At 71.5% G+C, this 56492-nt stretch carries 53 protein-coding genes and 1 riboswitch (2 of these 54 cut by a window edge); of the genes, 21 read left to right on the forward strand and 32 right to left on the reverse strand.

What is annotated here, in order from left to right; translation table 11 throughout:
• The 3 genes from ABD875_RS03100 to ABD875_RS03110 all read left to right on the forward strand — a co-directional run.
• A protein-coding gene (locus tag ABD875_RS03100) for a formate dehydrogenase accessory sulfurtransferase FdhD (RefSeq protein ID WP_345171084.1) crosses the window boundary here: on the forward strand, positions 1–518 show its 3' portion. It extends 310 nt beyond the left edge of the window; only the last 518 of its 828 coding nucleotides appear in the window; the start codon falls outside the window, past its left edge; its stop codon occupies positions 516–518.
• 146 nt (positions 519–664) lie between these two features.
• Entirely contained in the window at positions 665–1819 is a 1155-nt protein-coding gene (locus ABD875_RS03105) for an exonuclease SbcCD subunit D (protein ID WP_345171086.1), read from the forward strand.
• Complete coding sequence (locus ABD875_RS03110; protein WP_345171088.1) at positions 1816–4452, forward strand: AAA family ATPase; 2637 nt, start codon at positions 1816–1818, stop codon at positions 4450–4452. The genes ABD875_RS03105 and ABD875_RS03110 overlap by 4 nt, the downstream gene beginning before the upstream one ends.
• On the opposite strand, the gene ABD875_RS03115 is transcribed toward ABD875_RS03110, so the two are convergent.
• Positions 4442–4912: a pyridoxamine 5'-phosphate oxidase family protein gene (locus ABD875_RS03115; RefSeq protein WP_345171090.1), complete on the reverse strand. Its 471-nt coding sequence runs from the start codon at positions 4910–4912 to the stop codon at positions 4442–4444. The genes ABD875_RS03110 and ABD875_RS03115 overlap by 11 nt on opposite strands.
• Positions 4913–4941: 29 nt before the next feature.
• Between ABD875_RS03115 and ABD875_RS03120 the strand changes: the two genes are divergently transcribed.
• From ABD875_RS03120 to ABD875_RS03135, 4 genes are all read left to right on the forward strand, one after another.
• A complete protein-coding gene (locus ABD875_RS03120; protein ID WP_345171092.1) occupies positions 4942–6462 on the forward strand; it encodes a TldD/PmbA family protein in 1521 nt (506 codons plus the stop codon).
• Positions 6462–7847, forward strand: a complete 1386-nt coding sequence (locus ABD875_RS03125) for a metallopeptidase TldD-related protein (RefSeq protein ID WP_345171093.1) — start codon at positions 6462–6464, stop codon at positions 7845–7847. The genes ABD875_RS03120 and ABD875_RS03125 overlap by 1 nt, the downstream gene beginning before the upstream one ends.
• Before the next feature lie 90 nt (positions 7848–7937).
• On the forward strand, positions 7938–8459 hold the full coding sequence (locus tag ABD875_RS03130) for a hypothetical protein (RefSeq protein ID WP_345171095.1): 522 nt from the start codon (positions 7938–7940) through the stop codon (positions 8457–8459).
• Positions 8460–8472: 13 nt separating this feature from the next.
• Positions 8473–9186 (forward strand): Ig-like domain-containing protein, encoded by a 714-nt coding sequence (locus tag ABD875_RS03135; RefSeq protein WP_345171097.1) that lies wholly within the window; start codon positions 8473–8475, stop codon positions 9184–9186.
• A 24-nt stretch (positions 9187–9210) separates the two neighbouring features.
• On the opposite strand, the gene ABD875_RS03140 is transcribed toward ABD875_RS03135, so the two are convergent.
• The 13 genes from ABD875_RS03140 to ABD875_RS03200 all read right to left on the reverse strand — a co-directional run bounded on the left by ABD875_RS03140 (position 9211) and on the right by ABD875_RS03200 (position 21807).
• The gene (locus tag ABD875_RS03140; protein WP_345171099.1) at positions 9211–10542 is read right to left on the reverse strand and encodes a serine hydrolase domain-containing protein; all 1332 of its coding nucleotides are present in this window, start codon (positions 10540–10542) and stop codon (positions 9211–9213) included.
• A complete protein-coding gene (gene gcvP, locus ABD875_RS03145) occupies positions 10539–13409 on the reverse strand; it encodes an aminomethyl-transferring glycine dehydrogenase (RefSeq protein WP_345171101.1) in 2871 nt (956 codons plus the stop codon). The genes ABD875_RS03140 and gcvP overlap by 4 nt, the downstream gene beginning before the upstream one ends.
• Positions 13410–13485: 76 nt before the next feature.
• Positions 13486–13583, reverse strand: a riboswitch (glycine riboswitch).
• Between the two features lie 43 nt (positions 13584–13626).
• Entirely contained in the window at positions 13627–14220 is a 594-nt protein-coding gene (locus ABD875_RS03150; RefSeq protein ID WP_345171103.1) for a MerR family transcriptional regulator, read from the reverse strand.
• A gap of 244 nt (positions 14221–14464) precedes the next feature.
• The gene (locus ABD875_RS03155; RefSeq protein WP_243057573.1) at positions 14465–14932 is read right to left on the reverse strand and encodes a bifunctional nuclease family protein; all 468 of its coding nucleotides are present in this window, start codon (positions 14930–14932) and stop codon (positions 14465–14467) included.
• Between the two features lie 123 nt (positions 14933–15055).
• Positions 15056–15787, reverse strand: a complete 732-nt coding sequence (gene ftsR / locus ABD875_RS03160; protein WP_425576168.1) for a transcriptional regulator FtsR — start codon at positions 15785–15787, stop codon at positions 15056–15058.
• 2 nt (positions 15788–15789) lie between these two features.
• Entirely contained in the window at positions 15790–16296 is a 507-nt protein-coding gene (locus ABD875_RS03165; RefSeq protein ID WP_345171107.1) for a zinc-ribbon and FHA domain-containing protein, read from the reverse strand.
• 94 nt (positions 16297–16390) lie between these two features.
• On the reverse strand, positions 16391–16777 hold the full coding sequence (gene gcvH, locus ABD875_RS03170; RefSeq protein WP_345171109.1) for a glycine cleavage system protein GcvH: 387 nt from the start codon (positions 16775–16777) through the stop codon (positions 16391–16393).
• An 11-nt stretch (positions 16778–16788) separates the two neighbouring features.
• The gene (locus ABD875_RS03175; protein ID WP_345171111.1) at positions 16789–17526 is read right to left on the reverse strand and encodes a DUF881 domain-containing protein; all 738 of its coding nucleotides are present in this window, start codon (positions 17524–17526) and stop codon (positions 16789–16791) included.
• A complete protein-coding gene (locus ABD875_RS03180; RefSeq protein ID WP_345171113.1) occupies positions 17519–17851 on the reverse strand; it encodes a small basic family protein in 333 nt (110 codons plus the stop codon). The genes ABD875_RS03175 and ABD875_RS03180 overlap by 8 nt, the downstream gene beginning before the upstream one ends.
• The gene (locus ABD875_RS03185) at positions 17848–18723 is read right to left on the reverse strand and encodes a DUF881 domain-containing protein (protein WP_345171115.1); all 876 of its coding nucleotides are present in this window, start codon (positions 18721–18723) and stop codon (positions 17848–17850) included. Before ABD875_RS03185 ends, ABD875_RS03180 begins: the two co-directional genes overlap by 4 nt.
• A complete protein-coding gene (gene clsA, locus ABD875_RS03190; RefSeq protein WP_345171117.1) occupies positions 18716–19315 on the reverse strand; it encodes a cardiolipin synthase ClsA in 600 nt (199 codons plus the stop codon). Before clsA ends, ABD875_RS03185 begins: the two co-directional genes overlap by 8 nt.
• A 45-nt stretch (positions 19316–19360) precedes the next feature.
• Entirely contained in the window at positions 19361–20461 is a 1101-nt protein-coding gene (locus ABD875_RS03195) for a hemolysin family protein (RefSeq protein WP_345171119.1), read from the reverse strand.
• Positions 20458–21807: a hemolysin family protein gene (locus tag ABD875_RS03200; protein WP_345171121.1), complete on the reverse strand. Its 1350-nt coding sequence runs from the start codon at positions 21805–21807 to the stop codon at positions 20458–20460. The genes ABD875_RS03195 and ABD875_RS03200 overlap by 4 nt, the downstream gene beginning before the upstream one ends.
• A gap of 239 nt (positions 21808–22046) precedes the next feature.
• Here ABD875_RS03200 and ABD875_RS03205 point away from each other — a divergent pair, with 239 nt between their 5' ends.
• Genes ABD875_RS03205 through ABD875_RS03215 form a run of 3 tightly spaced genes read left to right on the forward strand, consistent with a single transcriptional unit; the run spans position 22047 to position 25945 of the window.
• Positions 22047–23597, forward strand: coding sequence for a DUF1800 domain-containing protein (locus tag ABD875_RS03205; protein WP_345171123.1), 1551 nt, complete (start codon positions 22047–22049; stop codon positions 23595–23597).
• 5 nt (positions 23598–23602) lie between these two features.
• Entirely contained in the window at positions 23603–24862 is a 1260-nt protein-coding gene (locus ABD875_RS03210) for a DUF1501 domain-containing protein (RefSeq protein WP_345172666.1), read from the forward strand.
• Positions 24863–24895: 33 nt separating this feature from the next.
• On the forward strand, positions 24896–25945 hold the full coding sequence (locus ABD875_RS03215) for an NAD(P)H-dependent amine dehydrogenase family protein (protein ID WP_345171125.1): 1050 nt from the start codon (positions 24896–24898) through the stop codon (positions 25943–25945).
• Here the strand turns inward: ABD875_RS03215 and ABD875_RS03220 are convergent.
• The 3 genes from ABD875_RS03220 to ABD875_RS03230 form a co-directional block, all read right to left on the reverse strand.
• Entirely contained in the window at positions 25942–26085 is a 144-nt protein-coding gene (locus ABD875_RS03220; protein ID WP_345171127.1) for a hypothetical protein, read from the reverse strand. The two genes, ABD875_RS03215 and ABD875_RS03220, sit on opposite strands and share 4 nt — an antisense overlap.
• Positions 26086–26453: 368 nt before the next feature.
• Positions 26454–27557, reverse strand: coding sequence for an NAD(P)H-dependent flavin oxidoreductase (locus tag ABD875_RS03225; RefSeq protein WP_345171130.1), 1104 nt, complete (start codon positions 27555–27557; stop codon positions 26454–26456).
• An 18-nt stretch (positions 27558–27575) separates the two neighbouring features.
• Positions 27576–29237, reverse strand: a complete 1662-nt coding sequence (locus ABD875_RS03230) for an acyl-CoA synthetase (RefSeq protein ID WP_345171132.1) — start codon at positions 29235–29237, stop codon at positions 27576–27578.
• Positions 29238–29283: 46 nt separating this feature from the next.
• Here ABD875_RS03230 and ABD875_RS03235 point away from each other — a divergent pair, with 46 nt between their 5' ends.
• Positions 29284–30087, forward strand: a complete 804-nt coding sequence (locus tag ABD875_RS03235; protein ID WP_345171135.1) for a crotonase/enoyl-CoA hydratase family protein — start codon at positions 29284–29286, stop codon at positions 30085–30087.
• Here the strand turns inward: ABD875_RS03235 and ABD875_RS03240 are convergent.
• Genes ABD875_RS03240 through ABD875_RS03265 form a run of 6 tightly spaced genes read right to left on the reverse strand, consistent with a single transcriptional unit; the run spans position 30084 to position 37487 of the window.
• On the reverse strand, positions 30084–31043 hold the full coding sequence (locus ABD875_RS03240; RefSeq protein ID WP_345171137.1) for an acetylxylan esterase: 960 nt from the start codon (positions 31041–31043) through the stop codon (positions 30084–30086). The two genes, ABD875_RS03235 and ABD875_RS03240, sit on opposite strands and share 4 nt — an antisense overlap.
• On the reverse strand, positions 31043–33328 hold the full coding sequence (locus ABD875_RS03245) for a glycoside hydrolase family 3 N-terminal domain-containing protein (protein ID WP_345171139.1): 2286 nt from the start codon (positions 33326–33328) through the stop codon (positions 31043–31045). Before ABD875_RS03245 ends, ABD875_RS03240 begins: the two co-directional genes overlap by 1 nt.
• Entirely contained in the window at positions 33325–34341 is a 1017-nt protein-coding gene (locus ABD875_RS03250; protein ID WP_345171141.1) for a LacI family DNA-binding transcriptional regulator, read from the reverse strand. Before ABD875_RS03250 ends, ABD875_RS03245 begins: the two co-directional genes overlap by 4 nt.
• A gap of 14 nt (positions 34342–34355) precedes the next feature.
• On the reverse strand, positions 34356–35192 hold the full coding sequence (locus ABD875_RS03255) for a carbohydrate ABC transporter permease (protein ID WP_345171143.1): 837 nt from the start codon (positions 35190–35192) through the stop codon (positions 34356–34358).
• 11 nt (positions 35193–35203) lie between these two features.
• Complete coding sequence (locus tag ABD875_RS03260; protein WP_345171145.1) at positions 35204–36157, reverse strand: carbohydrate ABC transporter permease; 954 nt, start codon at positions 36155–36157, stop codon at positions 35204–35206.
• Between the two features lie 34 nt (positions 36158–36191).
• Positions 36192–37487 carry an extracellular solute-binding protein gene (locus ABD875_RS03265; protein ID WP_345171148.1) on the reverse strand — a complete coding sequence of 432 codons (1296 nt, stop codon included), beginning with the start codon at positions 37485–37487 and terminating at the stop codon, positions 36192–36194.
• 177 nt (positions 37488–37664) lie between these two features.
• Here ABD875_RS03265 and ABD875_RS03270 point away from each other — a divergent pair, with 177 nt between their 5' ends.
• Positions 37665–38513: a phosphatase PAP2 family protein gene (locus ABD875_RS03270; protein WP_345171150.1), complete on the forward strand. Its 849-nt coding sequence runs from the start codon at positions 37665–37667 to the stop codon at positions 38511–38513.
• Here the strand turns inward: ABD875_RS03270 and ABD875_RS03275 are convergent.
• Genes ABD875_RS03275 through ABD875_RS03295 form a run of 5 tightly spaced genes read right to left on the reverse strand, consistent with a single transcriptional unit; the run spans position 38470 to position 43123 of the window.
• Positions 38470–38970: a cytochrome b gene (locus ABD875_RS03275; RefSeq protein WP_345171152.1), complete on the reverse strand. Its 501-nt coding sequence runs from the start codon at positions 38968–38970 to the stop codon at positions 38470–38472. The genes ABD875_RS03270 and ABD875_RS03275 overlap by 44 nt on opposite strands.
• 21 nt (positions 38971–38991) lie before the next feature.
• A complete protein-coding gene (gene fadD8, locus ABD875_RS03280) occupies positions 38992–40581 on the reverse strand; it encodes a fatty-acid--CoA ligase FadD8 (protein WP_345171154.1) in 1590 nt (529 codons plus the stop codon).
• 22 nt (positions 40582–40603) lie between these two features.
• Positions 40604–41359 carry an NAD(P)-binding domain-containing protein gene (locus ABD875_RS03285; protein WP_345171156.1) on the reverse strand — a complete coding sequence of 252 codons (756 nt, stop codon included), beginning with the start codon at positions 41357–41359 and terminating at the stop codon, positions 40604–40606.
• A gap of 23 nt (positions 41360–41382) precedes the next feature.
• Positions 41383–42051: a sortase domain-containing protein gene (locus ABD875_RS03290; RefSeq protein WP_345171158.1), complete on the reverse strand. Its 669-nt coding sequence runs from the start codon at positions 42049–42051 to the stop codon at positions 41383–41385.
• A 28-nt stretch (positions 42052–42079) separates the two neighbouring features.
• The gene (locus tag ABD875_RS03295) at positions 42080–43123 is read right to left on the reverse strand and encodes an LLM class F420-dependent oxidoreductase (protein WP_345171160.1); all 1044 of its coding nucleotides are present in this window, start codon (positions 43121–43123) and stop codon (positions 42080–42082) included.
• 57 nt (positions 43124–43180) lie between these two features.
• On the opposite strand from ABD875_RS03295, the gene ABD875_RS03300 reads away from it, so the two are divergent.
• The 5 genes from ABD875_RS03300 to ABD875_RS03320 all read left to right on the forward strand — a co-directional run bounded on the left by ABD875_RS03300 (position 43181) and on the right by ABD875_RS03320 (position 47348).
• Entirely contained in the window at positions 43181–44131 is a 951-nt protein-coding gene (locus ABD875_RS03300; RefSeq protein ID WP_345171162.1) for a Zn-ribbon domain-containing OB-fold protein, read from the forward strand.
• 9 nt (positions 44132–44140) lie between these two features.
• Complete coding sequence (locus ABD875_RS03305) at positions 44141–45193, forward strand: thiolase domain-containing protein (protein ID WP_345171164.1); 1053 nt, start codon at positions 44141–44143, stop codon at positions 45191–45193.
• Positions 45193–46359, forward strand: coding sequence for a thiolase domain-containing protein (locus ABD875_RS03310; RefSeq protein ID WP_345171166.1), 1167 nt, complete (start codon positions 45193–45195; stop codon positions 46357–46359). The genes ABD875_RS03305 and ABD875_RS03310 overlap by 1 nt, the downstream gene beginning before the upstream one ends.
• Positions 46360–46492: 133 nt before the next feature.
• The gene (locus tag ABD875_RS03315) at positions 46493–46984 is read left to right on the forward strand and encodes a DUF5994 family protein (RefSeq protein ID WP_345171167.1); all 492 of its coding nucleotides are present in this window, start codon (positions 46493–46495) and stop codon (positions 46982–46984) included.
• 58 nt (positions 46985–47042) lie between these two features.
• On the forward strand, positions 47043–47348 hold the full coding sequence (locus ABD875_RS03320; protein WP_345171170.1) for a helix-turn-helix domain-containing protein: 306 nt from the start codon (positions 47043–47045) through the stop codon (positions 47346–47348).
• Positions 47349–47354: 6 nt separating this feature from the next.
• Here ABD875_RS03320 and ABD875_RS03325 read toward each other — a convergent pair whose 3' ends face one another.
• From ABD875_RS03325 to ABD875_RS03335, 3 genes are read right to left on the reverse strand one after another with little or no spacing between them, the layout of a single operon-like run.
• A complete protein-coding gene (locus ABD875_RS03325) occupies positions 47355–48101 on the reverse strand; it encodes a maleylpyruvate isomerase family mycothiol-dependent enzyme (protein ID WP_345171172.1) in 747 nt (248 codons plus the stop codon).
• A gap of 15 nt (positions 48102–48116) precedes the next feature.
• Positions 48117–48734 (reverse strand): ATP-dependent Clp protease proteolytic subunit, encoded by a 618-nt coding sequence (locus ABD875_RS03330; RefSeq protein ID WP_345171174.1) that lies wholly within the window; start codon positions 48732–48734, stop codon positions 48117–48119.
• Complete coding sequence (locus ABD875_RS03335) at positions 48731–49336, reverse strand: ClpP family protease (protein WP_345171176.1); 606 nt, start codon at positions 49334–49336, stop codon at positions 48731–48733. The genes ABD875_RS03330 and ABD875_RS03335 overlap by 4 nt, the downstream gene beginning before the upstream one ends.
• An 83-nt stretch (positions 49337–49419) precedes the next feature.
• Between ABD875_RS03335 and map the strand changes: the two genes are divergently transcribed.
• Positions 49420–50187, forward strand: coding sequence for a type I methionyl aminopeptidase (gene map / locus ABD875_RS03340; RefSeq protein WP_345171179.1), 768 nt, complete (start codon positions 49420–49422; stop codon positions 50185–50187).
• 12 nt (positions 50188–50199) lie between these two features.
• Here the strand turns inward: map and ABD875_RS03345 are convergent, their stop codons facing one another.
• A complete protein-coding gene (locus tag ABD875_RS03345; protein WP_345171181.1) occupies positions 50200–51438 on the reverse strand; it encodes a cytochrome P450 in 1239 nt (412 codons plus the stop codon).
• 108 nt (positions 51439–51546) lie between these two features.
• Between ABD875_RS03345 and ABD875_RS03350 the strand changes: the two genes are divergently transcribed.
• From ABD875_RS03350 to ABD875_RS03360, 3 genes are all read left to right on the forward strand, one after another.
• Positions 51547–52710: a steroid 3-ketoacyl-CoA thiolase gene (locus tag ABD875_RS03350; protein ID WP_345171183.1), complete on the forward strand. Its 1164-nt coding sequence runs from the start codon at positions 51547–51549 to the stop codon at positions 52708–52710.
• 47 nt (positions 52711–52757) lie between these two features.
• Complete coding sequence (locus ABD875_RS03355; RefSeq protein WP_345171185.1) at positions 52758–55013, forward strand: TIM-barrel domain-containing protein; 2256 nt, start codon at positions 52758–52760, stop codon at positions 55011–55013.
• 183 nt (positions 55014–55196) lie between these two features.
• Positions 55197–56492, forward strand: partial view of a carboxypeptidase regulatory-like domain-containing protein gene (locus tag ABD875_RS03360; RefSeq protein ID WP_345171187.1) — the 5' portion only. It continues 5307 nt past the right edge of the window; only the first 1296 of its 6603 coding nucleotides appear in the window; the start codon lies at positions 55197–55199; the stop codon falls past the right edge of the window.

Genomic DNA, 56492 nt, shown 5'->3' on the forward strand with positions numbered 1-56492 from the left:
CGCTGACGTCGCCCCCCGCGCGCGACCCCGGCCACCGGCACGTCGGCTCGGGCTCGTCGGCGTGCGGGGTGTGCGGGAAGGACAGCGTCTCGGCAGCCCTCGCCGCCCCGGCGGCGACGCCGTGGACCGGCGCCCTCCCCTCCCCCGACGTCGTCCGGGGGCTGCCGGACCTGCTGCGCTCCCAGCAGCCTCTGTTCTCCCGGACCGGCGGCGTGCACGCGGCCGGCCTCGCCACCGCCGCCGGCTCCCTGCTGGTCGTCCGCGAGGACGTCGGTCGGCACAACGCCGTCGACAAGGTCACCGGCGCCCGGGTCCTGGCCGGCTCCTCCCCCGCCGAGGCGTGCCTCGTGGTCTCCGGCCGCGCCGGCTTCGAGCTCGTGCAGAAGGCGGTCGCCGCCGGCATCGGCTCGCTCGTCGCGGTCGGCGCCCCGACGTCGCTCTCGGTGCGGCTCGCGGCCGATGCGGGGCTGGTCCTGTACGGGTTCACGTCGACCGAACGGTGCGTGCGGTACACCTGACATAACTGCCGCGGCGCGTGCGGAATGGTCACCAACCGCAGGTTTTCGGGCCGCGAACGTGCGGTTGGTGACCATTCCGCAACGTCACACCGCCCCACGCGGCGTGGGTGCCGGGTCTTGTCGGCGGCCCCTCCTAGCGTTGCGGTGTGCGCATCCTCCACACCTCCGACTGGCACCTCGGGCGGTCCTTCCACCGGGAGGGCATGCTCGGGCACCAGGCTGCGTACGTCGACCACCTGGTCGACGTCGTGGAGCGCGAGCGGGTGGACCTGGTCGTCGTGGCGGGCGACATCTACGACCGCGCCCTCCCCCACGTCGACGCGGTGCGCCTCGCCGACGAGACGCTGGCCCGGCTCGCCGGGAGCCGCGCCCAGGTCGTGCTCACGAGCGGCAACCACGACTCCGCCCAGCGGCTCGGGTTCAGCTCCCGGCTGATCGACGCCGCCGGGGTGTTCATCCGCACCGACGCCGGCGGGGTCGGCACCCCGGTGCTGCTGGAGGACGCGCACGGCCAGGTCGCCGTCTACGGCATCCCCTACCTCGACCCGGACTCGGTCCGCGAGCCGTGGGGGCTGGCGGGCAGGTCGCACGAGGCCGCGCTCACCGAGGCGATGCGGCGCATCAACGCCGACAAGGCGGGCCGCAACGCGCGCTCGGTCGTGCTCGCCCACGCGTTCGTCGCCGGCGCCCAGCCCAGCGACTCCGAGCGCGACATCAGCGTCGGCGGCGTCAGCCTGGTGCCGACCAGCGTCTTCGATGGGGTCGACTACACCGCGCTTGGCCACCTGCACGGGCGGCACACGCTCACCGACACGGTTCGCTACTCCGGCTCCCCGCTCGCCTACTCCTTCTCCGAGGTCAATCACCGCAAGGGCTCCTGGCTGGTCGACCTCGGAGCCGACGGCGTCAGCACGGCCGAGTTCATCGACGCCCCGGTCCCCCGCCGACTGGCGCGGATCCGCGGCAGCCTCGACGACCTGCTGCACGACCTCACCATCACCGAGCACGAGGACGCCTGGGTCCACGCGACCCTCACCGACAGCACCCGTCCGCTCCAGGCCATGGACCGGCTGCGTGAGCGGTTCCCCCACACGCTGGTGATCGCGTTCGAGCCCATCGGCGGCGACCGGCTCCGCGTCCCGGTCGCGCGCACCCAGGGCCGCTCCGACCATGCGATCGCGCTCGACTTCGTCGCCGAGCTGCGCGGCACCCCCGCCACCAAGGCTGAGTCGGCGCTGCTGCAGGCCGCCGTCGACGCCTGCTGCGAGGACCCCGACTTCGACGTGCTGGTGTCCGGATGAGGCTGCACTCCCTCGAGGTCACGGCGTTCGGCCCGTTCGCCGAGACGATCACGGTCGACTTCGACCAGCTGTCCGAGGCCGGCCTGTTCCTGCTCACCGGGCCCACCGGCGCCGGCAAGACCAGCGTCCTCGACGCCGTCTGCTTCGCGCTGTACGGCGACGTCCCCGGCGACCGCGGCTCCGCGCGCCGGCTCCGCTCCGACCAGGCGGCCCCCGACACGCGCCCGAGAGTCGCGCTCGAGGCCACGTTGTCGGGCCGCCGGTTCCGCATCGTCCGCTCGCCGTCGTGGGAGCGGCCCAAGAAGCGCGGCACCGGCACGACCACGGAGCAGGCCTCGGTCTCGATCGCCGAGCGCACCGACGGCGAGTGGGTCACGCACTCGACCCGCCTCGACGAGACCGGGCACCTCGTCACCCGGCTGGTCGGCATGAACCTCGGCCAGTTCACCCAGGTCGCGATGCTCCCCCAGGGCCGGTTCCAGGCGTTCCTGCGGGCCCGGTCCGAGGAGCGCCACCAGCTGCTCCAGCAGCTGTTCCGCACCGGCCGCTTCGAGGACGTCGAGAAGTGGCTGCGCGACCGGCGGCTCGCGCTGCGCAAGCAGGCCGAGGCGGCCGACGCCGTGGTCGCCGACCTGGTGAGCCGGGTCTGCGAGGCGACCGGCGCGGAGGCGCCCGAGGCGGACGTCCCCGCCTGGGCCGAGGGACTGCGCGCGCACGCCACCGCCCGCGCCCAGGAGACGGCGACCGCCGCGGCCGACGCCGCGCGGCGCGAGGCCGCCGCTCGCGCGAGCGTGGAGGCCGCCCGCACGTTGACCGAGCAGCGGGGCCGGCTCGACGCCGCGCGCGCCGAGCACACCCGCCTGCTGGACGCAGCCGACGAGCACGCCGCACATCGCGCCCGGCTCACCGACGCCCGCCGGGCCGCCGGGGTGGTCCCGCTGCACCGCGTGGCCGTCGCCGCCCGGCGCGCGCACAGCGCCGCCCGGTCCGCCGTCACCGCCACCGACCGCGAGACCCTCGAGCAGACCCTCGCCTCCGCCGTCGACGAGGCCGCCCGGATCCGCGCGCTGCAGCCCCGGGTCCAGCGCCTGCGGTCCGTGCGGGCCGAGACGGTCCGCCTCGAGCGCCGTGCCGTCGAGCTCACGACGGCCGGCGACCGGGCTCGCGCCGAGGCCCGCGAGCACGTCGTCACGCTGACCGCCCAGCTCGCCGCCGCGGAGGCCGCTCACCTCGCCGCGCGCCAGGCGACGCTCGACCTGCGCGAGCGCGCGATCGGGCTGCGCGAGCAGCGGGTCACCGGCATGGCCGCCGAGATCGCGGCCGGGCTCGTCGTCGGCGGTTCCTGCCCCGTCTGCGGGTCGTGCGAGCACCCGCACAAGGCCGTGGCCTCCCACGACGCGCCCGACGAGGCGACCGAGAAGGCCGCCCAGCGAGAGGCCGACGACGCCGCCGTCGCCGAGTTCGCCCACAAGGACGAGGTGCGCGCGCTCACCGACGCGCTCGCGGCCGCCCGGGAGCGCGTCGACGCCGTCCCCGCCGAGATCGCCACCGAGGCCGTGGCCGTCGCGGCGTCGCTGGACGCCCTCGCCACGGAGGCGGAGGCGCTCGCGCTCGAGCTCGCCGAGTACGACGAGGAGCGGCTGGCCGGCTGCCGGGCCGCTGAGCAGGAGGCCCGCGCCGCCCTGACCGCGCTCGACCGCCTCGCGGCCGCTCAGACCGCGCTCGCCGACGCCGAGGCCGCGCTCACCGTCGCGACCCTCGAGGCCGGCTTCGACTCCGGGGACGACGCGCTCGCCGCGGCGCTCGACCAGCAGCAGTACGACCAGCTCGACCGGCACGTCCGGGAGCACGACCGGCGGCTCGCCGCCGTCGTCGCGGTGCTCGACGAGCCCGGAGCCGACGAGGTGGCGGCCGCGGTGCTCCCCGACCTCTCCGCGCTGACCGCGACGCACGCCGCCGCCTTGGACGCCCTCGGGTCGGCCCGGGCCCAGGCGGCCCGCTGGACGAGCACCGCCGAACGGCTCGGCTCGCTGGTCAGCGAGCTCGCCCGGGCGCTCGCCGACGGGGCGCCGTTGCGCGAGGAGCTGGCACTGGTCACCAACCTCGCGAGCTTCGTCGAGGGCAAGTCCGCCGACAACGCACTGCAGATGCGCCTCTCGGCGTACGTCCTCGCCTACCGGCTCACCCAGGTGGTCGCGGCCGCGAACGCCCGGCTGTGCGGCATGAGCGACCAGCGCTACTCCCTCGAGCACACCGGCAGGCGCGGTGCCGGCGAGACGCGCGGCGGGCTCAGCCTGCTCGTGCGCGACGACTGGTCCGGCGAGGCCCGCGACCCGGCCACGTTGTCCGGTGGCGAGACGTTCGTCGTCTCGCTCGCGCTCGCCCTCGGGCTCGCCGACGTGGTGACCCAGGAGGCCGGCGGCGCCGACCTCGACACGCTGTTCGTCGACGAGGGCTTCGGCAGCCTGGACGCCGACACGCTGGACGACGTCATGGACACCCTCGACTCCCTGCGCGACGGCGGCCGGGTGGTCGGCGTGGTCAGCCACGTCGCGGAGATGCGCGACCGGATCCCCACCCAGCTCGCCGTCCGCAAGTCACGACACGGCTCGACCGTCGTGATCAGCCGCTGACGGTCCCGTGGTCGGCGTCGTAGGTGTCGCCGGTGAGCTTGGTCTTCACGAAGCTCAGCAGCGAGGCGACCTTGCCGCCCGGGGTGTCCCAGTACTCCCCGCTCTCGACGTCCACCCGCAGCAGCACCGCGTTGGGGTCGTCGACCCCGCCCGGCAGCCATGCCTCGGCGAACGTCGTCCACAGCTCGGCGAGCTTCTCGCGGTCGTCGACGAGCGTGGCGCGGCCGTAGACCGCCACCCACGAGTCCCGGGCGGTGAACGTCAGCGAGACCCGCGGCTCGGCCGCGATCGCCCGCGAGTGCGCGGAGTCCTTGACAGTGATGAACCACAGCTCCGCAGTCGGCTCCACCTCCTGGCGGGCCATCGGGATGCTGCGCGGGCCTTCCGGCCCGAACGTCGTCAGCATCCCGATCGGCATGTCCTCGAGCAGGTCCACGAGCTTCTTGGTGTCGTCAGCCATGTGCGGGCGGTACCCGATAGGTTCGGGACATGAACGGCCGCGCCCTCGATCCGACGTTCACCGCCCTCCCCTACCGCAGCCTCGGTGACGCTGCGCTCGGGCGGGCCCGCGAGCTCGGCGCGACGCACGCCGACTTCCGGTTCGAGCGGGTCCGCTACCAGACCCTGGTCGTGCGCGACGGGGTCCTGCAGGGCGCCAACGACACCGAGGACCTCGGTTTCGCCGTGCGCGTCATCCACGGCGGCGCCTGGGGCTTCGCGTCCGGCGTGGTGCTCACGCCCGAGGAGGCGGCGCGGGTCGCAGAGAGCGCGGTCGCGGTCGCTCGCGTCGCCGCCGCGATGACCACCGCGCCGGTCGAGCTGGCCGACGAGCCCGTGTACGACGACGTCGAGTGGATCTCGTCGTACGAGCTGAACCCGTTCCACGTGCCGATCCCCGAGAAGGCCGCGCTGCTCGTCGACTGGACGAACCGGCTGCGCACCGGGGCGGCCGTCGACCACGCCTCCGCTCACCTGCTGCAGGTCGAGGAGCACAAGTACTACGCCGACCTCGCCGGCACCCGCACCACCCAGCAGCGGGTCCGCGTGCACCCCGGTTTCGAGGCGATGGGTGCGGGCGCGGACACGTTCGACTCGATGGCCAGCATCGCGCCCCCGGTCGGCCGCGGCTGGGAGTACCTCACCGGCGGCGCCGGCGCCTGGGACTGGGACACCGAGATCGAGCAGGTCCCCGAGCTGCTGGCCGAGAAGCTGAAGGCGCCCAGCGTGGAGGCAGGCACCTACGACCTGGTCATCCACCCTTCCAACCTGTGGCTCACCATCCACGAGTCGATCGGGCACGCGACGGAGCTCGACCGCGCGCTCGGCTACGAGGCCAACTACGCCGGCACGTCGTTCGCGACTCCGGACAAGCTCTACGCGATGCAGTACGGCTCCCCCGTCATGAACGTCACCGGCGACCGCACCGTCGAGCACGGGCTGGCGACGATCGGGTACGACGACGAGGGCGTGCAGACCCAGTCGTGGGACATCGTCCGCGACGGCGTCTTCGTCGGCTACCAGCTGGACCGCGCGATGGGCCGGATGCTGCCGGAGCTGAACGCAGGCCGCTCGAACGGCTGCGCCTACGCCGACTCACCTGGCCACATCCCCATCCAGCGGATGGCGAACGTGTCGCTGCAGCCGGCCGCCGACGGCCCGTCCACCGACGAGCTGATCGGCCGGGTCGAGCGCGGGCTCTACGTCGTCGGCGACAAGTCCTGGAGCATCGACATGCAGCGCTTCAACTTCCAGTTCACCGGGCAGCGGTTCTACTCCATCCGCGACGGCGAGCTGGTCGGCCAGGTCCGCGACGCGGCGTACCAGGCGACGACCACCGACTTCTGGAGCTCGATGGAGGCCGTCGGCGGCCCCGCGACCTGGGAGCTCGGCGGCGCCTTCAACTGCGGCAAGGCCCAGCCAGGGCAAGTCGCGAGCGTCAGCCACGGATGTCCGACGTCGCTGTTCCGCGGCGTCCGGATCCTCAACACCACCGAGGAGGCGGGTCACTGATGAGCACGCCCCCGGGCATGGCCCAGAGCTTCGTCGAGCACGCCGTCGCGACCAGCACGGCCGACGACTGTGTGGTGATCGTCCACGACCGCACCAGCGCGAACCTGCGCTGGGCGAACAACACGCTCACCACCAACGGCGTGATGACCGGCCTGGACGTCACCGTGGTCTCGTTCGTCGGGGCGGCCACCGGCTCGATGACCGGCAGCGTCACCAGCCAGGCGGGGGTGACGGCGCTGGTCGAGGCCGCCGACCGGGCCGCGCGCGCCGCGTCACCGGCGGAGGACGCGAACGAGCTGGTCCGCGACGCCGTCTCCCCCGACTGGGACGACGCGTCGGTGCCGACCGACATCCACGTGTACGACGCCCTGGCCCCGGCGCTCGGCGAGGCGTTCGGGCGCGCGGCCGCCGAGGACCGAGTGCTGTACGGGTTCGTCAACCACGAGATGACCACGACGTACCTCGGCTCGACGACCGGGGTGCGGCTGCGCCACGTCCAGCCGACCGGGCACGTCGGCTGCACCGCGAAGTCCGCCGACCTGACCCGCAGCGCCTGGGTCGGCGCAGCGACCCGCGACTTCACCGACGTCGACCCGCTCGCGATCGACACCGAGCTCACCCGCCGCCTCGGCTGGGCCGAGCGTCAGGTCGACCTGCCGCCCGGGCGCTACGACACGATCCTGCCGCCGACCGCGATGGCCGACCTGATGATCGACGCCTACTGGTACGCCGGCGCCCGCACCGCCCACGAGGGCCAGTCGGTCTACAGCCGGCGCGGCGGCGGCACCCGCATCGGCGACCGGATCGCCAAGCCGGGCGTCACCCTGTTCTCCGACCCGGCGTACGCCGGTCTCGAGTGCCAACCGTTCGCGTCCGCCACCAGCTCGGGCAACGAGGACTCCGTCTTCGACAACGGCCTGCCGCTCGGACGCACCGACTGGATCCGCGACGGCGAGCTGACGTCGCTGATCCAGACCCGCCACTCCGCGGCGATGACCGGGCAGCCGGTGACGCCGGGCATCGACAACCTGGTGCTGTCCGTCGACGGCGCAGCGGGGTCGATCGACGACCTGGTGGCCGGCACCGAGCGCGGGCTGCTGCTGACCTGCCTCTGGTACATCCGCGAGGTCGACCCGCAGTCGCTGCTGCTGACCGGCATCACCCGCGACGGGGTCTACCTGGTCGAGAACGGCGAGATCACCGGCGCCGTGAACAACTACCGGTTCAACGAGAGCCCGGTCGACCTGCTGAACCGGTTCACTCATGCCTCGGCCACGGTCCCGGCGTTCAGCCGCGAGTGGGGCGACGACTACTTCTCGAGGACCGCGATGCCCGCGCTGCGGGTGCCCGACTTCAACATGTCGAGCGTCTCCCAGGCCCAGTAGCCGATTCGCCCGAAGTCGCATGCAACCGGACGCGGGGTCCGGGCGTATCCCTCCTGACAGTCACCCACGACACACAGGAGAACCACCGTCATGCGCAGCACCACGCTGATCACGGGCGCCCTGGCCGTCGCCGCGACCTCGAGCCTGTTCGGCTGGGGCACCACGGCGTACGCCGGTGAGCCGACCACCACTCGCGAGAAGGGCATCGTCCTCGAGTGCTCCGGCACCTGGCGCGGCAACGAGGTCTACGCCTCGCTCTACGAGAACAACACCGCCGGCAACACCATCCAGATCGTGATCGCCGACGGTGACGTCGCCGGCGGCGGCCGCGACACCACGACCGCCTTCAAGGACGGCCGCGACGTGCGCGGCGTCCTCAAGCTGAAGGGCAAGAAGGCCGTCGTGGAGGGCACCGCGCGCGCCGTGGGGCCCAAGACCCCGGTCCACGAGGAGCACGACGACGCGGGCCAGCACATCACGATCGACGGGACCCACCGCCGGCTGGCGAACGACCTCACGTTCACGTGGAAGGGCACCACGGTCCCGCTCGACTGCGACAACGCGTTCGTCTACGACTTGCAGGTTTCCAAGGAATCGACGACCGGGAACTGACACACTCCCGGGCATGACGCTTCGCAGCCTGACGGCCGCCGCGCTCGCGGCGGCCGTCCTCGCGGCCACGCCGGTGGCGCCCACCCATGCCGACGAGGTCGACCCGTTGGCCCCGGTCGTCGTCGACGACGAGATCACCATGTGGCCGGGCGAGCGCACCGAGATCGACGTGATCGCCAACGACAGCGATCCGAACGGCGACGACCTCGCGCTCTGCCGGGTGCCGTCCGTGTACGGACCGGACGGCGAGGAGGACCGCCCCGTCGTGATCTATGACCGATCCTGGCTGCTGGGTCCGCCCGGCGTGCTGCAGGTCGCGACCGACCGCCTCGCAGAAGGTACGCACGTCCTCGAGTACTACGTGTGCAACCACACCCGGCTGACGCTGGCTCACCTCACCGTGACGATCCGGCCCGTGCAGCCGGTCGACGTGGTACCGGACCGGGTGCCCGACCGGATCCTGGTCACCAACCACAACGACCAGACGATCCGGTTCCTCGCGACCGACCGGACCGGTTGCAAGGTCGACGTCCGCGCCCGCGTCGCCGCCGGCGAGACGCGCTCGTTCGCGGTCCGGCGCCACAGCCTGGACTGGGTCGCGTTCATCGGCCAGCGCGGCGACCTGGGCATCGCCGACTCCGGCCGGGTCCGCCATGTCGAGCTCACCCGACCGCCGGCACCACCCGGCCCGCAGCTCCAGATCTGCCTGCACGCGTGGAGCCGCTGAGGCCGGTCACTCCGCGGACTGGCGCTAGGGCAGCCCGCCCGGGATCGGCGCGTCCGGGTCGTACGGCGTGCGCGTGTAGATGAACGTCGCGATGTCGAGGTGACCGACGGTCCCGTCGGCCCGGCGCACGACCTTCAGCTCCTCACCGGCGTGGTAGCCGGTCACGCCGACCACGCGGCCGTTGCGGACCTCGAAGGAGTACGCCGCCATCCCGTTGCGGCGGGCCGTCAGGCGGGTGCCCTCCATCGCGAACACGAACGGCGTGTTGCCCCAGTGCCACACGCCGGGGACGCCGGCGAGCTCGGGCGGTACGCCGGCCGACGGCCGCCACGGCTCGGGCATCGTGGGCTCCCAGCGCTCCAGCTCCTCGAGGAGCTCGGTCACGACCGCGGCCGGCGAGTAGCCGGTCGTGGCGTTGGCGAGCACGACCCCGCCGGTGCGCCGCGTGCGATCGACCAGCACGGTCGCCAGGAAGCCGGGCATCGAGCCGGTGTGCCCGGCCAGGGTGCCCGAGCCGCCGGCGAAGACCTGGAAGCCCAGGCCGTGAGTCGACCTGAGGCCGTCCTCGGGGGTGCTGGACTGCGGGACGTAGGCCCGGTCCAGCGCCTCGATCGGCAGCACGTCGGGGTGGCCGGTGCCCAGGAACACGGCGTACGTCGCGAGGTCCTGGATCGTCGCCCACACCTGGCCGGCCGGCGCCATCGCGCCGGTGTCGGTCGCAGGCTCGTCCATCAGCGTGCCGTCGTACGGGTGCACGGACTGCCCCTGGGCGGCCGCGCCCTCGGGGAGGTACGACGTGCGGCTCATGCCGAGCGGCGACAGGATCCGCTGCTGCACGGCCTCCCACCAGGTGCAGCCGAGCAGCCGCGCCACGACCTCGCCGAGCAGGGCGTAGCCGAGGTTGGAGTAGTGGAACCGCTCGCTCGCCGCGAACGCCGTGCCTGACCCGTCGTGGAGGCCGGCCAGCTCGTCGAACGACAGCCCCGCCGAGCGCTCCCACCACGAGCCGGCCGGCTCGGACTGCATGCCGGAGCTGTGCGCGAGCAGGTCGCGCAGCGAGCGGTCGGCGTAGCCGACGTCGCCCAGCACCGTCGAGGCCGGGTCGTCGAGCGCCAGCCGGCCCTCGCGCTCCAGCTGCAGGACCAGCACCGCGGTCATCGTCTTGGTGATCGACCCGATCCGGTACTGCACGTCGAACGGGTCGTGCCCCTCGACGGCCGGACCGCCGTACGTCCCGAACCACACCGGCTCGCCGTCGCGGACGACGCCGCCGACGACCGAGGGGAGCTTCCCCGTGGACTGGGCGTTCGCGAGCCGGCCCAGCAGCCGCCGGGCGGTCAGGTCCGTGACGGTCACTCAGCGAATGCTTCCAGAGGCGGGCAGGCGCAGACCAGGTTGCGGTCGCCGTACGCCTGGTCGATGCGCGCCACCGGAGGCCAGTACTTGTCGGGATCGATGCCGGTCGGGAACACCGCGAGCTCGCGGGAGTACGCCCGGTCCCACTCGCCGACCAGCGCCCGCGAGGTGTGCGGCGCGCCGCGCAGCGGCGAGCTCTCGGGAGTCCACTCCCCCGCGGCCACGCGGTCGATCTCGGCCTTGATCGCGATCATCGCGTCGACGAACCGGTCGATCTCGGCGAGGTCCTCCGACTCCGTCGGCTCGACCATCAGCGTGCCGGCGACCGGGAACGACATCGTCGGCGCGTGGAAGCCGTAGTCGACCAACCGCTTGGCGACGTCGTCGACGGTGACGCCGGTGTCCTTGGTGATGCCGCGCAGGTCGAGGATGCACTCGTGGGCGACCAGCCCGCCGTGACCGCGGTAGAGCACCGGGTAGGCCTCGCCGAGCCGCGCGGCGATGTAGTTCGCCGACAGCACCGCGACCGCGGTCGCGCGGGTCAGGCCCGCCGCGCCCATCATCCGGATGTAGGCCCACGAGATCGGCAGGATGCCCGCGGAGCCGTACGGCGCGGCGCTGATCGGGCCGATGCCCTCACGCTTGGCATCCTCGGGGTGCATCGCGTGCGACGGCAGGTACGGCGCGAGGTGGGCGCGGACCGCGACCGGGCCCACGCCGGGCCCGCCACCGCCGTGCGGGATGCAGAACGTCTTGTGCAGGTTGAGGTGCGACACGTCGCCGCCGAACTCGCCCGGCTTGGCGTAGCCGAGCAGCGCGTTGAGGTTCGCGCCGTCGACGTACACCTGGCCGCCGTGCTCGTGCACGATCGCGCAGAGCTCGGAGATCGTGTCCTCGTACGCGCCATGGGTCGACGGGTAGGTCACCATGATCGCGGCGAGGTCCTCGGCGTGCGCCGCGCACTGCGCGCGGAGGTCGTCGAGGTCGACCGCGCCGTCGTCGCTGGACTTGACCACGACGACGCGCATGCCGGCCATCACCGCGGAGGCGGCGTTGGTGCCGTGCGCCGACGACGGGATCAGGCAGACGTCGCGTCCGGCCTGGCCGTGGGCACGGTGGTAGCCGCGGATCGCGAGCAGGCCGGCGAGCTCGCCCTGCGAGCCGGCGTTCGGCTGGATCGAGACGCGGTCGTAGCCGGTCACCTCGGCCAGCCAACCCTCGAGGTCGTTGACCAGCTGGCGGTAGCCGGCGGCGTCCTCGCCCGGCGCGAACGGGTGCAGGTCGGCGAAGCCCGGCAGCGACACCGGCTCCATCTCCGTGGTCGCGTTGAGCTTCATCGTGCAGGAGCCGAGCGGGATCATGCCGCGGTCGAGCGCGTAGTCGCGCGCCGACAGCTTGCGCAGGTAGCGCAGCATCGCGGTCTCGCTGTGGTGACTGGAGAACACCGCGTGGGTGAGGTACTCGGTCTCCCGCAGCAGCGACCCGGGCAGCGCGTCCGAGGTGGCCGCGTCGACGGCGTCGAGGTCGGTGCCGCCGACGCCGAAGGCGCGCAGCACGGACGTGATCGTGGAGCGCGTCGTGCACTCCGAGGTGGTCACCCCGACGTGGTCGGCGTCGACGAGGCGCAGCTGGACGCCGAGCGTCCGCGCGGTGGCGACGACGTCGGCGGCGCGTCCGGGGACAGGCACCGTCAGGGTGTCGAAGAACTCCGCGTGCAGCACCGGAAGGCCCGCGTCGGCGAGCGCGCTGGCGAGCACCGCGGCGTACCGGTGGGTGCGCGTCGCGATCGCGCGCAGCCCCTCGGGGCCGTGGTAGACGGCGTACATCGACGCCACGACGGCGAGCAGCACCTGGGCGGTGCAGATGTTCGAGGTCGCCTTGTCGCGACGGATGTGCTGCTCACGGGTCTGCAGCGCGAGGCGGTACGCCGGGCGCCCTTCCGCGTCGACCGAGACGCCGACGAGCCGGCCCGGGAGGTGCCGCTCGAGCCCCGCGCCGACGGCCATGTAGCCGGCGTGCGGCCCGCCGTAGAACAGCGGGACACCGAAGCGCTGGCTCGAGCCGATCGCGACGTCGGCGCCGAGTGCGCCCGGCGACTCGAGGAGGGTCAGCGCGAGGAGGTCCGCGGCCACGACGGCGAGAGCGTCGCGCTCGTGGGCCTGCTCGATCACGCGGCGCGGGTCGAGGACCCGGCCCGAGGCGCCGGGGTACTGCACCAGCACGCCGCACAGCTCCCCCTCGGGCAGCCCGTCGGCGAGGTCCGCGACGACGACGTCGATGCCCATCGCCTCGGCGCGGGTGCGCACGACGTCGATGGTCTGCGGGAGCGCGTCGGCGTCGACCACGAAGGGGCCGGTCGCCTTCTTGTTCGCGCGGCGTACGAGCGTCATCGCCTCCGCGGCAGCCGTGCCCTCGTCGAGAAGCGACGCGTTCGCGGTCGGCAGGCCGGTGAGGTCACCGACGACGGTCTGGAAGTTGAGCAGCGCCTCGAGGCGGCCCTGGGAGATCTCCGGCTGGTACGGCGTGTACGCGGTGTACCAGCTCGGGTCCTCGAGCACGTTGCGCCGGATCACCGGCGGCGTGATCGTCGCGTGGTAGCCCAGCCCGATCATCGCCTCACCGGGGCGGTTGGCGTGCGCGATCTGGCGCAGCTCGCGGGCGGTCGCCTCCTCGCTCAGTGCGGTGGGCAGGTCGAGCTCGGCTGCGGTGCGGATGCCGCCGGGTACGGCCGCGGCCATCAGCGCGTCGAGGGAGTCGAAGCCGAGCCGGTCGAGCATGGTGGCGACATCGGACTCGCGCACACCGATGTGGCGCTCGACGAACGGCAGCGCGCCGTCCAGCTCGGTCAGGGTGGGACGGTCGGTCAACGGGGGCTCCTCGAAATCGATTCGGGTGCCTCCCCCTCTGTCAGCGCGACCCCGGCGGGTCGTCCTTCAGAGTTGCCTGGTCCTCGCGGTCCTTGGCGCCTGAGAGGTTCCGGGGAGGAATTGCCCCTTCGGCGCTCCGCCCTGGCCGGACGGAGACTCTCCCGCGTGGGATTGTCGGCGCGCCCAGCCTAGCCGATGTCCGGAGTCGAGCCGGGCGTCAGCCCGCGTTGCGGGCCGCGCGCCGAGCGGCGAGCTCGTCGCCGGCGACCGGCTCGGCGTCCGCGTCGGCGGTGCGCTCGCTGGGCAGCTCGGCGAGGGTGCCCTCGATCTCCTGCCAGACACCGCCGATGGCGATGCCGAACACGCCCTGGCCGCCCTGGAGCAGGTCGATGATCTCCGCGTCGCTGGTGCACTCGTAGACCGAGACGCCGTCGCTCATCAGGGTGACGCGGGTGAGGTCCTCGGTGCCGCGCTCGCGCAGGTGCTGGACCGCCGTACGGATCTGCTGGAGCGAGATGCCGGCGTCCAGCAGGCGCTTGACGACCTTGAGCAGCAGGATGTCCTGGAAGGAGTAGAGCCGCTGCGAGCCCGAGCCCTTCGCGCCGCGCACGGACGGCTCGACCAGGCCGGTACGGGCCCAGTAGTCGAGCTGGCGGTAGGTGATGCCGGCGGCGCTGGACGCCGTCGGGCCGCGGTAGCCGGTGTCGCTCGGCAGCGGGGTGAGCTCGTCGTTGAACAGGAGGCCCTGCTCCTCGGCGCTCTGGGCAGCGAGAGCTGTCTCGGCGTTGTCGAGCTGCTCGTTCTCGTTCACAGGTCCTCCGCGGGCTACTCCGTTGGGCGTAACTCCCGGGGAAGGTGCCGCCGGCCCGAGGGCACCACAGCGTTGGAGTTACAACAGAGACAGTTCAAAGTAGGCCCCCATGTCGACCTCGGTCAACGACGGTGGCGGCGTGTCGCAACCCTCACCCTCTACCTGAGGGTTGGTGTTACGCCTGATTCAGGTGTGACAGAAGCTTCGAACGTGCGTGCCGGGCAGGTGCGTGCGATCGGGCGTCTCAGTGGGCGTCGAAGTCCTCGGGAGTGACCTGGTCGAGGAACTCGCGGAACTTCTCGACCTCGTCCTCCTGCTCGGCGGGTACGGCGAGGCCGGCCTCGTCGAGCACCTCCTCCGAGCACACGATCCGGGTGCCGGTGCGCAGCGCCAGCGCGATCGAGTCCGACGGCCGGGCGCTGACCTCCTCCCCCGAGCCGAAGACCAGGGTCGCGAAGAACACGCCGTCCTTGACGTCGGTGATCTGCACCTCGGTGAGCTCGGTGCCGGTCGCGTCGAGCACGTCCTTGAACAGGTCGTGCGTCAGCGGCCGCGGCGGCACCACCCCCTGCTGCGCGAACGCGATCGCGGTCGCCTCGACGGCCCCGATCCAGATCGGCAGGTAGCGCTCCCCCGAGACCTCGCGCAGCAGCACGATCGGCTGGTTCGAGGGCATCTCGACCCGGACTCCCATGACATCGACTTCGCGCACGTTGACCACCCTACTCCGGGTCGTGGAACCCCGCTGGAGCCAGACTTCTCAGGCAGACCTGGCACTTCTCGGGCATTGCATCGGCCGAGAAGTACTGGATTCCCCGGTGCACCGGGGAATCCGTCACCGCGACCGCAGACCAGCCTTCACCAGCGTCGCGTGCAGCCGTACCGACAGCGCGGCGATCTCGGAGACCGTCTCCTCGGCGCGCGCGGCCGCCGCGGTGTCGCGGCCGGCCTTCTGCGGTGCGACGACCTGCTCGACGAGGCCGACCTCGCGGTCGGCGGCGGTCTTGAAGGCGCGGAGGTGGCGGGGCTCGAAGCCGTAGTCGGCGAGCTCGCGCGCGGTCTGGGCGACGACCAGGGCGTCGGTGTCGTAGTGGCCCGTGCGCGAGGCGGTCACCAGCCCGAAGGACTCCAGCTGCTCGAGCAGCTCCTCCGAGATCTCGGCGATCTTCACCAGCTCCCGGCGCGAGAGCCGGACCTGGTCGCGGCGCCGGAAGGACTCGGGGCTCGGCAGCCCGTCGGCGGCCAGCGCCACCTTCGGGACGGTGGGGACGACGGGGTCGATCGGCGGCGGCTCCAGGCCGCGGTCGATGGCGTCGAGGTGCTCGCCGATGACCTTGAGCGGCAGGTAGTGGTCACGCTGCATGCGCAGCACGTAGCGCAGCCGGTCGACGTCGTCGTGCGAGAACTTCCGGTAGCCGGCCGGGGTGCGCTCGGGCTTGATCAGACCCTTGTCCTCGAGGAACCGGATCTTGGGGATGGTGATCCCGGGGAAGTCAGGACGCAGCTCGTCGAGGACCTCCCCGATGTTCATCCGCGCCCGACCGGAGGCGGCCGCCCCGGAAGCCACGCTCAACTCGAGTGCCCCGCGAAGAACACCAGGCGGTACTTGCCGATCTGCACCTCGTCGCCGTCGTTGAGGCGGACGCGGTCGATCCGGTCGCGGTTGACGTAGGTGCCGTTGAGGCTGCCGACGTCACTGACGGTGAACGACTCACCCTCGCGGTGGAACTCCGCGTGCCGGCGCGAGACCGTGACGTCGTCGAGGAAGATCTCGCTGTCCGGGTGCCGTCCGGCGTGCACGACGTCGACGTCGAGGAGGAAGCGGCTGCCGGAGCCCGGTCCGCGCTGGACCACGAGCAGGGCGTGCCCCGCCGGCAGCGCGTCGACGGCGGCCTCGTCGACCGGGTTCAGCTGCCGGTCGGAGGTCTCGGCCTTGTCCATGCCGATCGAGATCGTCGCGGTCGACTCGTCACCGGCGTCGCCCGCCGGCGCGGCGGCCACCAGCGGGGATCCGCACTGCGCGCAGAAGCGTGCGTCGTCGGGGTTCCGCGTGCCACACGAGGTGCAGAACGGCATCGGTCAGTCCTTCGGGATCGGGTCGCAAACCCTCAAGGCCGGGTTGAGGTTGACGGTTGTCCCGAACCTATCAGCCCGCGCGACCCGATCAAGGTCACCCGGCCAGCGTGGCCTGGTACGCCGCGGCGTCCAGCAGGCCGTCGGCCTCGCCGGCGTCCGACGGGACGACCTCGAAGAGCCAGCCACCGCCGTACGGGTCGCTGTTCACGAGCTCCGGCGTCGCGTCGAGCGCGTCGTTGCGGGCGACGACCTCACCCGAGACCGGGGCGTAGATGTCGCTGACGGACTTGGTCGACTCGAGCTCGCCGCACGTCGAGCCGGCGGCGACGGTGTCGCCCACCTCCGGCAACGACACGTAGACGATGTCGCCGAGCGCGTCCTGGGCGTACTCGGTGATGCCGATACGGACCGAGCCCTCGTGCTCGCCGGGCTGGCGAACCCACTCGTGCTCGACCGTGTACTTGAGGTCCTCGGGGTACATGTCGTCAGACCCTACTGCTCCGGGTCGGCGTACTCGGCCTTGGGCAGCTTCACGGTGCTCTCGATGTCGAGCGAGGAGAGCTCGTCGACCTCGACCGTCGCGCCGTCCTCCTCGAACAGGTCGCGCGGGCCCGACGGGAACTCGACGGCGGCAGCGAGCGTGTCCGGGGCACCGATGACGTCGATGACGTACGGCGAGGTCACCAGCTCGCCGCCGATCAGCAGGCCGCCGGTCGCGTCCTCGACGGCCGTGCTCGCGACCACCCGCACCTGCCCGTTGACCTGCATCGCCTCGGCGCCGGCGGTGCGCAGCTCCTGGAACGTGTCGACCATGTCCTGCACCTCGACGGCGGTCTCCTGCTCGGTGACCGTGAGCCGGATGCCGGGGCCGGTGACCGGGACCAGGCCGGCCAGGATCGACAGCGTGTCCGCGTCCTTCTGGGCCTGGGCGAGCGCGGCCTCGCGGGCGCCGGTGTCGGAGAGCAGGTCGTCACGCGTGCTCTCGAGCCGCGCGATCTCGGCCTCGGCGCGCTGGCTGGTGACGGCCAGGCCGTTGAGGACGTCGATGAGGTCCTGCTCGCGCAGGCTGCCGTAGGAGTCGTCGACCTCGTTGAAGCGCACCTGGGTGACCGCGGCGAAGCCGACCGCGGCGAGGAGCACGGCGACCACGAGCTGTCCGCGGCTCGGCCGGGTCAGCGCGCGCCGCAGCCGCTCGCGGCCGGTGGGGGTCTCGGGACCGGTGTCAGGCATGGAACAGGTGCCTCCTGATCGCCGCGACATTCGAGAAGATCCGGATGCCGAGCACGACGATGACGCCGGTCGACAGCTGGCCGCCGACACCGAGCTTGTCGCCGAGGTAGACGATGCCGGCCGCGATCACCACGTTGCTGACGAACGAGACCACGAAGACCTTGTCGTCGAAGATCCCGTCGAGGTAGGCGCGCAGGCCGCCGAACACGGCGTCGAGCGCGGCGACGACCGCGATCGGGAGGTAGGGCTCCAACCCGAGCGGGACGTCGGGCTGGAAGACGATCCCGAGGACGATCCCGGCCAGCAACCCGAGTGCTGCGATCACTGCTGGGCCTCCATCTTCTGCTCGGACTTCTCGGAGTTCAAGGAGTGCAGGTTCTGCTCGGCGGTGCCCTCGACGGCGTGGCTGAGCCGGAGCAGCCGCGCGGGCGCCGCGGGCAGCGACAGGTCGTCGACGGTGTCCATGTCCCAGGGATACCCGAGGGTGGTCGCGATGTCGCGGAACAGCAGCCCGCCGGTCGTCTGCATCAGGTTCGCCTCGAGGGTGAGCGGGTCGCCGATCGCCTGGACGACGTACGGCGGGGACAGCGGGCGGGAGTTGACCTGGATGGCCGCCGAGGAGTTGCGGATCGCCGAGCGCGACGTCAGTCGCTGGCCGTTGATCGCGATCGCCTCCGCGCCGGCGTTCCAGAGGCCGTTGACCAGCGGCCGGAGGTCCCGGTCGACGACCCGCTCGCCCGTGGGCGAGTCGTCGACGGTGATCCGGACACCCGGTCCGCTCACGGGCCCGAAGCCGGAGCCGCCGGCGAGCCGCTCGTTGCGCGTGGCGGCGTCCTGCTGCGCGCTGGTCACGGCGTCGAGCTGGCTCTGCAGCGCGAGGTTGTGCTCGCGCAGTCGCACGATCCGGCGCTGCAGGTGCGCGACGTCGTTCTTGCTCGCGTCGATCTGCCCGATGAGGGACTGGCGGCTGGCGCTCTGCACGCCCTCGTTCGCCGAGGTCTGGACGGCGGCCACCGTGACCAGGAGACCGAACGCGGCGACCACGACGGCGGCGATGCGAGCCGGGCGCGGGTGCGGCGGCGTACCACCGTTCTCGGCCGCGCGGCGCTCCGCCACGAGCTGGTAGTCCTCGTCGAGGGACTGCTGCGTGATCAGCGTCAGCAGCGGGGTGTTCACCCGGTCGGTCGGGTCAGGCATCGGTATCGGCCCGTCGGCGTTCGGTGGTTTTCAGGAGCGTACGGACCTGCCAGGCGTAGAGGATCCCCGCCCACCAGTAGAGGCCGATGCCCCACAGCGCAAACGCCCAGCCGAACACGTTGGCGAGCGTCGCGACGGTGCCGTCGCCGTCGCCGAGCAGGAGCAGGGGGAACGCGTACAGCAGGTTGAACGTCGCGGCCTTGCCGAGGAAGTGCACCGGCAGCGCGCTGTACCCGCGGGTGCGCAGCAGGGGGACCAGGCCCCACAGCAGGAGGTCGCGCAACGGCAGCGAGAGCGCGACCCACCACGGGATGATGTCGCGCAGCGCGAGCCCGATGACCACCGCGAGGATGTAGAGGCGGTCGGCGACCGGGTCCAGGATCTGGCCGAGCGGCGACGTCTGGTTCAGCCGGCGCGCGAGGTAGCCGTCGAGGAAGTCCGTGACGCCCGCGAGCATCAGCACCGCCAGCGCCCACCAGTCGGCCTCGGGCACCAGCACCAGCCAGAGGAACAGGGGCACGCCCAGCAGCCGCAGCATGCTGAGCACGTTGGGCACGGTCCACACGCGACTGCGCGTCGAGTCGTCCGCCACTGCTCGCCTGTCTGCCTGTCCGCCGGGTCCTCTGCCGGGGCAACCTTAGCGGCCGGAGGAGGCTCCATCCGATTCGGCGGAACCCGACACGGGGGCGTCTTCGAGGTGCGCTGCGTCGCGGATCTCGCCCACCAGCTCCTCGATCACGTCCTCCAGGGTCGCGAGGCCCAGGGTGACGCCCGCGGAGTCGACCACGCGGGCCATGTGGGCACCCTCGCGCTGGAGCTTCTCGAGCGCGTCGTGCAGGGCCTCGTCGGCCGAGACCAGCGCGAACCTGCGGATCCACTTGTCGTCGATCGGGCGGCTCCGGCGCTCCTCGTCCGGCTCCAGCACGTCCTTGATGTGCACGTAGCCGATCAGCTCCGCGCCCTCGGAGTCGTCGGACACGACGGGGAACCGGCTGTAGCCGGTCGCGCCGCACAGCGCCTCGACGTCCGCGGCGCTCGCACCGCGGCGCACGGTCGTCAGCGAGTCCGGCGCCATCAGCACCGCGCCGACGGTCTTCTCGGTGAAGCCCAGGGCGCCGGCGAGCCGGTCGTACTCGTCGTCCTCGAGCAGGCCCTCGCCGCGGGACTCCTCGACGAGCGCGGCGACCTCCTCTCGGGTGTACGTCGAGCTCACCTCGTCTTTCGGCTCGATGCGGATCAGCCGCAGGGTGCCGTTCGCGATCGCGTTGAGCGCCACGATCAGCGGACGCAGGAGGGTGACGATCCCGAGCAGCGGCGGGCCGAGCACCAGCGCCGCGCGGTCGGGGCCGGCCAGCGCGATGTTCTTCGGGACCATCTCGCCGAGTACGACGTGGAGGAAGACCACGATCGCGAGCGCCACCACGAACGACACCGGGTGCAGCATCTCGTGCGACACGTGCAGCGCCTCGAACAGTGGCTCGAGGGTGTGCGCGACCGCCGGCTCGCCCACGGCACCGAGTCCGAGCGAGCAGATCGTGATGCCGAGCTGGGCGCCGGCCATCATCAGCGACACGTGCTCCATCGCGCGCAGCGTCGTCCGCGCCATGCGTGACCCGGCCTGGGCGCGCGGCTCGATCTGGCTGCGGCGGGCCGAGATCAGCGCGAACTCCGCGCCGACGAAGAACGCGTTGAACCCGAGCAGGAGGACGGCCAGGACGATCGCGGCGGAGTCGCTCATGACTGCTCCTCCTCACCGTCGAGGATCCGCAGCCGGAGCCGGTCGATGCGCAGGCCGTCCATCCGCTCGACGGTCAGCACCGCGAGCCGCTCACGCGGCTCGTCCGGGTCCGTGCGGTCGGGTACGACGACCTCGGCGAGGTCGCCGACCGACGGCACCCGGCCGAGCACGCGCAGCACGAGGCCGGCGATCGTGTCGTAGTCCTCGTGGTCGGGGAGCTCGACGCCGGTGACGTCCTCGACCTCGTCGGGTCGCAGCAGCCCGGACAGCGACCAGCTGCCGTCGCGGTGCTGGCGTGCGCTGTTGTTGAGCCGATCGTGCTCGTCGGAGATGTCGCCGACGATCTCCTCGACGACGTCCTCGAGGGTGACGATGCCCGCGAAGCCGCCGTACTCGTCGAGCACGACCGCCTGCTGGTAGCCGTCCTTGCGCAGCAGCGCCAGCAGCGGGTCCAGGCGCAGCGAGTCCGGCACCAGGATCGGCTTGGCCATCAGGTGCTTGACCTTGGTCGTCGCGCGCTCGCCCTGCGAGAGCGCGACCGCGTGCTTCACGTGCACGGTGCCGACGACGACCTCGTCCTGGTCGAGGACCGGGAAGCGCGAGTGGCCCGTGGCGCGGGTCGTCTCGATGACGGCCGCGGCCCGGTCGTTGCCGTCCAGCGTGGTGGTGCGCACGCGCGGCGTCATGATCTCGCCGGCGGTCCGCGAGCCGAACTCCACCGACCGCTCCATCAGCTCGGCGGTCTCCCGCTCGAGCGTTCCCTGGTCGGCCGAGCGCTGGACGAGGGACGCGAGCTCGGTCGAGCTGCGCGCGGAGCGGAGCTCCTCCTGCGGCTCGATGCCGAGCCGGCGCACGATCGCGTTCGCCGAGCCGTTGAGGACCCGGATCGGCCCACGGATCGACGCGGTGAACCCGCGCTGGAAGCCCTGCGTGGCCCGCGCGACGGCCATCGGCTTCGCGATCGCGAGGTTCTTCGGCACGAGCTCGCCGAAGATCATCGTCAGGACGGTCGCGAGCACGAGGCCGAGCGTGATCGCGATCGGGCGCACGGCGTCGTCCGGGACACCGAGCGCCGTGAGCGGGTCGGCGATGAGGTCGGCGATCGCGGGCTCGGCGAGGTAGCCGATCGCGAGGTTGGTGATCGTGATGCCCACCTGCGCGCCGGACAGCTGCGTCGACAAGGACCGCAGCGCCTTCTGCACGCCGCGGGCGCCGTTGTCACCGGCCTCGGCGGCCCGGTCGACCTGGCCGCGGTCGACGGTCACGAAGGAGAACTCGGCCGCGACGAACACGCCGCAGGCCGCGATCAGGAGCAGGGCTGCGGTCAACAACAACCACGACGTCATCGGCGCTCTCCCTCAGGCGGGGAGAGCGACGGACTTTGAGAGCCGTCCATGGGCGGAGCTTGAGGTCCTCACTCGGCGGGGGCGTTTGGAGCACTCTACCGAGTCACCCGAAGGGAGGGACATTCGGCGAAGTCGCCCACGGGGGCCCGACTCTGGCCCTAGGCTTGCTTCCGGCCACGGGCCGCCCTTCCACTCGGGAAGCGAACGGGCACCGTGACTACCCCCCTGGAGCACCCCACATGGCAGTTCGACGTCGCCTCGTCCTCGGTGGCGCGGCAACCGGTGCCGCCGTCGGACTCGCCGGCCGGGCCGACGCAGCGCCGTCGTACTCCCCCGCGCACCACAAGGGCGCCCCGCTGCTGAGCCCGCGGGCCCGGCACCTGGTCGGCCGGTTCTCGTACGGCGTCACCCCGGCACTCGCCAAGCAGGTCCGCGCCGCCGGCGGTGCGCGCGCGTGGTTCGCGGCGCAGCTCGACCCCGCCTCGATCGCGGACCCGGCGGCCGACGGCCTGCGCGACTGGTGGCCGAGCCTCTACCGGGACGCCACCGACCTCTGGAACCGCCAGCGCGAGGAGATCGAGGGCGTCTGGGAGGTGATGGCCGACTACCAGCGCTGGGTGCTGATCCGCCGGATCAGGTCGCGCCGTCAGGTGCTCGAGATGGTGACCGAGCTCTGGGAGAACCACTTCAACGTGCCCGTCAACGGCGACGCCCAGGGGTTCTGGCGCGCGCAGTACGGCGACGTGATCCGCGAGGGAGCGCTGGGCCGGTTCGAGGACCTGCTGATCGGCGTGATCACCCACCCGGCGATGCTCATCAACCTCGACAACGTCAGCTCGAGCGCCTCGCACCCGAACGAGAACCTCGGCCGTGAGCTGCTGGAGCTGCACACGGTCGGCCGCGGCCACTACGGCGAGGCCGACGTCAAGGACTCTGCGCGGATCCTCACCGGGTGGAGCGTGGACATGTGGGACACGTTCCAGGCGGAGTACCGCCAGAAGTGGCACTCGCGCGGCCCGGTGAAGGTCATGGACTTCACCCACGAGAACGCCGACGCCGACGGGCGGGCGGTCACCCGGCAGTACCTGCGCTACCTCGCCCACCATCCCGCGACCGCGCAGCGCGTGGCACGCAAGCTCGCGGTGAAGTTCGTCAGCGACACGCCCTCGCAGGCGCTCGTCGACCACCTGGCGAAGGTCTACCTCGACCACGACACCGCGATCGTGCCGGTGCTCCAGGCGCTCTTCGACACCCAGGAGCTCGCGGAGTCCGTCGGCATGAAGGTGCGCGACCCGGGTGAGGACCTGGTCGCGACGTACCGCGCCCTCGACGTCCGGCTGCAGCGCCCGCCCGAGGGCGACGGCGGCGACCGGTACGCCGCGAACGCGCTGCTGTGGCAGGTCGACGGGATCGGCGCCAAGCCCTTCGACTGGCCGCGCCCCGACGGCCAGCCGATCGACAACCGGGCGTGGTCGTCGCCGTCGCGGCTGCTCGCCTCGATGGACGTGCACGTGAGCCTGAGCGGCGGGTGGTGGCCCGACGAGGGCGTCACCTACCACCCGCCGGCGTGGTGGGCGCCGAAGCTCCCCGTCCGCTTCGACGTGCTGGTCGACCACATGTCCCAGGTGATCCTGCACCGGCGCTCGACCGCCGAGCTGCTCGAGGCGTGCTGCCTGGCCGTCGACGTGGAGCCGCGCGAGCGGATCACCCGTGACCACGGTCTGATCAAGTGGAACATGTTCCGGCTGCTGACCACCTTCCTCGACTCCCCCGCCTTCCTGACCCGGTGAGCACCATGAACCCCACGACGACCACCCAGCCCTGCTGCCCGGAGTTCGCGCGGATATCGCGCCGCGGGCTCTTCTCCGGCGCCCTCGCGCTCGCCGGCGCCACCACGGTCGTCGGCTCGGCCGCGATCACGGCCTCGGCCGCCGCCAGCACCCCCGCCGACTCCGTCCTGGTGGTCCTGTCCCTCCGGGGCGCCGCCGACGGGTTGTCCCTGGTGGTCCCGCACGCCGACCCCGTCTACTACAGCGCCCGGCCCCGCATCGCCGTCCCGGCCGACCGGCTGCTCGCCAAGGACGGGATGTTCGGCCTGCACCCGAAGCTCGCCCCGCTCCTGCCGCTGTGGGAGTCGGGCCAGCTGGCCGCCGTGCAGGCGACCGGTCTCGCCGCGCCCAACCGCTCGCACTTCTCCGCGATGGAGGAGGTCGAGGACGCCGACCCCGGGTCGGACGTCCGCACCGGCTGGCTGAACCGGCTGATCGGCACCGACGCCGGGCGGTCGCCCCTCCAGGGGTTCAACGTGAGCGGCGGCGTCGTACCGACCTCGTTGTACGGTCCCGAGCCGGTGATGTCCGCGGGCAACGTCGCGTCCGTGCACATCCCCGGCGACGACAAGTGGGACCTCACCAAGGGTCGGCGTTCCTCGCTCCGCAGGATGTGGGACGGCAACTCGACGTCGCTGGGCACCGCGATGAAGTCGGTGTTCGACGCGCTCGACGACTTCGCGCCGGTCATCGACACCCCCGACCACGCCGACGCCTACCCGCGCAGCGACCTCGGCCGCGCGCTCTCGGAGGTGGCGCGCGTGATCCGCGGCAACGTGGGCGTCGAGGTGATCACGGTCGACCAGGGCGACTGGGACATGCACTCCGACCTCGGCACCGCCGAGCGCGGCTGGCTGTACAACAACGCCGCCGACCTGGCGGCGTCGATCGCCGCGTTCTTCAAGGACCTCGGCGACCAGCGGAGCAAGGTCACGCTGGTGACGATCAGCGAGTTCGGGCGCCGCGTCGTCGAGAACGCGAGCATGGGCCTCGACCACGGGTACGGCAACGTGATGTTCCTGGCCGGCGCCGGGGTCAAGGGTGGCAAGTACTACGGGACCTGGCCCGGGCTCACCGACGACGGCGACTCCGACCTGCTCGTGACCACCGACTACCGCAGCGTGCTCGCCGAGGTCGTGTCCACGCGCTTCGGCGCATCGACCGCCGCGGTGTTCCCGAGGTTCCAGCCGGAGACCGTCGGCGCGATGACGTCGCTCCAGACCTAGACAAGAACACGTTCTACTTGCGAGGGTGACGCCGTGCGCGTCATCCAGTGGGCCACCGGCGGCGTCGGCCGGGCGGCGATCGAAGGCATCCTGCTCCACCCCGACCTCGAGCTCGTCGGGTGCTGGGTGCACTCCGACAGCAAGCACGGGATGGACGTCGGGGAGATCCTCGGCATCGACCCGATCGGGGTCGCGGCGACCAGCAGCGTCGACGAGATCCTCGCCATGGACGCCGACGCGGTCGTGTACGCGCCCCTGATGCCCAACCGCGACGAGGTCGCCGCGCTGCTGCGCAGCGGGAAGAACGTCGTCACCCCGGTCGGCTGGTTCTACCCCGGCGAGTCCGACGGCGAGGTCCTTGGGGCCGCGTGCGCCGAGGGCGGGACGACGCTCCACGGCACCGGGATCAACCCCGGCGGCATCACCGAGCTGCACCCGCTGATGTTCTCGGCCCTCTCCTCAGCGGTGACGTTCGTCCGCGGCGAGGAGTTCTCCGACATCCGCACCTACAACGCACCGGACGTCGTACGCCACATCATGATGTTCGGCGGCAAGCCCGAGGAGGCGATGGGCGGTCCGATGCTCGGCCTGCTGTCGGGCGGCTTCATCCAGTCGGTGCGGATGTGCGTCGACGCGCTCGGCTTCGCCGCCGAGCCGCGGGTGCGCACGTCCCAGGAGGTCGCGGTCGCCACCGCCCCGATCGACTCGCCCATCGGTGTCATCGAGCCCGGTCACGTCGCCGGGCAGCGCTTCGTGTGGGAGGCGTTCGTCGGCGAGACCTGCGTGGTCCAGGTCGCGGTGAACTGGCTGATGGGCGAGGAGAACCTCGACCCGCCGTGGGAGTTCGGCCCGCAGGGCGAGCGGTTCGAGGTCGAGGTGCAGGGCGACCCGAGCTGCACGGTGACCATCAAGGGCTGGCAGCCGGACACCGTCGAGGAGGGCCTCGAGCGCAACCCGGGCGTCACCGCGACCGCGTTCCACTGCGTGAACTCGATCCCGTACGTCGTCGCCGCCGAGCCGGGCATCAAGACCTACCTGGACCTGCCGCTCGTCGCCGGCCGGGCGCACCCCGACCTGCGCTAGCGGCTCACCTGCTGCACGACCGCCCGGTCGCCGTCGAACCGGTCCAGCGCCTGGTCGGCGTCGCTGAGCTGCGCGAGCACGCAGACCGCGGCGACCGCGACCACGACCAACGAGATGATGATGTGCAGGACGTCTCGCATCGAAGTTCCCCCCAGACCTTCGTGAGAGGGAGAGGCTCCTCCCTCTCAGCCATCGTGACACGGGGGTGGGGACGATCCGGCCCGCGCCGCGGCGGGTCGGTCGGACCTTGCGCATAGCTGGAGACTGCGCGGCTCCTGCCGGCCGGCTGGCGGTCACGGAATGGTCACCAACCGCGGATTTCTGACCCCTCGAGGTGCGGTTTGTGACCAATCGGCGAGGGTTGGGTCGCGGAATGGTCACCAACCCGTGCATTTCGGCACTGCGGCGTGCGGTTCGTGACCAATCGCCGTCGCCGCCATGCGGAATGGTCACCAACCGCACGGATCCGGGCCCCGGACCTGCGGTTGGTGACCATTCCGTGCAACGGCTACTTGCGGATCGACTCCAGCTTGGCGACGGTCTCCTCGAACTCCGCGACCAGGTCGGCCATCACGTCGGCGACCGGGCGGACGTCGTTCATCCGGCCGACGATCTGGCCGATCGGCATCGAGATGACGTCCGGGTCGCCGGAGGCGTTGATCCGGTTGTGGGCGTCGGCGACGAGCAGGTTCTGCAGCGGCATCGGCAGCGGCGACGGCGCGTCCTCCTCCGCCCAGGCCTCGGTCCACTTGGTCTTCAGCAGCCGGGCGGGCTTGCCGGTGTAGATCCGGGTGCGCACGGTGTCGGACGAGGTGGCGCGGGTGAACGCGGTCGTCCAGCCGGCGTTCGACTGCAGGTTCTGGTACTCCTCCGTGCCGAGCCAGATCGAGCCGGTCCACACCCCCTGCGAGCCGAGCGCCAGCGACGCAGCGACCTGCCGGCCCGAGCCGATGCCGCCGGCGCCGAGGACGGGGACGTCGGGGCCGACCGCGTCGACGATGTCGGGCTGCAGCACCATGCTGGCCACCTCGCCGGTGTGGCCACCGGCCTCGTAGCCCTGGGCGACGATGATGTCGACGCCGTTCGCGACGTGCGAGAGCGCGTGCTTGGCGGCGCCGGCCAGCGCGGCGACCTTGATGCCGTGCTCGTGGCACTTCTCGATCACGTCGACCGGCGGCGAGCCGAGCGCGTTCGCGATCAGCACGGGGCGGTGCTTGAGCGCCACGTCCAGGTGCGAGCGGGCCACCGAGTGCAGCCAGCCGAGGACACCCTCGCGGCCCTCTCCCTCCGGGAGCGGGGGGACGCCGAGCTTCTGCAGCGTCTGCTCGACGAACGTGATGTGCTCGTCCGGGATCAGCGCCTGCAGGTCGACCGACTTGCCCTCGGTCGGGATCTTCATCGGCATCACGATGTCGACGCCGTACGGCTTGCCGTCGGTGTTCTCGTCGAGCCAGCTCAGCGTCTGCTCGAGCTCGTCGGGGTCGTTGAACCGCACGCACCCGAGCACACCCAGCCCACCGGCGCGCGACACGGCGGCCGCGACGTGCTCGGACGGGGTGAAGGCGAAGATCGGGTAGTCGATGCCGAAGGTGTCACACAGAGGGGTACGCATCAGGGTCTCCGAGAGTGGTCAGACAGAGGTGGGGTCGACGGTGGCGGCCTTGGCGGCGAACGACGCCAGCGCCATCTCCTTGGCGGCCGGGTACTGCGCCTTCCCGGTCGCGTTGCGCGGCACCCGGTCGACGACCGTGAGCGTCCGGGGCAGCTTGTAGCCCGAGAGGTGCTCGCGCAGGTAGGTGCGCAGCTCCTCGAGCTCGAGCGAGCCACCCTCGCGCAGCTCGACGACCGCGGCGACCGCCTGGCCGTACTTCTCGTCGGGCACGCCCACCACGAGCACGTCGTACACGGCCGGGTGCCCCTTGATGGCCATCTCGACCTCTTCGGGGTAGACCTTCTCGCCGCCGGTGTTCACGCAGTTCGAGCCGCGGCCGAGCAGCGTGACGCGCCCGCCCTCCTCGATCCGCGCGAAGTCCCCGGGCACGGAGTAGCGGGCACCGTCGATCTCGAGGAACGTCGCCGCCGACTTGGCGGGGTCCTTGTAGTAGCCGACCGGCACGGACCCGCCGCGACCCAGGCGACCGGTCTTCCCGACGTTGGTCTCGAGGTCGAGGATCTTGTTGTCCTCGTCGAGCACCACGCTGCCGGGGCCGAGCCCGATCACCGGGCCGTCGGGGCTGATGTTGTTCGGGTCCTGCATGCCCATGCCGGAGAACCCGGTCTCGGTGGCGCCGACGGAGTCGGTGAACACGGCGTTCGGGAACGCCGACATCCAACGCGCCTTGACCGGCGGGCTGAAGATCGCCGCGCTGCTCGAGATGGCGAACAGGCTCGAGCCGTCGTACGGCGTGCCGGTCGCGGCCTTCGCCTCGAAGGCCTCGATCAGCGGCCGGGCCATCGCGTCGCCGGTCATGAAGATCAGCTGGACCTTCTCGCGCTCGATGATCTCCCAGGTGCGCACCGGGTCGAACTTCGGCTCGAGGATCGTCAGGTGCCCCGCGAACAGGTGCATGAGCAGGCCCGCCTGCGCGCCACCGTGCATCAACGGGCTGAGCGGGAACGTCACCATCCGCGGGTCGGTGGCCTGCTTGGACTGGTCGTACTCCTCCAGCGGCTGGCCGGTGTAGAAGTCGATCCCGCCACCGAGCACCCGCCAGAAGTCCTCGTGGCGCCACATGACGCCCTTGGGGAAGCCGGTCGTGCCCCCGGTGTAGATGATGTGGATGTCGTCGGGGCTGCGCTCGCCGAAGTCGCGCTCGGCACTCTGGCCGGCGATCGCGTCGTCGTAGTGCACGCCGCCGTACGACGAGTAGTCGGAGTCGTCGGAGGGGTCGAGCGCGTCGTCGACGACGACCGCGACCTTCAGCTTGTCGTGCTTGGGCCAGCACTTGGCCACCAGCGGCGCGTAGGAGCGCTCGTGGATGAGCGCGACCACGTCGGCGTTGTCGAAGATGTAGTCCAGCTCGGCCTCGACGTAGCGGTAGTTCACGTTGATCGTGGTCGCGCGGATCTTGACGATCGCCAGCGTCGCCACGACGTGCTCGATGCTGTTCTTCGCATAGATCGCGACGTGGTCGCCCGCCTTCACCCCCTGGGCCTGCAGGTGGTGCGCGAGCCGGTTGGAGTCGGCCTCCAGGTCGGCATACGTGACCGCCCGGTCACCCACCTTCACGGCGAGGTTGTCGGGTGCGGCGTCGACGGCGTGTTCGAAGAGGTCAGCGATGTTGTGAGCCACGCCGCGAGACTAGAACACGTTCTCGTTCTTGGCTAGGCTCCGCCTCATGACCTCCTCAGGACCAGCGGACGCTCCCCACTGCCTCGTCGAGCAGGACGGCCACAAGCTCGTGGTCACCATGAACCGGCCCGAGGCACGCAACGCGCTGTCCGGCGAGATGATGGCGATCATGGAGGAGGCCTGGGACCGGGCCAACAGCGACGACTCGATCCGGGTCGTCATCCTCACCGGTGCCGGCGGCTACTTCTGCGCGGGCATGGACCTCAAGGCCGCCACCAAGAACTCACCGGACGACAGCTTCAAGGCGGGCTTCGACCCCTCGGTGATCAAGGGGCTGCTCAAGGGATTCCGGCTGACCGTGCCGCTGATCGCCGCGGTCGAGGGCCCGGCGGTCGCGGGCGGCACCGAGATCCTCCAGGGCACCGACATCCGGATCGCGGGCGAGTCCGCCCGCTTCGGCGTGGCCGAGGCGAAGTGGAGCCTCTACCCGATGGGCGGCTCCGCGGTGCGGCTCCCCCGCCAGATCCCGTACACGATCGCGATGGACCTGCTGCTGACCGGTCGCCTCATCAAGGCGCCTGAGGCCAAGGAGATCGGGCTGATCGGGCACGTCGTCCCGGACGGCGAGGCGCTGCACAAGGCGCACGAGATCGCGGACCTGATCTGCGCGAACGGCCCGCTCGCGGTCCAGGCGATCCTCAAGACCGTCCGCGACTCCGAGGGCAAGCACGAGGAGGAGTGCTGGGCCGACGACGCCAAGGTCGGCATGGCGGTGTTCGCGTCCGAGGACGCCAAGGAGGGCCCGCGCGCCTTCGCGGAGAAGCGCACCCCGAACTTCCAGGGTCGCTAGGTCAGGTCGGCCAGCCACGCCAGTTGGCGCGCCTGGTGGTGCGCCTGACCGCCCTCGTGGTCGTTGAACTCGTAGACCTCGATCTCCTTCGGGCCCGCATAGGCGTGGTACGCCGCGAACACCGTGGACGGCGGGCAGGTCGCATCCATCAGGGCGACCGAGAACAGCGCCGGGGCGCTCGCCTGCCGCGACAGCACGGCGGCGTCGAAGTACGCCAGCGTCGCGAACGTCGGCTCGACGCGGTCGCGGTGCGCGGCGAGGTAGCGCACGAGCTCGAGGTACGGCTCGGTCTGCGCGACCGAGGCCGCGCGGCGGAAGTCGGCGAGGAACGGCACGTCGCAGAGCAGCGCGGCGACCGCGGACGGCGCGAGCGCGGCGACGGCGGCCGCGATCCCGCCGCCCTGGCTGGCGCCGGCGACCGCGACCCGCGCCCCGTCCACGCGATCGTGGCGGCGCAGCACCTCGAGCGCGGCGACCGCGTCGGCGAACACACGCCGGTAGTAGTAGGTGCGAGGGTCCTCGATCCCCCGGGTCAGGAACCCGGGCTGGGACGGCCCGCTCCCTCCCGGGTCGCCCGTGCTGCCGGTCGTCCAGCCGCTCCCCTGCCCGCGGGTGTCGACCACGAGGTGGGCGTAGCCGGCCGTCGCCCAGAAGACGTGCTCGTGCGCGAGCCCGCGCCCGCCGTTGTAGCCCTGGTACTGCACGACGCCGGGCAGCGGCCCGTCGCGCAGCGCCGCCGGCGGCAGGTGCAGCCAGGCACGGACGGGGTCGCCGCCGAAGCCGGCGAACGTGACGTCGTACGTCTCGACGGCGAGCAGGCCGCTGTCGACCCGGACGAACGACGCCCCGGCGCCGCGCTCGGGGAGCGACGCGGACCAGAACTCGGCGAGGTCCGGCGGCGCGGGCAGCTGCGGGTCGTAGGCCCGCAGCTGCTCCAGCGGCCAGTCGACGTGCATCAGGTGGGCACGACGGTGACGCTCGGCTCGAGCACCCGGTCGGCGCCGACCTCACGCCCCGGGCCGACGAGGTCCAGCGCCAGCACCGCACGGATGTCCGCGCTCGACGCGCCGACCCACAGCTCGACCTCACCTGGCTCCACGACGCGCACCAGCTCGCGGCCGGTGAACGACGTCAGGTCGGCGTGCAGCTCGAAGCACACCTCCTTCCGTTCCCCCGGCGCCAGGTCGACGCGGGCCGCGCCGATCAGGCGTTGCACCGGACGCACCACCGAGGCCGACCGGTCGTGGAGGTAGACCTGCACGACCTCCGACACGTCCCGGTCGGCCTCGTTCGCGAGCTGCACCACGAGCTCGCAGGCGCCGTCGGTGTCCCAGCGAGGGGCCGACGTCGACACCTCGCCCCACGTGGCAGCGGCGTACGAGAGGCCGTGCCCGAAGGGGTAGAGCGCGGTCGGGTCGACGACGCTGACCTCGGTCCGCCGCCCCAGCGTCGAGGCGAGGTACGTCGAGGGCTGCGTCGACCCCGCGCCCGGGAAGCTGACCGGCAGCCGGCCCGACGGGTTCACCCGGCCGCTGAGCACGTCGGCGATCGCCTGCGCGCCCTCCTCACCCGGGAAGAACCCGCACACCAGCCCGGCCAGCCGGTCGGCCTGGCGGCTGAGGTCGTACGGCCGCCCGACGAGCAGGACCGCGACCACCGGTGTGCCGGTGCCGAGCACGGCCTCGAGCAGCTCCTCCTGCCGGCCGGGCAGGTCGAGCATCGCGACGTCGTTGCCCTCGCCCGACGTGCCGTTGCCGAACAGGCCGGCCTCGTCGCCGAGCACGACGACGCAGACCTCCGCCGCGGCAGCAGCGGCGACCGCGGCCTCGATCTCGGCGTCATCCCCGCCGACGACCGGGCAGCCGAGCTCGTAGGTCACGTCGAACGAGTCCGCGAGCGCCTCCCGCACGGTCCGGATCTCGACGCCGGGCTCGACGCCCGGGTGGTGCACGAGCACGTGCATGGGGAACGAGTAGCAGCCGAGCATCGCCTGGAACGTGTCCGCGCGCGGTCCGACGACCGCGATCGGCGCACCGGCGGCCAGCGGCAGCGTGCCGTCGTTGGCCAGCAGCACCACCGAGCGCTGGGCCAGCTCGAGCGCCAGCGCGCGCGACTCCGGGTCGTCGAGGTCGACGTCCTCCGGCTCGGCGGGAGCCCAGCCCGGGTCCAGCAGGCCCAGCTCACACTTCTGCAGCAGCACCCGCGACAGCGCCCGGTCGATGACCTTCTCGTCGACCTCACCGGTCTCGATGGCCGCGAGCAGGGGCTCGCCGAAGGCGTTGAGCGACGGCAGCTCGACGTCGATGCCGGCCTCGAGCGCCAGCCGGGCCGCCTCCCCCAGCGAGCCGGCCACCCCGTGCAGGGTGTGCAGGAACGCCACGGAGAAGTAGTCGGCCGCGACCGTGCCCGTGAAGCCCAGCCGGTCGCGCAGCAGGTCGGTGAACAGCGCCGGGTCGGCGGCCGCGGGCACCCCGTCGATGTCGGTGTAGGAGTTCATCACCGAGCGGGCGCCGGCGCGCAGCGCCATCTCGAACGGCGGCAGCATCACGTCGGCCATCTCGCGCGGCCCCATCGACACCGGCGCCAGGTTGCGCGCGGCCCGCGAGGCCGAGTAGCCCACGAAGTGCTTGAGGGTCGACACGATCCCGGCGCCCTCGAGCCCGCGGATGTAGGCGCTGCCGACCAGGCCGACGAGGAAGGGGTCCTCCCCGAGCGTCTCCTCGACGCGGCCCCAGCGGTGGTCGCGGACCACGTCCAGCACGGGCGCGAGGCCCTGGTGGATGTCGAGCCGGCGCATCGTCGTACCGATCCGGTTGGCCATCCGCTCGACGAGGCCGGGGTCGAACGAGGCCGCCCAGCTGAGCGGAGCGGGGTAGATCGTCGCCCGCCAGACCGCCAGCCCGGTGAGGCACTCCTCGTGCGCCTGGGCCGGGATGCCGAACCGGTTTCCGGCCATGACGTCACGCTGCCGCTGCGCGAGGATCTCCATGCCCTCCCGGGGCTCGAGCGGGCCGGTCCCGTACGTGCGCGTCAGCTGCCCGAGGCCGTCGGCGACGACCTCCTGCCACGGAGGCTGCGGTCCGAGGCTCTCGCTGAGCATCGGCGCCATCCCGCCGGCAGCCGGGTCGATCCACCAGATGCCGGTCAGCTGGGCGACCTTCTCGGCCATGGTCATCTGCGCCATCAGGTCCGCCACCCGCGCCTCCGGCGACAGATGGGGGTCGCGCCAGAGGTCGCTCATCGGCCGACCGCCGCGCTCGAGCCCCGGGCGACCATCGTCGTCTCGAGGGTGAGGTGGGTGTCCTCGATCTCCGCGCCGGAGATCAGGGCGATCAGCATCGCGACCGCGTCGTGGCCGAGCTGGCGCATCGGCTGCTGCACGGTGGTCAACGGCGGATCCGCGAGCGCGGACTCGGGGATGTTGTCGAAGCCGACGACCGAGAGCCGCCCGGGCACGTCGATCCCCAGCTCGGCGGCCACCTCGAGGGTCGCGAGCGCCGAGATGTCGTTCGCCGCGAAGATGGCGGAGGGCGGCTCGGCCATCGTCAGCAGCGTCCGGGACGCCTCCCGCGCCTGCTCGGGGTCGTAGCCACCGAGCACCAGCAGCGACTCGTCGACCGGTACGCCGGCCGCCGCGTGCGCATCCCGGTAGCCCTGCTCGCGCAGCTCCGCGGAGCTCAGGTCCGGACGGCCGGTGATCATGCCGATGCGCCGGTGCCCGAGCCCGAGCAGGTGGTCGACCGCCAGCCGGCCCCCCTGCAGGTTGTCCGACGTGACCGTCGGCAGGCTGGACCGCCCGGTGTGCGGGTCGACCGCCACGACCGGGCCGGTGTGCCGGACGTCGGTGACCGTGGGGGTCACGAGCACCGCGCCGTCCACGAGCGTGCCCATCACCCGCGACAGCGCGCGCGACTCCCACCCGATGTGGTCGTCGACGCCACCGCCGGCGGAGTAGGCGACCAGCTCGAAGCCGCTCCCCCGGATCGCGTCCGCGGCGCCCTTGAGCACCTCGGTGCTGAACGGCTCGAAGTCCATCACCAGCAGGCCGATAACGTTCGTCCGCGTGTTGCGCAGGCTGCGCGCGACCAGGCTCGCCTCGTAGCCCAGGCGGCTGATCACCGCGTTGACGTGCTCGGACGTCTCGGACGCCACGCCGTACCGTCCGTTGATGACCTTCGAGACGGTCGACACGGACACGCCGGCCTCCGCCGCGACCTGCTGCATCGTCACCCGCCCGTTGTGGGTGGTTGTCACCTGGTGCTCCTCGCTCATCCCTTGACCGCCCCCGTCAGTCCACCGACGATCCGTCGCTGCATCGCCAGGAACAGGATCAGTGCCGGGATCATCGCAATGGTCGTGAAGGCCAGGACACCGGCGGTGTCGGCCGAGTGCTCGGTCGAGTAGTCCGCTACCCCGAGCGGCAGCGTGCGCATGTCCTCCTGCAGCAGGAGCAACGGCAGCAGGTAGGCGTTCCACGACGTCACGAACGCCAGCACGCCCACGGTGACCAGGGCCGGCATCGACAGTGGCAGCGCGAGCCGCCAGAAGATCCCGACGCGCGAGGCGCCGTCGATCAGCGCGGCCTCCTCCAGCTCACGCGGCAGCGCCATGAGGAACGGCCGCAGGATCACCACGGTGATCGGCAGCGCGAACGCCGCCTGCGGCAGCGCCACTCCCCACCAGGTGTTGCCGAGCTGCAGGTCGCGGGTCACCAGGATGAACAGCGGGATGATCGCCACCGCCGCCGGGAACAGCAGCCCCAGCACGAAGACCATGTACAGGCCCTCGCGGCCGCGGAACTGGTACCGCGCGAGCGGGTACGCCGCCATCACGCCGGCCAGCACCGCCACGACGGTCGTGATCAGCGCGACCACCGTGGAGTTCAGCGCGTAGCGCCAGAACTCCGAGTTCGTGACGACCTCCGAGTAGTTGGTGAACACCCACGGGTCGGGCAGGCCGGCCGGGTCGGCGGCGAGCTGCTCGTTGCTGCGGAAGCCGCCGAGGGCGCCGTACAGGACCGGGCCGAGCGTCAGCGCGACCACCACGAGGGCGAGCACGTAGACCACCGGTCCGCCCGCGCCGAAGGCCTTCTTCTGCTGCGTCATCTCACCCCTCCTCATCGCTGCACAGCCGTGTCTCGGCGCATCACGACCACCTGGTAGGCCACCGCGGTCACGAACGCGATCACGAACAGCAGCACCGAGGCGGCGCCGGCGATGCCGTAGTTGCCCCGTTCCGTGCCCTGCTCGACCAGGTACGTCGCCATCGTGGTGGTGCGGTTCGCCGGCCCGCCGTGGGTCAGCACCCAGATCATGTCGAACTGCTGCAGCGAGCCGATGATCGACAAGAACGCCCAGGTGCGGATCGTCGGGCCGATCAGCGGGATCGCGACGCTGCGCTGGGTCTGCCACCAGCTGGCGCCGTCGAGCTGCGCGGCCTCGTACAGCTCGTCCGGGACGCCTTGGAGCCCGGCGAGGAACAGCAGCACCGCGAGCCCGAGGTACTTCCAGGTCAGCACCACGAACACCGTGGGCAGCGCGAGCTCGGGCGTCCCGAGGAAGCCCTGCTCCGGCGGCGTGATGCCGATGTTGGTCAGCACGGTGTCGATCACGCCGTACTGCGGCTGCAGCAGCTGGAACCAGACCACCCCGGCGATCACCTCGGCCACGACGTACGGGACGAAGACGATCGTGCGCAGCAGGCCGCGGCCGCGGATGCGTCGGTTGAGCAGCAGCGCGAGCCCGAGCCCGAGCGGCAGCTGGATCAGGATCGAGAGCACCACGATGGTGAAGTTGTGCATCACCGCGTCGGTGAAGACCTCGTCCTGCAGCACCAGTCTGTAGTTGTCGAGCCCCACCCACTGGTCCATCGGGCCGAAGCCCTTCCAGCGGTAGAACGACATCCGGACCGCCGAGATGACCGGCCAGAGGACGAACACGGCCATCAGGGCGAGAGCCGGCGACACGAACATGACGATCTCGAGGCGCTGGCGCCAGCCGGTCCCTACCGGCCGGGGGGCCACCCGGCGCTCGTCGCGCCGGGTGACCACCGCCGTCAGCGTGGGTGCCACCGGTCCCGTGGCCCCCTCATGCGTCACGGTCAGCTCAGCTCTCCTGGTCGGCGGCCGCCTGCGTCGCCTCGACGACGTCCTCCGGCGAGGCCTCGCCCGCGAACAGCAGGGCGATCTCGTCGTTCATCGCGCCGCCGACGGACGTCCCGAAGGCGGTGTCGAAGTAGAGCTGGACGTACGGCGCCGCGTCGCGGACCTCGAGCAGCCCCGCCAGCGCCGGGTCGGCGACCGAGTCGCTGGCGGCCGAGTTCGTCGGCAGGCCCATGCTGTTCTCCGCGAAGCCGATCTGGACCTCGTCCGACAGCAGGTACTTCACGAACTCGACAGCCTCGTCGGGAGCCTCCTCGGAGACGGCCCAGGCGTCGCCGCCACCGAGAGCGGCGGCCGGGTCGCCGGCCCCGCCGTCGACCGCCGGGAAGGGGAACCAGCCGGTCTTGTCGCCCAGCCCCTTGCCGTCGTCGGTGAGGCCCTGCATCACGCCCGGCTCCCAGTGACCCTGCATCTCCATGGCGACCTTGCCCGTGGCCAGCAGGCCGGACGCCGACGTGGCGCCCTCCTGGGCCGGGGTCGTCAGGAAGCCCGGGTTGAAGGGCTCCCAGCCGAGGATCGTCTCGACGTCCTCGCCGGCCTTCACGAAGCAGGGGTCGGAGAAGTCGAGGCTGGTGACCGCGTCGGTCAGGACCTCCTCGGAGCACTCACGCAGCGCCGTGTAGTACCAGTAGTGCGCCGCCGGCCACTTGTCGCCCGCGCCGACCGAGATCGGGTCGATGCCCGCGTCCTCGAGCTGGGCGACGACGTCGCCCAGCTCGGTCAGCGTGGTCGGCGGGGCGGTGATCCCGGCCTGCTCGAACAGCTCGGTGTTGTACCAGAACCCCACGACGCCGAGGGAGAACGGCAGCGCGTACGTCTTGCCGTCGACCTGCCAGCCCGCGACCGACCCGCCGATCTTCTCGATCTCCTCCGACGCGGCGTCGGAGATGTCGCGCACCATGCCGGCCTCGACGTGGTCCGCGAGCTCCCCGCCGCCGCGCTCCATGTAGACGTCCGGGATGTCACCGCTCTGGAAGCCGGCCGCGAGCTTGCTGACCATGTCCTCGTGGGCCATGGCCTGGATCTCGATGTTGACTCCCGGGTTGTCGGCCTCGAAGTCCTTGGCCACCTTCTCGTAGTAGCCCATGCCGGGCTCGTTGTTCGAGTTGTGCCACCACGTGATCGTGGTGCCGGAACCGTCCTCCGACGAGTCGTCGTCGCTGCCGCATGCCGCGGCAGTCAACGTCAACGCGCCGGCGCAGAGCGCGGCAAGGGCCGCGCGTCGGGTCTTCGACCTCATTGAGTACTCCTCCATTCCGCCCCACCGCAGATGGGACGTTCGTCACACACCACGGGTGAACCTGTCAGGCCGGAGCAGGCGCTGTCAATCGTTGTCGATAACGTTTTCCACATCGATATCTGACGGTGGCGCGTCAGTTCTCGTGCGCGACCCCGTCGGCAGTGGGAGGATCCAGCGGTGCCGTGGCCGACCTGGGACCAGGCCGCGCTCGCGGCACTCGTCAGCGCCGTGATCTGGCTCGCGCTGCGCCGGCTGTGCCCCGGACGCACCAGGAACGCGGAGCCGTTGGCCCGGGAGTTCGCCCTGATCGCCGCGCTCTACGCGCTGTGGCGGCTGGCCCGGATGCTCCCCCTGGCGACGACCAGCGGGGCGCTGGCCCGCGGGCGGGAGATCGACCACATCGAGCGCGCCCTGCACCTCCCCAGCGAGGTCGCGCTGCAGAACTTCGTGCTGGACCACCCGTGGCTGGCCAGCGCTTCCAGTTGGTACTACGCAGCCGTGCACGTCCCGGCGCTGGTCGCCTTCCTGGTCTGGCTCTTCATGCGGCACCGCGAGCAGTTCCCGCACTGGCGCAACGGCCTGGCGCTGCTCACCTTGGGCTGCCTGATCATCCGCTTCGTGCGGGTCGCGCCGCCCCGGTTCTTCCCCGACCTCGGCTACGAGAACGTCTCCGACTTCTACGGGCTGTCGGTGTACACCAGCGACGTCCAGGAGGGCGTGTCCGACCAGTTCGCGGCGATGCCGTCGATCCACGTGGGCTGGGCGGCGGTCGTCTCGCTGGGCATCGTCGCGGTCAGCACCAGCGCCTGGCGGTGGGTCTTCTTGCTGCACGTCGTCCTCACGACCTTGGTGGTCTCGGCCACCGCCAACCACTGGTGGCTCGACGGCATCGTCGCGGTCGGGCTGCTGCTCGTGGGCCTGGCCGTCGACAACGGCGTACGACGCCGGTTCGCCGGCCGCCGCGATCCGGACCCCGGGCCGATCAGAGCATCCGAGGCAGCAGCCGTCGACGCAGCACGATCGTGAGGTGCGCGGCGAGCGCCGCGAAGAACGCGACGTGCGCCGCGACGTGCAGGGCGAGCAGGTCGTCGTCACCCAGGACCAGTGCGAGGCCGGTGAGCGGCACGACGAACAACGTGGTCAGCAGTGCGACCTCCGTGGCGTGGAGGAACCGCCGGTCGCCCGCGGTGAGCTGCGACGCCCAGGGCGGCAGGGCGGTACGCCGCCACAGCACGCGCAGCAGCGCCAGCGCGAGGATCGTCAGGCCGAGCGCGACGTGCACCCAGAGCAGGTCCGGGTCGTCGTCTCCCCCGCGCCCGCGACCGTGCCCGCTGGCCTCCCCGCGGCCGCGGCCCCGGCCGCGCCCGCTGTCGTCGTCCATCAGGTAACCGACGGTGAACTGGGCGGCCACGGCCAGGACCGTGACCCAGTGCAAGGTCTTCGTGACCAGGCCGTAACCGTGCTCACCGTTGCGAAGCCGCATGGGTACGGCGTACCCCGTCGGTCAGCCGATGGCACGCTCTCCGGTCCAGTACTGCGCGCGCAACGCCTTCTTGTCCGGCTTCCCGAGCGCGGTGAGCGGCAACGAGTCGGCGACGATCACCTGCTTGGGCGCCTGGACCGAGCCCTTGCGCTCCTTGACCATGTCCTGGATCTCGGCGGTCATCGTGGCGATCGCCTCCTCGTCGGTCGCCGCGTCCGAGCGGAGCACGACGATCGCGGTGACGGCCTCGCCGAACTTCTCGTGCGGCGTGCCGATCACGCCGACCTGCGCGACCGCCGGGTGCTCGGCGACGACGTCCTCGACCTCGCGCGGGAACACGTTGAAACCGCCGGTGACGATCATGTCCTTGGTGCGGTCGACGATGAACCAGAAGCCGTCCTCGTCCTCGCGGGCGACGTCACCGGTGTGCATCCAGCCGTCGCGGAACGTCTCGCCGGTCTCGTCGGGCAGGTTCCAGTAGCCGCCGGCGAGCAGCGGGCCGGCGACGCAGATCTCACCCGGCTCCCCGACCGGGACCTTGTTGCCGTCCTCGTCCAGCAGCGCCGTGCGCAGGAACGCCGACGGGCGGCCACACGACGACAGCCGCTTCTCGTCGTGGTCTCCCTTGGCGAGGTAGCTGATCACCATCGGCGCCTCGGACTGGCCGTAGTACTGCGCGAAGATCGGGCCGAAGCGGTCGATCGCCTCCTTGAGCCGGACCGGGTTGATCGCCGACGCGCCGTAGTAGACGGTCTCGAGCGAGGACAGGTCGCGGGTGTGCGAGTCCGGGTGGTCCATCAGCGCGTAGAGCATCGAGGGCACCAGCATCGTGGCGGTGATCTTCTGCTCCTCGATCGTCTTGAGGACCTCGGCGGGGTCGAACTTCGAGAGCACGTAGAGGCAGCCGCCCTTGAGCACGGTCGGCACGAAGAACGCGGCCCCGGCGTGCGAGAGCGGCGTGCACATGAGGAAGCGGGGCGCCTCGGGCCACTCCCACTCCGACATCTGGATCTGGGTCATCGTGTTCATCGCGCGCGACGTCCCGATGACACCCTTCGGCTTGCCCGTGGTGCCACCGGTGTAGGTGATCGACACGATGTGGTCGGGGTCGAGCGTCACGGCCTCGAGCGGCTGCGGGTCGAAGGTCGCGGCGGTGGCGACGAGGTCGTGGCCGACGTGGCTGAGCGCGTCCGGCACGGGACCGATCGTCAGCACCTTCTCGAGCTTCGGGCACTTCTCAAGCAGTCCGAGCGCGCGCTCGGTGAAGAACGGGTCGATGGTGATGCTGGTGATCTCGGCGTCGTTGATGACGTAGGCGTGGTCGTCGAGCGAGCCCAGCGGGTGCAGCGACGTACGCCGGTAGCCCTGGGTCTGGCCGGCGCCGAGGATGAACAGCACCTCGGGGCGGTTGAGGGCGAGCAGCGCGCCCGCCGTACCCCGTCCGGCGCCGAGCGCCTCGAAGGCCTGGACGTACTGGCTCATCCGCTCCGCGGCCTGGCCGCCGGTGAGCGTGGTGTCGCCGAGGTACATCACCGGCTTGTCGCGGTGCCGCTTGAGCGCGGCGACCATCAGGTGTCCGTTGTGCGTCCCGGTCCGCATGTCTGCCGTCATGCGGCCGAGACTAGAACGTGTTTCAGTTCTCGGCAACGGTGAGGCGTGAGAGGACCCCGTCCAGTGCGACCGCGACGGGCGGGAGCCCGAGGTCGTGGGCGAACTGCTCGTTGAGCCCACCCGGTGTCGCGACCTCGGCGATCAGCTCCGCGAAGTCCACCGGCCCACGCAGCGACTCGCTGGCGCCGGCGAACGTCGCGGCCACGTAGCCACGCGCGTCCGCCACGGACAGCCCCTTCGACACCAGCCAGTCGGCGATCGCCCCGAGGAACGCGAAGTGCGCCGCGACCGTCGCGGACGAGGCCGTCAGCGCCTCGTACGTCGTCGCGTCCTCGACCGCGATCGCGCCACCGAGCACGTCGAACAGCGTCACGGCCTCCGGCAGCGGCGGGAACACCGGCGTCCGGCCCTCGCGCCGCGCGACCGCCGGGAGCGGTACCGCGCGGGCGACCCGCGACGCGGGCGCGACCCAGGTCGTCAGGTCCTCGAGGGAGACGCCCGCCACCACGCTGACCACCGCGTGCCGCTCGGCGAACGTGAGCTCGGCGAGCACCGACTCGACCTGGCCCGGCAGCACCGCGATCACCACGACGTCGGAACCGTCGACGACGGCCTGGTTGTCAGGGGCGACCGTGACCGTCTCGAACCGCGCAGCCAGGTCGCTCGCGGTCCCGGCGCTGCGCGGTGACAGCACGACCGGGGGCGCGTCCTGCGCACAGAGGCCGTTCACGATGGCAGCGGCGATCGATCCGACTCCCAGGACGCCGTAGGTGGTCACGGCGCAACTCTGTCACCCACCCGTCAGCCCTGGTGCCACGGGTTGCGCACCCGCTTGACCAGCACGCCGATCTTGTCGATGCGGTGCTCCGGGTTGCCGTACTGGTCGGTCCAGTAGTTGCCGGCCGCGTGGTCCTCCGGCGTCGCGCACGTCGACACCGTGATGAACCCGCGCTTCGGCTCCCGGCCCGGGTAGCCGGGCACGGGGGCGCGCTGCGCGCGCAGCGACTTGGCGGACCGGAAGGACGTCCAGCGAGTCCTGGTCACGGTGTAGACGTAGCGGAACTTGCCGACGTCGACCGCGATCCGGGACCCGACATCGAGCGACGGCGTACGCCGGAAGACGCCGCCGTGCGAGGTGCGGTGGCCGGTCACCTGGTAGTTGCCCTTGCCGCCGGGGCCGGTGCCGCCGCGCGGCCCGTGCGAGGAGGCCGCGATGCCACGGTTCTGGATGCGGGTGCCGGGGCCGTCGTCGGTCCAGCCCCGGTAGGCGATGACCGGCAACCGGTGGATGCCGATGGCCGGGATGCTCAGCCGTGCGTTGCGCGCCTTGCCCTTGCTGAACTTGTGGGACGCGACGACGCGCTCCGAGGGGAGGGCGGCCTCGGCGGGAGCGAGCGCCGCCCCGGACAGGCTCACGGCGAGGGTGACGGCGCCGGCCGCGAGGAGCCGGCCGAGAGAGGGGTGCGACATGTCACCGTCGTACCCCACCCGCCGCGGTCTACGCCAGCAGCTCGGCCACCGACCGGATCTCGTCCGCCGAGCGGCAGCTGAGCAGCAGCGTGGTCACGCCGGTCTCCTCCCACTGCGCCACCCGCTCCTTGACCTCGCTCGCGGTGCCGACGATGTGCATGTCGTCGACGAGCTCGTCCGGGATCAGCGCGGTGGCGCGGTCCTTCTCGCCGCCGAGGTAGAGCTTCTGGACCTCCTCGGCGAGGTCGGCGTACCCCATCCGCTGGAAGACCTGGTTGTGGAAGTTCGCCTCCTTGGCGCCCATCCCGCCCATGTAGAGCGACACGAAGGGCTTCATCGCATCCAGGACCTGCGTCTTCTCCTCGGCGCTGCCGACCACCTGCAGGTGGCAGGTCGCCGCGATCTCGAAGTCCGCACGGGTACGCCGCGCCCCCGGCCGGGCGAAGCCCTCGTCGAGCCACGGCTGGTACATGCCGGCCGACTTCGGCGTGTAGAAGATCGGGATCCAGCCGTCGGCGATCTCGGCGGTCTGCGCGACGTTCTTCGGGCCCTCCGCGCCGAGCCAGATCGGGACGTCCGCGCGCAGCGGGTGCACGATCGGCTTGAGCGGCTTGCCCAGCCCTACGGAGTTCTCGCCGCGGTAGGGCAGCGGATAGTGCGGGCCGTCGTTGGTGACCTTCTCCTCGCGGGCGAGCACCTTGCGGATGATGTCGACGACCTCGCGGGTGCGCGCCAGCGGCTTGCCGAAGGGCTGGCCGTACCAGCCTTCGACGACCTGCGGACCGCTCACGCCCATGCCGAGGATGACGCGACCGCCGGAGAGGTGGTCGAGCGTCATCAGGTGCATCGCGATCGAGGTCGGGGTGCGGCCCGACATCTGCACGATCGACGTGCCGAGCTTGATCCGCGTGGTGTCGCGGCCCCACCACGCCAGCGGGGTGAACGCGTCGCTCCCCCAGGCCTCCGCGGTGAAGAACGCGTCGAAGCCGGCGTCCTCGGCGGCTGCCACCAGCTCACCGACGCCCTGAGGGGGCTGCGCGCCCCAGTAGCCGAGCTGCAGACCGAGCTTCATCTCATCTCCTCCTGGTGGGTGCTTGCCGAAGTGTAGAACGTGTTCTAGTTTCAGACCATGACACGAACACTGTCAGCACCGGTCACCGTAGCCTTCGACTACACCCGATCGACCGGTCCGGTCATCGGCCGGTTCCTCACCGGCCTGCGTGACGGACAGGTCGTCGGCGGTCGCACCTCCGACGGCAAGGTCGTCGTACCGCCGCCTGAGTTCGACCCGGTGACCCACGAGCCCGTCACCGAGTTCGTCGAGGTCGCGCCGGTCGGCACCGTCACGTCGTGGACGTGGGTGCCCGAGCCGGTGAAGCACCAGCCGTTCGACCGGCCGTTCGCGTTCGTGCTCGTGCTGCTCGACGGCGCCGACACCCCGATCCTGCACGCGCTGGACGTGTCGTCGCCCGACGAGGTGTCGACCGGGATGCGCGTCCAGGTGCGCTGGGCCGAGGAGCGCGTCGGCGCGATCACCGACATCTGCTTCGAGCCCGCCACCGACGCAGGGCCGACCGGTGCCGAGGCGCTCGGCGAGAACCCCGTGACCGGCGTCATCACGCCGGTGTCGCTCGACTACCTGTACGCCGCCTCCCCGGAGGAGTCGGCGTTCTACCGCGGGCTGAACGAGGGCCGCATCCTCGGCCAGCGCTGCCCCACCTGCCAGAAGGTCTACGTGCCGCCGCGCAGCGCCTGCCCGGCCGACGGGACGCCGACCGCCGAGGAGGTCGAGGTCTCCCAGACCGGCACGATCACGACGTTCTGCGTGGTCAACGTCCCGTTCCTGGGCCAGAAGATCACGCCGCCGTACGTCTCGGCGTACGTGCTGCTCGACGGCGCGGACATCGCGGTCCTGCACCTGATCCTCGGGGTCCCGGCCGCCGAGGTCCGGATGGGCATGCGCGTGAAGGCGGTGTGGAAGCCGCGCGAGGAGTGGACGTACTCCCTGGAGAACATCGACCACTTCGAGCCGACCGGCGACCCGGACGCCGACTACGACACCTACAAGCAGCACCTCTGAGGGGCGGACATGCGAGACGTTGCAGTCGTGGGGTTCGCCCAGCGACAGATGGCTGAGTTCGACGGGTCACCGACCTGCGTGGAGCTGCTGGTGCCGCTCTTCGCCGAGCTGTACGAGCAGACCGGCTGGACCCGGCGAGATGTCGGGTTCTGGTGCTCCGGGTCGAGCGACTACCTGGCCGGGCGGTCGTTCTCGTTCGTCCAGGCGGTCGACGCGATCGGCGTGATCCCGCCGGTCAACGAGTCGCACGTGGAGATGGACCTCGCCTGGGCGCTCTACGAGGCCTGGATCAAGATCCAGACCGGCGAGGTCGACACCGCGCTCGTGTACGCGTTCGGCAAGTCGTCGGCCGGTGTGCTGCGCCGCTCGCTCAGCCTCCAGCTCGACCCGTACACGATGACGCCGCTGTGGCCGGACACCGTGTCCCTCGCCGCGCTCCAGGCGCGCGTCGGCATCGACGCCGGCGTCTGGGACGAGGCCGCGATGGCCGAGGTCGCCAACCGGTCCCTGACCGACGCGGAGAAGAACGAGTACTCGATCCGCAAGGGCGGCTCGTCGGTCGACGAGCTGCTGGCCCGGCCGATGTACGCCGACCCGCTGCGCAAGCACGACTGCTCCCCCGTCACCGACGGCGCGGCCGCGATCGTGCTGGCCGCGGGCAACAAGGCCCGCGAGGTGCGCGACAAGCCCGCCTGGATCAGCGGCCTGTCGCACTTCGTCGACCCGATGAGCATGGGCACCCGCGACCTCACCCGCTCGCCGTCGGCCGCGCGGGCCGCGGCCGCGGTGGACCTGTCGGGCGTCGAGGTGGCAGAGCTGCACGCGCCGTTCAGCCACCAGGAGCTGATCCTGCGTCGCGAGCTCGGCCTCGACGACGACGTCCGGATCAACCCGTCGGGCGGCGCACTGACGAGCAACCCGATGTTCTCCGGCGGCGGGATCCGGATCGGCGAGGCCGCCTCGCGGATCTGGTCCGGCGAGATCGGCAAGGCGGTGGCCCACGCGACGTCCGGGCCCGCGCTCCAGCAGAACCTCCTGTGCACCCTGGAAGGACGAGCCTGATGGCCAAGCAGCCCGCCGCCGTGGTCGGCGTGGGTCAGACCCACCACCGCGCCAAGCGCGAGGACGTGTCGATGGCCGGCCTGTGCCGCGAGGCGATGGACCGCGCACTGGCCGACGCGAACATGTCCCTGGACGACATCGACGCGATCGTCGTCGGCAAGGCCCCCGACCTGTTCGAGGGCGTGATGATGCCCGAGCTGTTCCTCGCCGAGGCGCTCGGCGCCGCCGGCAAGCCGCTGCTGCGCGTGCACACTGCCGGCTCCGTGGGTGGCTCGACCGCGATCGTCGCGTCCTCGCTCGTCCAGGCCGGCGTGCACAAGCGCGTGCTCACCGTCGCCTTCGAGAAGCAGTCGGAGTCGAACGCGATGTGGGCGCTCTCCGTGCCGCTGCCGTTCAACATGCCGGTGCACGCCGGCGCGGGCGGCTACTTCGCGCCGCACGTGCGGTCGTACATCCGCCGTTCCGAGGCGCCCACGCACGTCGGCGCGATCGTCGCGGCCAAGGACCGGCAGAACGCGCTGAAGAACCCCTACGCGCACCTGAAGAACCCCGATACCACCGTCGAGTCGGTGCTGGCCTCGCAGATGCTGTGGGACCCGATCCGGTACGACGAGACCTGCCCGTCCTCCGACGGCGCCTGCGCCCTCGTGATCGTCGACGAGGACACCGCAGCCGCCTCCCCCAACCCGGCGTGGATCCACGGCACCGTGATGCGCTCCGAGGCCACCACCGCCGCCGAGCGCGACCAGGTGAACCCGCAGGCCTCCCGCGACGCCGCCGCCGCGCTCTGGAAGCAGGCCGGCATCACCAGCCCGATCGACGAGATCGACGCGGCCGAGATCTATGTCCCGTTCTCCTGGTTCGAGCCGATGTGGCTCGAGTCCCTCGGGTTCGCGGAGGAGAACGGCGGCGGCTGGCGGCTCTCCGAGTCCGGCGCCACCGCCATGGACGGCCGGATGCCCGTCAACTGCTCCGGCGGCGTGCTCTCCTCCAACCCGATCGGCGCCTCCGGCATGCTCCGCTTCGGCGAGGCGGCCCTCCAGGTCCGTGGCGCGGCCGGCGAGCACCAGGTCGACGGCGCCCGCAAGGCGCTCGGTCACGCTTACGGCGGTGGCTCGCAGTTCTTCGCGATGTGGGTCGTGGGGTCGGAGAAGCCCAGCAACTAGGGCCTGCCGCCCTCCTCGGCCACCCCGGACGCGAGGATGGCGGCCGATCCGCGCCCCCGGACTACACTGGGGGTGAATGACCGCTACCGAGGAATCCATTCTGGAGGCCCGAGTCGGTCGAGAGGCGGACGTCATGTCGACGTCGATCGTTCCCACCCCGCCATCCACCCCGCCATCCACCCCGCCCGCCCGGAGCTTCCTGCGGCTCCGACTCGCGAAGTTCCCGGGCCGTGACCGGCTCGACGGGGGGTGGTGGCCGCAGAGCCGCGACCTCGCGGTCGAGCTCGCCGACCTGGTCGACAACTTCCCGGCGGACTCCGGGCGCGTGCAGCGTGCCGTGATCTCCCCGCCCGACTGGGACCAGCCGCCGCGGAAGATCGCCGTCGCGCATGGGACCGTCAAGGTCGGGTCGTTCCCGAAGGACGACACCCACGTGATCCTCCTCAAGACCTCGGCGACCCAGATCCTGCGCATCCTCGTGGTGCCGCCCGATCTCACCGAGAGCGAGGCGGAGGAGGCGCTGCTCGCCGCGTCCACCAGCGGCAACGCCCACTCGGCGACCTCGCTGCTGGAGACCGTCACCGACCACACCGACGGCACGGCGGACGACCACTGGACCGCCTGACCGTTCGCCACCGGTGAACACGGCCTCGTCCATGCCCGGAGGGACGTACGCTCCAGGCATGGGCGAGCTCATCGCGTTTCCAGCACCCGACCCGGCTCCGCGGACGACCGAGCCCGAACCGCTCTGGCGCGAGGCCGTCGGCCGCGAGCTCCGTGAGGAGCGCACCAGCCAGACCCGCACCCTCGCCGACGTCGCGCAGGACGCGGGAGTGTCGACGCAGTACCTCTCCGAGATCGAGCGCGGTCTCAAGGAGCCGAGCTCCGAGGTCCTCCACGCCGTCGCCGGCGCGCTGGACCTGCGCCTGGTCGACCTCACGATCCGCGTCAGCAGGACGCTGCGCGGACCCGTCGCGCTCGCGGCGTAGCTCGCCTCAGTAGCCCGGGAACACCCGGCGCAGCTCGTCGTTCGTGACGTTGCCGGAGACCTCGTCGCCCGGCTGCAGCCGGCCGCTGAGCAACCGCACCGTCACGCCGGCCGGCCCGGAGAGCTCCGCGGTCGCATCGGTCAGCGAGGTCACGACCGACACCCCGCCGTCGATCACGACGCCACCGCCCGGGACCGCCAGCCGCACGGGCGCGGCCACCTGGTCGGGCTTGGCCGCGAAGCCGAGCAGGAACGCCAGCGGGCCCTCGAACAGCTCGACCAGCACCTCCGCCGACGACGGCAGCACCTCGGCCGACGGGTCGAGCCCGACCCGGACGTCCCAGGAGTGGTTCGCCACCTCGTTGAGCCGCATCGCGACCGGCACGACGAACGGCACCGGCTCGGGCAGGAAGCCCAGGTCGACGATCAGTGACGCGTCCTGGGTGGCGGCCGTCGCGAGGTACGCCGCATCGTGCTCCACGAACGCCGCGGACTGCTCGGCCGGCGACGAGCCGTCCCAGCGCGCCCAGATCTCTTCGTTCGACTCGGCGCCGACCTGCTCCCCCGCCGCCGCCGCGATCGCGCGGCGGCCGATCTCGGCGCCGCTGCCCAGGTGGGACAGGGCTGCGGCGACCGTCCACTCCGAGGCCCCGCTCGGGGCGGCGAGCTGGGCGTCGGTCAGCGGCTGCAGCGCCACCAGGGCGTCGTGCTCGAGACGGAGGGCGGCGAGGGCGCGGTCGACGAGGGAGGTCATGCCAGCGCCAACCGCTCAGGCCGCCCCGTTCATTCCGGAAGGGTCCTTCCTCGACGCGAGCACCGAGTCCACGATCCCGTACGACACCGCCTCCGTCGCAGTGAGCACGAGGTCGCGATCGGTGTCCTCACGCACCTGCTGCACCGAACGGCCGGTGTGCAGCGACAGGATCTCCTCCATCTCGGCGCGCACCCGCACGATCTCCTTGGCCTGGACCGCCAGGTCGGGCAGCGTGCCCTGTCCGCCGCCGGACGGCTGGTGGAGCACGACGCGCGCGTGCGGCAGCACCATCCGCCGGCCCGGCGCTCCCGCGGCCAGCAGCACCGCGGCCGACGAGGCCGCTTGGCCGACGCACGTCGTGCCGACCTCGGAGCGGATGAACTGCATGGCGTCGTAGATCGCCAGCATCGAGGTCACCGACCCGCCCGGCGAGTTCAGGTACAGGTCGATCGGCGACGACGGGCTCTCGGACTCCAGGTGCAGCAGCTGCGCGATGACGACGTTGGCGACACCGTCGTCGATCTCGGTGCCGACGTACACGATGCGGTCGGTCAGCAGTCGGCTGTAGATGTCCACCGCCCGCTCGCCGCGGTGCGTCTTCTCGACGACGCTCGGGACCAGGTAGCTGCTCATCGGACCACCCCGAACGCCGCCGCCGGCCGGGACGGCGTCACCGCGCCGACCTCGGTGAGGACCTGGTCGACGAAGCCGTACTCCCTGGCCTGCTCGGCGGTGAACCACCGGTCGCGCAGGGAGTCCTTCTCGACCACCTCACGCGGCTGGCCGGTGTGGTCGGCGATCAGGTCGAGCAGCACGTTCTTCACATGCTCGAGGTTCTCGGCCTGGATCTCGATGTCGATCGCGGTGCCGCCGATGCCGGCCGATCCCTGGTGCATGAGGATGCGCGAGTGCGGCAGGGCGTACCGCTTCCCCGGCGTACCGGCCGAGAGCAGGAACTGCCCCATGCTCGCGGCCAGCCCCATCGCCAGGGTGCTGACGTCGTTGGGGATCAGCCGCATCGTGTCGTAGATCGCCAGCCCGGCCGACACGCTCCCGCCGGGCGAGTTGATGTACAGCGCGATGTCGCGGTGGGGATCCTCGGCCGAGAGCAGCAGCAGCTCGGCGCAGATCTTGTTGGCGATCACGTCGTCGACCTCCTGGCCGAGCACGATGATGCGTTGGTGCAGCAGTCTGTCGGCGGCCGACAGGCCGGCGAGCGAGGGTGTCTGGGTCATGTCCCCAGCGTTCGGCGTACGGCGCCGCTGTTCCAGCGAATCCGCTGTCAGCAGATCAGCCCTGCGCGGATAGGGTCGATCCCATGATCGAGCTCCGCACCCCGGCCCAGATCGAGCAGATGCGGCCCGCCGGCCGCTTCGTCGCCGACGTCATCACCGCCCTCTCCGAGGCCGCGGACGTCGGCGTGAACCTGCTCGAGCTGGACGAGATCGCGCACCGGATGATCCGCGACCGGGGTGCCGAGTCCTGCTACATCGACTACCACCCGTCGTTCGGCGCCTCGCCCTTCGGCAAGGTGCTGTGCACCTCGGTCAACGACGCGGTCCTGCACGGCCTCCCCCACGACTACGCGCTCCAGGACGGCGACCTGCTCAGCGTCGACTTCGCGGCGAACGTCGACGGCTGGGTCGCCGACTCCGCGCTCAGCCTCGTGGTCGGTACGCCGCGCCAGGAGGACCTGGACCTCATCGCGACCGCCGGACGGGCGCTCGAGGCGGGTATCGAGGCGGCCCGCGTCGGCAACCAGCTCGGCGACATCTCCGCCGCGATCGGCGGCGTGGCGCGCGCCGCCGGGCTGGGCATCAACCTGCAGTTCGGCGGGCACGGCGTCGGTCGCACGATGCACGGCGAGCCGCACGTGCCGAACGACGGCCGCCCGCACCGCGGGCTCAAGCTCAAGGCCGGCCTGGTGATCGCGATCGAGCCGTGGTTCCTGCACACCACCGACGAGATCTACACCGACGCCGACGGCTGGACCCTGCGCAGCAAGGACGGGTCCCGCGGCGCCCACATGGAGCACACGGTCGCGATCACCCCGGACGGCCCGCTGGTGCTGACCGCCCGGGACTGATCGGGTCCCGGCTCAGCCGTACCGGACCTGGAGGTCCTTGAGCCCGTTGATCCAGGAGTGCCGCAACCGCGAGGGCTCGGCGAGCTTGGTGATGTCCGGGGCGTGGTCGGCCAGGGCGTTGAAGATCACCCGGATCTCCTGCCGGGCGAGGTTGGCGCCCAGGCAGTAGTGGGCGCCGTGTCCGCCGAACCCGAGCTGCGGGTTGGGGTCGCGCAGGATGTTGAACGTGAAGGGGTCCTCGAAGACCTCGTCGTCGAAGTTGGCGCTGGCGTAGAACAGCGCCGCCCGCTCGCCCTTCTTGAACTTCACGCCGGAGACCTCCACGTCGTCCAGCGCCGTGCGCTGGAAGACGCTCACCGGCGTGCCCCAGCGGACGACCTCGTCGACCATCGTCGCCGGCCGGTCGCGCTTCCAGATCTCCCATTGCTCGGGGTTGTCGAGGAAGGCGTTCATGCCGTGCGAGATCGCGTTGCGCGTGGTCTCGTTGCCCGCCACGGCGAGCAGGATCACGAAGTAGCCGAACTCGTCCTCGGTCAGGCCGCGCTCGCCCTTGTGGGCGTTGATGAGCTTGGTGATCAGGTCGTCCTGCGGGTTCGCCCGCCGGTCCGCGGCCAGCATCATGGCGTAGCCGAGGATCTCCGCGGCCGCGACGTCCTGGTTGCCGGCGTAGTCCGGGTCCTCGCCCGCGAGCATCTGGTTCGACCAGTCGAACAGCTTGTGCCGGTCCTCCTGCGGTACGCCGATCAGGTCGGCGATCGCCTGCAGCGGCAGCTCAGCAGCGATCTCCTCGACGAAGTTGCCGGTGCCCCGCGCGACGGCGTCCTTCACGATCTGGTTGCCACGCCGGACCATGGTGTCCTCGAGCTCGGCGATCGAGCGGGGCGTGAAGCCGCGCGAGATGATGCCGCGCGTGGTGGCGTGCTCGGGCGGGTCCTGGTTGATCAGGATCACGCGCTGCAGCTCGATCTGCTCGCGCAGCATCTCGGTCGGGAAGCGGATGATCGCGCCGTTCTCCGCGGTGGACCAGTTCTTGCTGTCCTTGGAGATCGTGGCGACGTCCTCGTGCCGGGTGACCGCGTAGTAGCCCGCCTGTCCCTCCGGCGCGAAGCCCGACGTCCACGTCGGCTCCTGCTCTACCCACACGATCGGGGAGTTCTGGCGCGCGAGCCGGAACTCGTCGTGCGGGATCGCACGGTGGTTCACGTCCGGGTCGGTGAAGTCGAATCCGGACGGCAGGACAGGTGCGGTCACTGGAGCTCCTCGCGATCGGGGTGGAACACGTTCTAGTGACAGAGGATACATACCGAAGGTACGGAGTCAAAGGTTGTGGCCGATAAGAACGTGTTCTAGTTTTGGCCCATGGGTACTCCGGTCATCATCGACGCCGTCCGCACTCCCCTCGGCAAGCGCAAGGGCTGGCTGGCCGGGGTCCATCCGGCCGTGCTGATCGGACAGGCCATGAACGAGGTCCTCGCCCGCGCCGGGATCGACTCCGACCTGGTCGACCAGGTCGTCGCCGGCTGCGTCACGCAGGCCGGCGAGCAGTCCAACGGCATGGTGCGCCGCGCCTGGCTGCACGCGGGCCTCGCCCAGCACACCGCGGGGACGATGGTCGACGCCCAGTGCGGGTCGGGCCAGCAGGCCGCCCACCTCGTTCACGACATGATCGCCGCCGGCAGCATCGACGTCGGCATCGCGGCCGGCGTCGAGGCGATGTCGCGCATCGGCCTGGGCGCGAACGTGCCGGCCGGCACCGGAGACCCGCGTCCGGCCGACTGGTCGATCGACATGCCGAACCAGTTCGAGGCGGCCGACCGGATCGCGCGCAACCGCGGGCTCAGCCGCGCCGACCTCGACGCGTTCGGCCTCGCCTCGCAGCAGAAGGCTCGGGTCGCCGTCGACGAGGGCCGGTTCAAGCGGGAGATCTTCGCGCTCGAGGCCCCGGTGCTCGGCGAGGACGGCAACCCGACCGGCGAGACCCGGCTCGTCGACGCCGACCAGGGGCTCCGCGCGACCACCCTCGACGGGCTCGCCGGACTGAAGACCGTGCTGCCCGACGGCCTGCACACGGCGGGCACGTCCTCCCAGATCAGCGACGGTGCCTCGGCCGTGCTCATCATGGACGAGGACAAGGCCCGCGCCCTCGGCCTGACCCCGCGCGCCCGGATCCGCACCCACTGCCTGGTCGGCTCCGACCCGTACTACCACCTCGACGGTCCGATCGACGCGACCCAGCGGGTGCTCGACCGCACCGGCATGGCGATCTCGGACTTCGACCTCTTCGAGGTCAACGAGGCGTTCGCCTCCGTGGTGCTCTCGTGGGCTGGCCAGCACCGGGTCGACATGGACAAGGTCAACGTGAACGGCGGCGCGATCGCGCTCGGTCACCCGGTGGGCTCGACCGGCACCCGGCTGATCACCACCGCCCTGCACGAGCTGGAGCGCCGCGACGGCTCCACCGCGCTGATCTCGATGTGCGCCGGCGGCGCGATGGCGACCGGAACCGTCATCGAGCGGATTTAACCGACAGACCCCGTCCGTAGGAAGCGGCCAGGACCTACCCTGGCGGCGTGACCCGCATCACTGCCGCCCTGGCCGCCGCTGCCCTGGGCCTCACGCTCGTCCCCCTGACGTACGTCGCCGCGCCGGCGACCGCCCGGCCGGACGCCGCCGACGATCCGCTGGTCGTCGACGCGGGCGGCGCCCGCGTGGTGGTCGAGCGGAGCCCGTTCCGCCTCAGCGTCACCGACGGCGCCGGCACCACCGTGCTGCGCGAGGTCGCCCACGCGGCCGAGGACACGATCCCCGAGCCGGTCACCCAGGACCCGATCGGCGCCGGTGCCGACAACCAGGACACGACGACGCTCTACTCGCCGCTCTCGTTCCTGGTCGGCACCGAGTCCCTGCAGCAGTACCCGCAGGGAGAGTGGGTCGCCAACCTCAAGTCCGGCACCCGCAGTGGCACCTGGTACTCCGCCCAGGACGTCGTCGCGGTCGAGCACGACGGCGCCGACCTGGTCCTGACCCTGGCGACCAACGACCCGACCGGACGCGAGCTCGTGGTCCGGATCGGCGCCCAGGGCGAGGACGCCGTACGGGTGCGCGTGGACGCGGTCCCCTCCGACAGCGTCGCCATGCTCGGCGACTCCTTCGAGGCGTCCGACGTCCCGGGTGCGAAGGACGGCTTCTTCGGCTTCGGGGGCCGGCACGACCGCCTGGACCAGCGCGGGCGGGTGCTCTCCAGCTTCGTCAACCAGCAGAACTTCAACAGCACCGCTCCGGGCTCGGACGCGTGGAACATGTACCCGAACGGCCCGGCCGGCGCGTACTACCCGCAGGCGATGTTCTACACGACGGACTACGGGTTCCTGCTCCCCCAGCCGGAGCTCGCCCGTTTCAAGCTCGCGGTCGAGCGCGAGGACGCGTGGAACGTCACCGCCTCCGCATCCCACCTGGACTACATCGTCGCTCCGGGCGGCCCCCGCCAGGCGACCCGGACCCTGACCGAGCTCACCGGTCGGCACCGGGTCCCGCCCCGGTGGGCGCTCGGACCGATGTTCGACCGCCTGGTGAGGAACTTCGACGAGACCGTCGAGCGATACGAGTCGGAGCTGCGCGACGACCTCGCCGAGATCGACGAGCACGACCTGCCGCTGAGCGCGTACCGGCTCGAGGGATCGGTCTTCCCCGCCGACCCCGTGCACAACCACGGCATGGAGCTGCACAGCTGGGTGCGGCCGAAGGTGCAGACGTGGATGATCAAGCAGCTCCGCGCTCGCGGCATCCACGTGCTGTCCTACCTGCGGCCGTGGCTGAGCGTCGGCAGCGCGCCGGTCGAGGCCGGCTACGCCGTCGAGCACGCGAGTGGCGAGCCGTACTACGTCGTGGGGACCGACAAGCGGCGCTTCGCGCTGATCGACTTCACCAACCCCGAGGCCGTCGCGTTCTGGCAGGCCCGCGTGCGGGAGACCCTCGACCTCGGGTTCGACGGCTTCATGTCGGACTACGGCGAGCAGGTCATGCTCGACATGCACTTCGCCGACGGGACCACCGGCGTCACGCGGCACAACGACTACCTCACGCTGATGGCCAAGGCCACCCGGGAGGAGCTGGACCGCTACCAGCGCAGCCACCCCGAGCGGGCCGAGCCCTGGTTCTTCACCCGCGCGGGCTACACGGGCCTGCCCGGCACCGCTGCGTACGAGAACGCGAACTTCCCCGGGGACGAGACGACGGACTGGGACCGTGCTTCGGGCCTGGCCTCGCTGACCACCGACATGCTGAGCCGCGCCGTCGGCGGGGCGTACGGGTACGCGACGGACATCGGCGGGTACTTCGACTACTCGACCCCGCCGACCACCAAGGAGCTGTTCCTCCGGTGGGCCGAGTGGGCCGCGCTGAGCCCGGTCTTCCGTCTGCACGGCAGCGGCAAGAACGGCACCCACGCACCGTGGACCTACGACGCGCAGACGGTGCGGATCTACAAGCAGCTCTCGAACCTGCACCTGCGTGCGCGGCCGCTGCTGACCAAGCTGTGGAAGCAGGCGGACCGGACCGGCGCACCGCCCACGCGGCCGCTGTGGTGGCAGCACCCCGACGACCGGGCCGGGTGGCACCAGGACCAGGAGTGGCTCCTCGGGCCCGACCTGCTGGTCGCCCCGGTGGTGGAGAAGGGCGCGACCGGACGCTCCGTCTACCTGCCCGAAGGCTGCTGGCGGCTCCACGGCACGGGACCGGAGCGCACCGGCCAGCGCAGCATCACCGTGCGTGCCGCCCTCGGCCAGCTCCCGTGGTTCAGCCGCTGCGGCACGAAGCCGCTCGGCTGACTGCCCTAGTCCGGCTGACGAGTTCCGCGGAAAACGGAGTGCGTCCGGAACAGCGTTGCTAACTTCGAGCCGCTAGCGGCCGGTGCTTCGTCGCTCATGGGGAGCGTAGTCGGGACTATCTAGGGGTCAGCGGTGCGCGTTTCCGGGACCAGAACCGCTCTTGCAACGGCATTCGCCACCCTGGTGGCGACGTTCGCGGTGGCACTCACGCCGACCGCCGCGCTGGCCGCTCCGCCGGCGAACGACGACTTCGAGAACGCCCAGGTGCTGAGCGGGCCCGGCGTCGTCACCGGCACCAACGTCGACGCCACAACGCAGGACGGCGAGCCGGTCCGGCACATCACCGACGACAACGTCGACTACGCCCCGACCGCGTCGGTCTGGTACCAGTGGACGTCGCCGGACGTCCCGAGCCCGTCGGAGATGCTGCTGACCACCCGCGGCTCCGAGTTCGACACCGTCCTCACCGTGTTCACCGGCGGGCCCGGTCTCACCGACCTCACCGAGGTCGTCGGTGACGACGACTTCGACCAGGCGGCCGGGCACAGCCGGCTCCGGTTCCAGCCGACCCAGGACACCGTCTACTACTTCGCCGTCGACAGCTGCTGCGACGGCAACGCCTACGGCAGCGGCTCGATCCGGCTCCGACTCGCCGAGCTCAGCGGGCAGGGCAGCATCGACGGCTTCGTGACCGCGCCCGGAGGCGGCGGTGTCGACGGGTTCTGCGTCATCGCCGTCGACGACACCGGCGAGCAGGTCTCGACGACCGGGTACACCGACCCGACCGGCGAGTACATCATCAACAGCGTCGAGGCCGGACCGGACCGGCACCTGAAGTTCTACAACTGCATGGGCACCACGACGTACGCCGGTGAGTACAACGGCGACGCGCAGACGCTGGCCGCGGCGCCCGACATCGCGATCGCGAACGGCCAGACGCTCCACGTCAACGCCACCATGGATCCAGGCGGAAGCATCTCCGGCGTCCTCAGCCCCGACGACGCGGGCAGCGCCAGCTCGGTGGCCGACATCTGCGTCCGGGTCACCATGGTCGGCGAACCCGACAACGGCTTCGAGGCCCAGGCGACGACCAACGCCAGTGGCCAGTACACCGTGACGGGCCTCGACGGCGGCTCGTACCGCGTGCGTTTCGGCGGCTACTGCGCGCCCAACTCCGCGTTCGCACCCGAGTACTACGACGACGCGCAGGACGTCGCCGACGCCGACCTCGTCGTGGTGACCGAGGGCAGCGACACCGGTGGGATCGACGCCGGGCTCGGTGTCGCGCCGGGCGCCATCTCCGGCACCGTCCGCGAGTGGCAGGTCGGTCCCGGCATCGCGAACATCTGCGTCCGCGCCGTCGGCCCGTCGTACACGTCACCGACGGTCTTCACCGATGCCAACGGCGACTACACGATCCCGAACGTGCCGCCGGGCACCGACCACATCGTGCGGTTCACCGACTGCAACACGGCCGTC

Source organism: Nocardioides caricicola (assembly GCF_039541135.1).
Classification (GTDB): Bacteria; Actinomycetota; Actinomycetes; order Propionibacteriales; family Nocardioidaceae; genus Nocardioides; species Nocardioides caricicola.

What these genes read in the sequence shown, in the direction of transcription:
- ABD875_RS03130 (WP_345171095.1), top strand. Translation starts at nt 7,938, where the DNA reads ATGCGCAGCACCACGCTGATCACGGGCGCCCTGGCCGTCGCCGCGACC.
- ABD875_RS03200 (WP_345171121.1), bottom strand. Translation starts at nt 21,807, where the DNA reads ATGACGTCGTGGTTGTTGTTGACCGCAGCCCTGCTCCTGATCGCGGCC.
- ABD875_RS03240 (WP_345171137.1), bottom strand. Translation starts at nt 31,043, where the DNA reads ATGCACGTCGACTGGCCGCTGGAGCAGCTGCGGGCCTACGACCCGCAG.
- ABD875_RS03120 (WP_345171092.1), top strand. Translation starts at nt 4,942, where the DNA reads ATGAACGGCCGCGCCCTCGATCCGACGTTCACCGCCCTCCCCTACCGC.
- ABD875_RS03115 (WP_345171090.1), bottom strand. Translation starts at nt 4,912, where the DNA reads ATGGCTGACGACACCAAGAAGCTCGTGGACCTGCTCGAGGACATGCCG.
- gcvH (WP_345171109.1), bottom strand. Translation starts at nt 16,777, where the DNA reads ATGTACCCCGAGGACCTCAAGTACACGGTCGAGCACGAGTGGGTTCGC.
- ABD875_RS03205 (WP_345171123.1), top strand. Translation starts at nt 22,047, where the DNA reads ATGGCAGTTCGACGTCGCCTCGTCCTCGGTGGCGCGGCAACCGGTGCC.
- ABD875_RS03310 (WP_345171166.1), top strand. Translation starts at nt 45,193, where the DNA reads ATGGCCAAGCAGCCCGCCGCCGTGGTCGGCGTGGGTCAGACCCACCAC.
- ABD875_RS03325 (WP_345171172.1), bottom strand. Translation starts at nt 48,101, where the DNA reads ATGACCTCCCTCGTCGACCGCGCCCTCGCCGCCCTCCGTCTCGAGCAC.
- ABD875_RS03175 (WP_345171111.1), bottom strand. Translation starts at nt 17,526, where the DNA reads ATGCCTGACACCGGTCCCGAGACCCCCACCGGCCGCGAGCGGCTGCGG.
- ABD875_RS03255 (WP_345171143.1), bottom strand. Translation starts at nt 35,192, where the DNA reads ATGACGCAGCAGAAGAAGGCCTTCGGCGCGGGCGGACCGGTGGTCTAC.
- ABD875_RS03290 (WP_345171158.1), bottom strand. Translation starts at nt 42,051, where the DNA reads ATGTCGCACCCCTCTCTCGGCCGGCTCCTCGCGGCCGGCGCCGTCACC.
- ABD875_RS03265 (WP_345171148.1), bottom strand. Translation starts at nt 37,487, where the DNA reads ATGAGGTCGAAGACCCGACGCGCGGCCCTTGCCGCGCTCTGCGCCGGC.
- ABD875_RS03110 (WP_345171088.1), top strand. Translation starts at nt 1,816, where the DNA reads ATGAGGCTGCACTCCCTCGAGGTCACGGCGTTCGGCCCGTTCGCCGAG.
- ABD875_RS03165 (WP_345171107.1), bottom strand. Translation starts at nt 16,296, where the DNA reads ATGCCGTTCTGCACCTCGTGTGGCACGCGGAACCCCGACGACGCACGC.
- ABD875_RS03300 (WP_345171162.1), top strand. Translation starts at nt 43,181, where the DNA reads ATGACACGAACACTGTCAGCACCGGTCACCGTAGCCTTCGACTACACC.
- ABD875_RS03320 (WP_345171170.1), top strand. Translation starts at nt 47,043, where the DNA reads ATGGGCGAGCTCATCGCGTTTCCAGCACCCGACCCGGCTCCGCGGACG.
- ABD875_RS03185 (WP_345171115.1), bottom strand. Translation starts at nt 18,723, where the DNA reads ATGCCTGACCCGACCGACCGGGTGAACACCCCGCTGCTGACGCTGATC.
- ABD875_RS03335 (WP_345171176.1), bottom strand. Translation starts at nt 49,336, where the DNA reads ATGACCCAGACACCCTCGCTCGCCGGCCTGTCGGCCGCCGACAGACTG.
- ABD875_RS03225 (WP_345171130.1), bottom strand. Translation starts at nt 27,557, where the DNA reads ATGCGTACCCCTCTGTGTGACACCTTCGGCATCGACTACCCGATCTTC.
- ABD875_RS03210 (WP_345172666.1), top strand. Translation starts at nt 23,603, where the DNA reads ATGAACCCCACGACGACCACCCAGCCCTGCTGCCCGGAGTTCGCGCGG.
- ABD875_RS03350 (WP_345171183.1), top strand. Translation starts at nt 51,547, where the DNA reads ATGGGTACTCCGGTCATCATCGACGCCGTCCGCACTCCCCTCGGCAAG.
- map (WP_345171179.1), top strand. Translation starts at nt 49,420, where the DNA reads ATGATCGAGCTCCGCACCCCGGCCCAGATCGAGCAGATGCGGCCCGCC.
- ABD875_RS03135 (WP_345171097.1), top strand. Translation starts at nt 8,473, where the DNA reads ATGACGCTTCGCAGCCTGACGGCCGCCGCGCTCGCGGCGGCCGTCCTC.
- ABD875_RS03275 (WP_345171152.1), bottom strand. Translation starts at nt 38,970, where the DNA reads ATGCGGCTTCGCAACGGTGAGCACGGTTACGGCCTGGTCACGAAGACC.
- ABD875_RS03125 (WP_345171093.1), top strand. Translation starts at nt 6,462, where the DNA reads ATGAGCACGCCCCCGGGCATGGCCCAGAGCTTCGTCGAGCACGCCGTC.
- ABD875_RS03220 (WP_345171127.1), bottom strand. Translation starts at nt 26,085, where the DNA reads ATGCGAGACGTCCTGCACATCATCATCTCGTTGGTCGTGGTCGCGGTC.
- ABD875_RS03305 (WP_345171164.1), top strand. Translation starts at nt 44,141, where the DNA reads ATGCGAGACGTTGCAGTCGTGGGGTTCGCCCAGCGACAGATGGCTGAG.
- ABD875_RS03195 (WP_345171119.1), bottom strand. Translation starts at nt 20,461, where the DNA reads ATGAGCGACTCCGCCGCGATCGTCCTGGCCGTCCTCCTGCTCGGGTTC.
- ABD875_RS03295 (WP_345171160.1), bottom strand. Translation starts at nt 43,123, where the DNA reads ATGAAGCTCGGTCTGCAGCTCGGCTACTGGGGCGCGCAGCCCCCTCAG.
- ABD875_RS03330 (WP_345171174.1), bottom strand. Translation starts at nt 48,734, where the DNA reads ATGAGCAGCTACCTGGTCCCGAGCGTCGTCGAGAAGACGCACCGCGGC.
- ABD875_RS03315 (WP_345171167.1), top strand. Translation starts at nt 46,493, where the DNA reads ATGTCGACGTCGATCGTTCCCACCCCGCCATCCACCCCGCCATCCACC.
- fadD8 (WP_345171154.1), bottom strand. Translation starts at nt 40,581, where the DNA reads ATGACGGCAGACATGCGGACCGGGACGCACAACGGACACCTGATGGTC.
- ABD875_RS03235 (WP_345171135.1), top strand. Translation starts at nt 29,284, where the DNA reads ATGACCTCCTCAGGACCAGCGGACGCTCCCCACTGCCTCGTCGAGCAG.
- ABD875_RS03245 (WP_345171139.1), bottom strand. Translation starts at nt 33,328, where the DNA reads ATGAGCGACCTCTGGCGCGACCCCCATCTGTCGCCGGAGGCGCGGGTG.